Origin of the sequence: Enterobacter sp. DN (genome assembly GCF_046054285.1) — a bacterium.
Classification (GTDB): domain Bacteria; phylum Pseudomonadota; class Gammaproteobacteria; order Enterobacterales; family Enterobacteriaceae; genus Enterobacter; species Enterobacter hormaechei_C.
In genome coordinates this window covers 516705-574375 of the sequence record NZ_JBJJTG010000002.1, presented here as the reverse complement: position 1 = coordinate 574375, position 57671 = coordinate 516705, and the positions used below count along the sequence as shown (strand labels likewise).

At 54.7% G+C, this 57671-nt stretch carries 54 protein-coding genes, 7 tRNA genes and 1 pseudogene (2 of these 62 cut by a window edge); 15 read left to right on the top strand and 47 right to left on the bottom strand.

Annotated elements, in window-relative coordinates; translation table 11 throughout:
- The 7 genes from ptsP to dcuC form a co-directional block, all read right to left on the bottom strand.
- Positions 1–92, bottom strand: partial view of a phosphoenolpyruvate--protein phosphotransferase gene (gene ptsP / locus ACJTMZ_RS07340; protein ID WP_252010894.1) — the 5' end (the start) only. Its footprint begins 2404 nt before the window's first position; only the first 92 of its 2496 coding nucleotides appear in the window; it begins with the start codon at positions 90–92; its stop codon lies beyond the left edge, outside the window.
- Positions 93–114: 22 nt separating this feature from the next.
- Entirely contained in the window at positions 115–1155 is a 1041-nt protein-coding gene (gene ypdE / locus ACJTMZ_RS07335) for an aminopeptidase (RefSeq protein WP_058686157.1), read from the bottom strand.
- The gene (ypdF, locus tag ACJTMZ_RS07330) at positions 1128–2240 is read right to left on the bottom strand and encodes an aminopeptidase (RefSeq protein WP_252010893.1); all 1113 of its coding nucleotides are present in this window, start codon (positions 2238–2240) and stop codon (positions 1128–1130) included. The genes ypdE and ypdF overlap by 28 nt, the downstream gene beginning before the upstream one ends.
- 11 nt (positions 2241–2251) lie before the next feature.
- On the bottom strand, positions 2252–3502 hold the full coding sequence (locus ACJTMZ_RS07325) for a PTS fructose transporter subunit IIC (protein WP_017382484.1): 1251 nt from the start codon (positions 3500–3502) through the stop codon (positions 2252–2254).
- A gap of 27 nt (positions 3503–3529) precedes the next feature.
- Positions 3530–3853 carry a PTS fructose transporter subunit IIB gene (locus ACJTMZ_RS07320; protein WP_017382483.1) on the bottom strand — a complete coding sequence of 108 codons (324 nt, stop codon included), beginning with the start codon at positions 3851–3853 and terminating at the stop codon, positions 3530–3532.
- 173 nt (positions 3854–4026) lie between these two features.
- Positions 4027–4836 (bottom strand): ribonuclease I, encoded by an 810-nt coding sequence (gene rna, locus ACJTMZ_RS07315; protein WP_003858741.1) that lies wholly within the window; start codon positions 4834–4836, stop codon positions 4027–4029.
- 94 nt (positions 4837–4930) lie between these two features.
- Entirely contained in the window at positions 4931–6298 is a 1368-nt protein-coding gene (dcuC, locus tag ACJTMZ_RS07310) for an anaerobic C4-dicarboxylate transporter DcuC (protein ID WP_017382481.1), read from the bottom strand.
- Between the two features lie 340 nt (positions 6299–6638).
- On the opposite strand from dcuC, the gene ACJTMZ_RS07305 reads away from it, so the two are divergent.
- The 7 genes from ACJTMZ_RS07305 to cspE all read left to right on the top strand — a co-directional run bounded on the left by ACJTMZ_RS07305 (position 6639) and on the right by cspE (position 14101).
- Positions 6639–7040 (top strand): hypothetical protein, encoded by a 402-nt coding sequence (locus ACJTMZ_RS07305; protein ID WP_032620077.1) that lies wholly within the window; start codon positions 6639–6641, stop codon positions 7038–7040.
- A gap of 53 nt (positions 7041–7093) precedes the next feature.
- Positions 7094–7387 (top strand): copper-binding protein, encoded by a 294-nt coding sequence (locus tag ACJTMZ_RS07300; protein ID WP_045328957.1) that lies wholly within the window; start codon positions 7094–7096, stop codon positions 7385–7387.
- 11 nt (positions 7388–7398) lie between these two features.
- Positions 7399–8655 carry a TolC family protein gene (locus ACJTMZ_RS07295; RefSeq protein WP_047057838.1) on the top strand — a complete coding sequence of 419 codons (1257 nt, stop codon included), beginning with the start codon at positions 7399–7401 and terminating at the stop codon, positions 8653–8655.
- Positions 8652–9851 carry an efflux RND transporter periplasmic adaptor subunit gene (locus ACJTMZ_RS07290; RefSeq protein ID WP_047057836.1) on the top strand — a complete coding sequence of 400 codons (1200 nt, stop codon included), beginning with the start codon at positions 8652–8654 and terminating at the stop codon, positions 9849–9851. Before ACJTMZ_RS07295 ends, ACJTMZ_RS07290 begins: the two co-directional genes overlap by 4 nt.
- Positions 9848–12964 carry a CusA/CzcA family heavy metal efflux RND transporter gene (locus ACJTMZ_RS07285; protein WP_252010892.1) on the top strand — a complete coding sequence of 1039 codons (3117 nt, stop codon included), beginning with the start codon at positions 9848–9850 and terminating at the stop codon, positions 12962–12964. The genes ACJTMZ_RS07290 and ACJTMZ_RS07285 overlap by 4 nt, the downstream gene beginning before the upstream one ends.
- A gap of 161 nt (positions 12965–13125) precedes the next feature.
- The gene (gene pagP / locus ACJTMZ_RS07280; protein WP_017382475.1) at positions 13126–13701 is read left to right on the top strand and encodes a lipid IV(A) palmitoyltransferase PagP; all 576 of its coding nucleotides are present in this window, start codon (positions 13126–13128) and stop codon (positions 13699–13701) included.
- A 190-nt stretch (positions 13702–13891) separates the two neighbouring features.
- The gene (cspE, locus tag ACJTMZ_RS07275; RefSeq protein ID WP_002439184.1) at positions 13892–14101 is read left to right on the top strand and encodes a transcription antiterminator/RNA stability regulator CspE; all 210 of its coding nucleotides are present in this window, start codon (positions 13892–13894) and stop codon (positions 14099–14101) included.
- Between the two features lie 219 nt (positions 14102–14320).
- Here the strand turns inward: cspE and crcB are convergent, their stop codons facing one another.
- Positions 14321–14704, bottom strand: a complete 384-nt coding sequence (crcB, locus tag ACJTMZ_RS07270) for a fluoride efflux transporter CrcB (protein WP_017382474.1) — start codon at positions 14702–14704, stop codon at positions 14321–14323.
- Positions 14705–14771: 67 nt separating this feature from the next.
- Here crcB and ACJTMZ_RS07265 point away from each other — a divergent pair, with 67 nt between their 5' ends.
- Positions 14772–15560, top strand: a complete 789-nt coding sequence (locus ACJTMZ_RS07265) for a deaminated glutathione amidase (RefSeq protein ID WP_252010891.1) — start codon at positions 14772–14774, stop codon at positions 15558–15560.
- 125 nt (positions 15561–15685) lie between these two features.
- The gene (gene tatE / locus ACJTMZ_RS07260) at positions 15686–15889 is read left to right on the top strand and encodes a twin-arginine translocase subunit TatE (RefSeq protein WP_003858723.1); all 204 of its coding nucleotides are present in this window, start codon (positions 15686–15688) and stop codon (positions 15887–15889) included.
- Positions 15890–15968: 79 nt separating this feature from the next.
- Here the strand turns inward: tatE and lipA are convergent, their stop codons facing one another.
- The 14 genes from lipA to leuS form a co-directional block, all read right to left on the bottom strand.
- Positions 15969–16934 carry a lipoyl synthase gene (gene lipA / locus ACJTMZ_RS07255; protein WP_006809637.1) on the bottom strand — a complete coding sequence of 322 codons (966 nt, stop codon included), beginning with the start codon at positions 16932–16934 and terminating at the stop codon, positions 15969–15971.
- A gap of 207 nt (positions 16935–17141) precedes the next feature.
- Entirely contained in the window at positions 17142–18095 is a 954-nt protein-coding gene (locus tag ACJTMZ_RS07250) for a YbeF family transcriptional regulator (protein ID WP_032647690.1), read from the bottom strand.
- A gap of 291 nt (positions 18096–18386) precedes the next feature.
- A complete protein-coding gene (gene lipB, locus ACJTMZ_RS07245; protein ID WP_017382471.1) occupies positions 18387–19028 on the bottom strand; it encodes a lipoyl(octanoyl) transferase LipB in 642 nt (213 codons plus the stop codon).
- Between the two features lie 94 nt (positions 19029–19122).
- Complete coding sequence (gene ybeD / locus ACJTMZ_RS07240; protein WP_003858718.1) at positions 19123–19386, bottom strand: DUF493 family protein YbeD; 264 nt, start codon at positions 19384–19386, stop codon at positions 19123–19125.
- Between the two features lie 107 nt (positions 19387–19493).
- A complete protein-coding gene (gene dacA / locus ACJTMZ_RS07235) occupies positions 19494–20705 on the bottom strand; it encodes a D-alanyl-D-alanine carboxypeptidase DacA (RefSeq protein WP_003858714.1) in 1212 nt (403 codons plus the stop codon).
- Between the two features lie 139 nt (positions 20706–20844).
- Complete coding sequence (gene rlpA, locus ACJTMZ_RS07230) at positions 20845–21951, bottom strand: endolytic peptidoglycan transglycosylase RlpA (protein WP_252010890.1); 1107 nt, start codon at positions 21949–21951, stop codon at positions 20845–20847.
- Positions 21952–21967: 16 nt separating this feature from the next.
- Complete coding sequence (gene mrdB / locus ACJTMZ_RS07225) at positions 21968–23080, bottom strand: peptidoglycan glycosyltransferase MrdB (RefSeq protein WP_015571139.1); 1113 nt, start codon at positions 23078–23080, stop codon at positions 21968–21970.
- A 2-nt stretch (positions 23081–23082) separates the two neighbouring features.
- On the bottom strand, positions 23083–24984 hold the full coding sequence (gene mrdA, locus ACJTMZ_RS07220) for a peptidoglycan DD-transpeptidase MrdA (RefSeq protein ID WP_015571138.1): 1902 nt from the start codon (positions 24982–24984) through the stop codon (positions 23083–23085).
- Between the two features lie 28 nt (positions 24985–25012).
- Positions 25013–25480, bottom strand: coding sequence for a 23S rRNA (pseudouridine(1915)-N(3))-methyltransferase RlmH (gene rlmH, locus ACJTMZ_RS07215; RefSeq protein WP_003858701.1), 468 nt, complete (start codon positions 25478–25480; stop codon positions 25013–25015).
- Positions 25481–25483: 3 nt separating this feature from the next.
- Positions 25484–25801: a ribosome silencing factor gene (gene rsfS / locus ACJTMZ_RS07210; protein ID WP_003858696.1), complete on the bottom strand. Its 318-nt coding sequence runs from the start codon at positions 25799–25801 to the stop codon at positions 25484–25486.
- A 268-nt stretch (positions 25802–26069) separates the two neighbouring features.
- Positions 26070–26735: a nicotinate-nucleotide adenylyltransferase gene (nadD, locus tag ACJTMZ_RS07205; RefSeq protein ID WP_047057830.1), complete on the bottom strand. Its 666-nt coding sequence runs from the start codon at positions 26733–26735 to the stop codon at positions 26070–26072.
- A complete protein-coding gene (gene holA / locus ACJTMZ_RS07200; RefSeq protein WP_032671314.1) occupies positions 26728–27759 on the bottom strand; it encodes a DNA polymerase III subunit delta in 1032 nt (343 codons plus the stop codon). Before holA ends, nadD begins: the two co-directional genes overlap by 8 nt.
- A complete protein-coding gene (lptE, locus tag ACJTMZ_RS07195) occupies positions 27759–28328 on the bottom strand; it encodes an LPS assembly lipoprotein LptE (protein WP_006809628.1) in 570 nt (189 codons plus the stop codon). Before lptE ends, holA begins: the two co-directional genes overlap by 1 nt.
- Before the next feature lie 14 nt (positions 28329–28342).
- The gene (gene leuS / locus ACJTMZ_RS07190; protein ID WP_252010889.1) at positions 28343–30925 is read right to left on the bottom strand and encodes a leucine--tRNA ligase; all 2583 of its coding nucleotides are present in this window, start codon (positions 30923–30925) and stop codon (positions 28343–28345) included.
- 214 nt (positions 30926–31139) lie between these two features.
- On the opposite strand from leuS, the gene ACJTMZ_RS07185 reads away from it, so the two are divergent.
- Positions 31140–31622: a zinc ribbon-containing protein gene (locus ACJTMZ_RS07185; RefSeq protein ID WP_003858689.1), complete on the top strand. Its 483-nt coding sequence runs from the start codon at positions 31140–31142 to the stop codon at positions 31620–31622.
- Between the two features lie 56 nt (positions 31623–31678).
- Here the strand turns inward: ACJTMZ_RS07185 and rihA are convergent, their stop codons facing one another.
- The 10 genes from rihA to miaB form a co-directional block, all read right to left on the bottom strand.
- Positions 31679–32620 (bottom strand): pyrimidine-specific ribonucleoside hydrolase RihA, encoded by a 942-nt coding sequence (gene rihA / locus ACJTMZ_RS07180; RefSeq protein ID WP_252010888.1) that lies wholly within the window; start codon positions 32618–32620, stop codon positions 31679–31681.
- A 119-nt stretch (positions 32621–32739) separates the two neighbouring features.
- Positions 32740–33465: an amino acid ABC transporter ATP-binding protein gene (locus tag ACJTMZ_RS07175; RefSeq protein ID WP_017382465.1), complete on the bottom strand. Its 726-nt coding sequence runs from the start codon at positions 33463–33465 to the stop codon at positions 32740–32742.
- Positions 33465–34139, bottom strand: coding sequence for a glutamate/aspartate ABC transporter permease GltK (gene gltK / locus ACJTMZ_RS07170; protein WP_003858686.1), 675 nt, complete (start codon positions 34137–34139; stop codon positions 33465–33467). The genes ACJTMZ_RS07175 and gltK overlap by 1 nt, the downstream gene beginning before the upstream one ends.
- Positions 34140–34880 carry a glutamate/aspartate ABC transporter permease GltJ gene (gene gltJ, locus ACJTMZ_RS07165; RefSeq protein ID WP_015571133.1) on the bottom strand — a complete coding sequence of 247 codons (741 nt, stop codon included), beginning with the start codon at positions 34878–34880 and terminating at the stop codon, positions 34140–34142. It lies immediately after the preceding gene.
- 155 nt (positions 34881–35035) lie between these two features.
- On the bottom strand, positions 35036–35941 hold the full coding sequence (locus ACJTMZ_RS07160; protein WP_003858681.1) for an amino acid ABC transporter substrate-binding protein: 906 nt from the start codon (positions 35939–35941) through the stop codon (positions 35036–35038).
- Positions 35942–36321: 380 nt separating this feature from the next.
- A complete protein-coding gene (gene lnt, locus ACJTMZ_RS07155; protein WP_017382463.1) occupies positions 36322–37860 on the bottom strand; it encodes an apolipoprotein N-acyltransferase in 1539 nt (512 codons plus the stop codon).
- 5 nt (positions 37861–37865) lie between these two features.
- Positions 37866–38744, bottom strand: a complete 879-nt coding sequence (gene corC, locus ACJTMZ_RS07150; protein WP_003858679.1) for a CNNM family magnesium/cobalt transport protein CorC — start codon at positions 38742–38744, stop codon at positions 37866–37868.
- A gap of 84 nt (positions 38745–38828) precedes the next feature.
- On the bottom strand, positions 38829–39296 hold the full coding sequence (ybeY, locus tag ACJTMZ_RS07145; RefSeq protein ID WP_017694310.1) for an rRNA maturation RNase YbeY: 468 nt from the start codon (positions 39294–39296) through the stop codon (positions 38829–38831).
- On the bottom strand, positions 39293–40339 hold the full coding sequence (locus ACJTMZ_RS07140) for a PhoH family protein (RefSeq protein WP_003858674.1): 1047 nt from the start codon (positions 40337–40339) through the stop codon (positions 39293–39295). The genes ybeY and ACJTMZ_RS07140 overlap by 4 nt, the downstream gene beginning before the upstream one ends.
- A gap of 163 nt (positions 40340–40502) precedes the next feature.
- Positions 40503–41927: a tRNA (N6-isopentenyl adenosine(37)-C2)-methylthiotransferase MiaB gene (gene miaB, locus ACJTMZ_RS07135; protein ID WP_017382461.1), complete on the bottom strand. Its 1425-nt coding sequence runs from the start codon at positions 41925–41927 to the stop codon at positions 40503–40505.
- Positions 41928–42062: 135 nt separating this feature from the next.
- Here miaB and ubiF point away from each other — a divergent pair, with 135 nt between their 5' ends.
- Complete coding sequence (ubiF, locus tag ACJTMZ_RS07130; RefSeq protein ID WP_003858670.1) at positions 42063–43238, top strand: 3-demethoxyubiquinol 3-hydroxylase; 1176 nt, start codon at positions 42063–42065, stop codon at positions 43236–43238.
- A 96-nt stretch (positions 43239–43334) separates the two neighbouring features.
- Here the strand turns inward: ubiF and ACJTMZ_RS07125 are convergent.
- The 12 genes from ACJTMZ_RS07125 to nagB form a co-directional block, all read right to left on the bottom strand.
- Positions 43335–43409: transfer RNA gene (locus tag ACJTMZ_RS07125), tRNA-Gln, on the bottom strand.
- Between the two features lie 34 nt (positions 43410–43443).
- A tRNA-Gln gene (locus ACJTMZ_RS07120) sits at positions 43444–43518 on the bottom strand.
- 41 nt (positions 43519–43559) lie between these two features.
- Positions 43560–43636, bottom strand: a tRNA-Met gene (locus tag ACJTMZ_RS07115).
- Between the two features lie 17 nt (positions 43637–43653).
- Positions 43654–43728: transfer RNA gene (locus ACJTMZ_RS07110), tRNA-Gln, on the bottom strand.
- Between the two features lie 32 nt (positions 43729–43760).
- Positions 43761–43835, bottom strand: a tRNA-Gln gene (locus ACJTMZ_RS07105).
- Positions 43836–43858: 23 nt separating this feature from the next.
- A tRNA-Leu gene (locus ACJTMZ_RS07100) sits at positions 43859–43943 on the bottom strand.
- A gap of 8 nt (positions 43944–43951) precedes the next feature.
- Positions 43952–44028, bottom strand: a tRNA-Met gene (locus ACJTMZ_RS07095).
- A 225-nt stretch (positions 44029–44253) separates the two neighbouring features.
- Positions 44254–45918, bottom strand: a complete 1665-nt coding sequence (gene asnB / locus ACJTMZ_RS07090) for an asparagine synthase B (RefSeq protein WP_015571128.1) — start codon at positions 45916–45918, stop codon at positions 44254–44256.
- Between the two features lie 250 nt (positions 45919–46168).
- Positions 46169–46921: a ribonucleotide monophosphatase NagD gene (nagD, locus tag ACJTMZ_RS07085; RefSeq protein WP_003858667.1), complete on the bottom strand. Its 753-nt coding sequence runs from the start codon at positions 46919–46921 to the stop codon at positions 46169–46171.
- Between the two features lie 45 nt (positions 46922–46966).
- Positions 46967–48187 (bottom strand): N-acetylglucosamine repressor, encoded by a 1221-nt coding sequence (locus tag ACJTMZ_RS07080; RefSeq protein WP_006809613.1) that lies wholly within the window; start codon positions 48185–48187, stop codon positions 46967–46969.
- A gap of 8 nt (positions 48188–48195) precedes the next feature.
- Positions 48196–49344 (bottom strand): N-acetylglucosamine-6-phosphate deacetylase, encoded by a 1149-nt coding sequence (nagA, locus tag ACJTMZ_RS07075; RefSeq protein ID WP_032671309.1) that lies wholly within the window; start codon positions 49342–49344, stop codon positions 48196–48198.
- Between the two features lie 55 nt (positions 49345–49399).
- Positions 49400–50200 (bottom strand): glucosamine-6-phosphate deaminase, encoded by an 801-nt coding sequence (gene nagB, locus ACJTMZ_RS07070; RefSeq protein ID WP_003858663.1) that lies wholly within the window; start codon positions 50198–50200, stop codon positions 49400–49402.
- 325 nt (positions 50201–50525) lie between these two features.
- Between nagB and nagE the strand changes: the two genes are divergently transcribed.
- Positions 50526–52475 (top strand): PTS N-acetyl glucosamine transporter subunit IIABC, encoded by a 1950-nt coding sequence (gene nagE, locus ACJTMZ_RS07065; protein ID WP_017694284.1) that lies wholly within the window; start codon positions 50526–50528, stop codon positions 52473–52475.
- Positions 52476–52644: 169 nt separating this feature from the next.
- Complete coding sequence (gene glnS / locus ACJTMZ_RS07060) at positions 52645–54312, top strand: glutamine--tRNA ligase (protein ID WP_015571127.1); 1668 nt, start codon at positions 52645–52647, stop codon at positions 54310–54312.
- A 251-nt stretch (positions 54313–54563) separates the two neighbouring features.
- Here glnS and ACJTMZ_RS07055 read toward each other — a convergent pair.
- Positions 54564–54632 (bottom strand): annotated as a pseudogene (locus ACJTMZ_RS07055) (hypothetical protein); the annotation flags it as partial.
- A 126-nt stretch (positions 54633–54758) separates the two neighbouring features.
- Here ACJTMZ_RS07055 and chiP point away from each other — a divergent pair.
- Positions 54759–56156, top strand: coding sequence for a chitoporin ChiP (gene chiP, locus ACJTMZ_RS07050; protein WP_017694280.1), 1398 nt, complete (start codon positions 54759–54761; stop codon positions 56154–56156).
- A gap of 47 nt (positions 56157–56203) precedes the next feature.
- A complete protein-coding gene (gene chiQ, locus ACJTMZ_RS07045) occupies positions 56204–56530 on the top strand; it encodes a ChiQ/YbfN family lipoprotein (RefSeq protein ID WP_032102682.1) in 327 nt (108 codons plus the stop codon).
- Between the two features lie 142 nt (positions 56531–56672).
- On the opposite strand, the gene fur is transcribed toward chiQ, so the two are convergent.
- Positions 56673–57119: a ferric iron uptake transcriptional regulator gene (fur, locus tag ACJTMZ_RS07040; protein WP_010428651.1), complete on the bottom strand. Its 447-nt coding sequence runs from the start codon at positions 57117–57119 to the stop codon at positions 56673–56675.
- 291 nt (positions 57120–57410) lie between these two features.
- Positions 57411–57671, bottom strand: partial view of a flavodoxin FldA gene (gene fldA, locus ACJTMZ_RS07035; protein ID WP_003858653.1) — the final stretch only. The gene runs 270 nt beyond the window's last position; the window shows 261 of its 531 coding nt (coding positions 271–531); its start codon lies off the right edge, out of view; it ends in the stop codon at positions 57411–57413.

Genomic DNA, 57671 nt, shown 5'->3' with positions numbered 1-57671 from the left:
CTGCGCCATGCGCTGCACTGCTCTTTTAACGCCCAGGCCGGACGCGCATGCAGGCCGTTGGGCAGTGGGCAGAAAAATTCAATTGAAAGCATACTTCCTCCTGGCCGCGTGAGATCAGCATCTGAAGTCCGTCAGATGATCCACGGTCTCACGGTTCATGCATGCCACAAGCGCGACAAGCAGTTGTTGGGTGTGATGAATGTCTTTTTCGTCGGCAATGGATGCCGCGCAGTGCCCGTGTCGGGTCGGGGGACCAAGCACAAGAGTCGGCACGCCAGTGCCGGACAGATGGATCGCCCCGCCGTCCGTTCCGCCGTTGCTGAACATGTCTTTTTGCAGCGGGATCCCTTGCGAGCGCGCGATCGTCTCAGCCAGCGCAATCAGTTTGGCTGGGGCGATGAGCGTTTTGTCGTACAGCACCAGCATCGGGCCCGCACCGATCTGGCGATGGTTGGCGCTGCCATAATCGAAATTTTTTGACCAGCAGGCGGTATCCAGCACCAGCGCGATATCAGGATGAATGGCGCGCGTGGCGGTCTGGCCGCCGCGCAGGCCGACCTCTTCACTTGAGCTGGCCACCAGCCAAAGCTCGCAGTCGAGCGGCGTCTGGTGCAGCTCGCGCAGCAGCGCGATCAGCAGGTAACAGCCGAGACGATCGTCGAAGGCTTTACCCATCACCCGATTGTGGGGAAGAGTCTGAAAGGGTGTATCGAACGTCACGCGGTCGCCTGCGTCGATACCGGTGGCGAATACCTCCTCCGCCGACGTCGCGCCAATGTCGACACGCAAATTGTCAACGTTTTCTCCTTTCAGATCCCCATCCAGCAGGCCCGGTATTTTTTCCCCGTTACGCGTGGAGATGCGCACCGGCTGAAGGGTACGGGCCATCATGCGCACGTTGCCGATGGGCAGGACATCAATGGCCCCTTCGCGCGAGACGCTACGCACCATAAAACCGACTTCATCCATATGGGCGCAGACCATCACCTTCGGGCCCCGGCTCTGGTTGACGCGGATAAGCACGGAACCCAGCCCATCAAACTGAACCTCTTTATGGTATTTTTGCGCCTCACTGAGCAGGATGTCGCGTACCTCTTGCTCTGAGGCCGCAATGGCGTCTGCTTCGCTCAGGGCGCACAGTAAATCTCTGTCCACTCTTGTTCTCCCGTCAGCAATAGCCGTTTGTCGAGGGTATAAAGCACCTCGGCGCCCGTTTCCGTCACCAGCACCACATCTTCAATTCGTACCCCGCCCAGGTGTTCAAGGTAGATCCCCGGCTCAACGGTCAGCACCATGCCGGGCTGCAACGGGGTGCGGTCGGTAGGGGAAAAACGTGGATTTTCATGTACATCAATACCAATGGCATGGCCGGTGTTATGCCCGAACTGCGGGCCGTAACCTGCACGTTCAATCACGGAACGTGCGGCGCTATCGATCTGATGACAGGAAACGCCGGGGCGGATGGCATCAATGGCCGCCTGTTGTGCCGCCAGAACGATCTGGTACACCGCATAGAGAGGGTGCTCCTCCGGCGGCGTGTTTTGCCCGGCGACAAGAAAGGTCCTTGTCATATCCGAGCAATACCCCTGGTGTTGGGCGCCGAAATCAAGGGTGATCATCTCGCCAGGCATAATCACTTTATCAGTGGCTTTGCCGTGGGGCAGCGCACCGCGCGGCCCGCTGGCGACAATGGTGTCGAAAGAGGGCTTGTCCGCACCCTCCTGCTTCATAAACCACTCCAGCTCGGCAGCGACTTCACGCTCGCGCATACCGGGCTGAATGAAACGCCGGATGTGTCGTGCGGCGCGGTCGGCAATGCCGCATGCTGCACGGATACGGTCGATTTCGTCAGCGCTTTTTATCTGCCGCAGCGCGTCGAGCGAGGTGCTGCAAAGGGTAGTATTCAGCGTATCGCGCCACAGCACGCCTGTTTGCCAGCTCACGTATTCACCCTCAAAGCCAAGACGGGCGAGATTGTCCTTCGCAATAATCTGGTTCACCGCCTGCGCAAACGGGTTCTCCGTGTTAAGCAGGTGCATCTCATAGCCCGCCGCTCGTGAAGCGATATCGCTGTAGTAACGGAAATCCACCAGGATATGTGCCGCGGTTTGTGTCACCAGCACATATCCCGAACCGGTTGAAATGCCCAGGTGCGGCTGTTTATTCTGGCGCGAAGAGATGAGCACGCCGTCCAGTTTTTCCGCAGCCAGCCAGGCATGAAGCCTTCTCAGTAATTCCATGGTTCACCCCGTTACAGCGTGTCGATAGCGAGTTTTCCGCGCTTGTGCAGACTGTTACGAATAATCACGACCAACAGCGCGGTGATCGCCGCCCCGACCACAATACTGAGCATGTACGCCCCCAGATTGGTGACCAGCGGCCACGCCCAGATCGCCGATTCAGGGAACCACTGCACGGCACCGAGCGCGGTGGCGGTCATCGCACCCGCGATCGCACCCGCCATATACGCCGGCAGCGTCGCAAGCGGATTTTCCAGCAGGAACGGGATGGCCCCTTCACTGATGCCCATAAAGGCGAGGAACATGGCCGTTTTGCCTTGCGGATAAAGCTGCGGACTAAACAGGCGTTTGCCGGTCAGACGATGGTCAATCAGCGTGGCCAGCCCCAGACCAATGGGCGGAATAACAATCGCCACGGCGCGGGAGGTGATGGGCAGGACATGATCGGTTGTCAGCCCCAGGCCAACAAATCCCGCCGCTTTGTTAATGGGGCCGCCAAGATCAATCGCCGTGGCCGCCGCCATCCCGATGGCGTACATCATTGAGCCCGCCTGACCCGCCGCCAGCAGTACGGTCCGCATACCTGCATTCAGCCAGCCGCCAATCGGCGTGATGATGTAATACATCGCCAGCATCACAAACAGCGCCGAGAGGATTGGGATCAGAAAGGTGCTTTTAAAGGCCAGCAGATACTGCGGTACGTTAATACGGCTATTCAGCCATTTGACCAGATAGCCTGCGGCTATGGCGATAATCAGCGCGCCAATAAACGTGGAGGGCACGGGTTTGGTGGCAAGCCAGGTTAGTTTTTCCGCATCAAAGTTCAGCACCAGCGTCGGCTGCGTGGCGACAAGGCCACCGATAAACCCGGCCGGGAAGGCCAGCTTTCCGCCGATAGAGTTGGCGACAAAGGCGGCAAACATCGGGATGGCGAAGCTGAACAGCAGCCCGCCGAACGATTCGGTCAGATAGCCAAATTTCAATACCGAGAGATTGAAACCGGTGAATTTGCCAGAGTTAAGCGCGTCGAGAATACCGGTGTCAGGCGGGATCTCCAGCCAGACGTAGGCGATGAGCTGTGAAATGGCGAGGATAACCCCGCCCATGATAAGCGTTGGCACCATGCGGGATATCCCCGACATAATGTGCTGTGGAAGCTCTTTCCAGAAAGACGCACCGGCGGCAACCGGTGCGGATTTGATGGCAAGTGTGTCACCCTCGTGACTGTCCGGGCGAACCGCGCTGCGTTTTTTAATAGCCATGACGAAAACCCCTGGGTGTGAGGATTATTATTGTTCTGCTGCAATCATCTCTTCGATCTCTTTCAGGGTGCCTGCCGCGTTTTTAATAGCGTCCTGAAGCGTAATCTCATACACGTCGCGCGTTTCGAAGCGCTCATTGTCTTCCGGGGTGATCGCGATGGCGTGGATAATAATGTCAGCGTCGGCAATATCCTGCGGGGTCAGGCGATTCTGGATCCCGTCCGCGCCCTGGGTTTCAATTTTTACCTCATAACCGGCTTCCGTCGCCGCGTCTTCCAGCGCCTGGGCTGCCATGAAGGTATGTGCCAGGCCCATCGGGCAGGCGCACAGTGCAATCAGTTTTTTAGCCATGTGAAATTCCTCCTGTAGATAACGCCATGATTATGGCGGGGAGGTTTCAGTGATGTTTACCGGATTAATAATGCTTTAGCTGGAAAAATGATGCGTGTGAGCGGAAGTGTGAGGTTAATCGTCATATCACGGAAATCAATGAAAAACCGGGCAAAAAGGTGCCCGGCGCAGCATCAGTAACCGGCTTTATCAATGACAAACTGTTTGCCGCAGTTGCCCGGATGCGGCTGTGGCGCAAAGGAGCCGGCAGAGAGCGGGTTGTTGATGGTGCTGGCGTTCAGCGAGATCTGCATCTCGGTCAGATAAGCCGGATTGCCGTGGCAGGTAAGCTTGAACGCTTTTACGCTCTGTTTCCCCCAGCTTTTGGCCACGGCTGCATCGAAGTCGCTGCGGCGGACGGTTTTGCCATAATTTTCCGCCAGAAATTTTCCTGCCGCGCTGTGCTTCACCTCCTGGTTCATGCGCACCATGGTGCCGAAGTAAGCGTCGGGATCAAAACCAAAGCAGACGCCGTGTTTCGCGTATTCATAACGTTCAAGGCAGGAGTTGCCGCCCGCGCCGGGCATCACGCTGTTCAGCTTCGCCGCGCCGGTTAGCGATAGTCCGGTCTCTGCGGCGTCACATTTGCGGCTGGCTTTTGCTTCCGGCATATTCGGAACCGGACGAGTGGCACAGCCGAAGCGCATCCAGCGGCGTTCATCCACTCCGCGAGCGGCAATAGATTTCGGCAGCGCGGGCCATAAGCCGTGGACGGTCAGAAAATCGGTTTTGTTGCTGCTCTCTTTTTGCAGGCGACACTCTTCCGGTTCGTCACGGTTACGTTCGACCATGCTCTGGCAAAATCCGGTTTGCCAGGAAAGGGCCAGAACGTAGCGATCGAAATCGCCGTACTGGGTTGGCTTAAGCGGATCTGCCTGAATTGAGAAGACACAGAGTGCAAGCGCTACTGCGCCAGACGGGATAACGATATCCTTCCTGAACATTTGCTTTCCTGATTGGTTGGGCGCGATTAATTTCTGGGGGTTATTAAAGCACAAAAAGCGCCCGCAGGCGCTTTTTGGAAATCAGGAATTTCGCTTAGGCAGCGCCGGGAACCAGCACTTCGGTGGCGATAATAACGATAATCAGGCCAACCAGCACCGGCACTGACGTGCGTTTTACCACTTCAAACGGAGAGATTTTCGCCATCCCCGCAACCGCAACCACCACGCCCGATACCGGAGAAATGGTACGGCCCAGGTTGGAAGCCTGAAGCATCGGAATGGACAGGTAAGCCGGGTTGATGCCGGAGGAGTGCGCCAGCTTAGGGATCATCTCAACAAAGGCGTAGAACGGCGCGTTACCGGAGCCGGTGGTCATCGCCGCCAGCATGGTCAGCACCACCAGCACCAGCATCAGGATAATGCTGGCCGAGCCGAACGAGGTGGCGATAGAGATCAGGCTCTGAATAAAGCCGATGGTGCTCAGCCCCTGGGCAAACACCCCCGCGGCAACCAGCAGCATCACCACGCCCGCGAAGGCATCCGCCATACCGCGGAAGGCAACTTCCAGACCCGTGAACACTTTCTGGGTGTTAAAACCACGAACGAATTCCAGGATGGCCGCCAGCAGCATACAGATCACCAGGATAGTGATGATGTGCAGCTGCGGGCCCCATTTGCCGTCGAAAATAAGCACGCCAATAATCGGCGTGAAGGGCAGGATGGAATAAAACGCCGGGGCGGTAGTGGTGATTTCGCTGACGTCCATCATTTCGTGGCTGACGTTCTCTTTCTTATCGAGATAGCGCTGCCAGAAGAAATGCGCCACGCCCATGCCGAGAATAGCGGTGATGGAGATCGGCAGTGTGGTTTTGAAGGCGAAGTCAATCAACGACATTTCCGCGGCTTTTGCGGCCAGCACTACGTCACCGGAAGTAGGGGAGAGAATAATCGCCGCCGGAGAGGCGCAAATAGCCGCCGCTGCGCCACGGCTGATCCCGACGTTAACCATTACCGGGAACAACGTTGCCATTAACAGCACGCCAAGGCCCGTTGCTGAGGAAACGGCTAATGACATCAGACAGGCCAGGAAATAGGCCGCGACCATCAGCAGATAGGGGGAATTAATATATTGCAGCGGCTTAGAAGCCAGCTTTACCACCATATCATTCGCGCCGATATGGGTCATATAGGCAGCAAATCCGCAGAGCATCATGATCATCATGCCCAGATCGCCGCCGCGGCTCATCAGCAGAATTTTTATATATTCCACAATATCGGTAGCGGTATATCCGGTGCTGGCTTCGCTGGCGGGTAAAACCTGATGACCCATTAGCGCGCTAATGATCAGCAGCGTCAGGCCGCCGACAAATAGCACGCCGGTGGCTGAGTAACCTTTAATGATGTAGCGTGCTACACCAACAATGACCACGACTCCAATGAGGAGTTCGAGAAAAGTAAGCATGATTTCCCCTGTATCCTTGCTGCCCGAGAGACAAATAATCAATAAAAAAGAAGCTGAAATGTGCCGAATAAATGTCCAGTCCTTGCTGATTAAAATCAAGAAAGAGACTACTAAAGGCACTGATGACGATATTTTTGCTAACCCTGCGTCATTTATATTAAGACGTTATTGACCTGATGAATAGATATTATATGTCATTAAAATGATGGTGAAGTGTTAAGGTTTTGAGTATTACTTGCCGACAATCGATTTAAAACGTAAATCTCTTTAAAACCACTTCTCTTTCATTCTTTTGCCTGCTTATACTCGGTTCACTTTTACCCTATCCGACGATCTGAATATGCACGCCAGCTGGACATATCGCCTGCGCTTTATCAAAAAACATCTGCTGATGTTTTTGCTGGCGTTTGGCTGGCTGTTGATCCAGAGTCAGGTGGCCGTCGCCTCCCATCAATGTTCAATGGATTTGCGCGGTGAGGTAGCCACCATCCAGCATATGGAGATGATGGCGCAACCGGGGCCGCATTATGCTGCCGGTGCTTCACCGCTGTGTGAAAAACATTGTGTGCCGGATCAGGTACAAAAAGATCCTGCCCAGCCGCATCTGGTGGCGCTGCCTGCCGCCATGACCCTGACCTTAACGACGCCAGAGTGCTCGTCTGCAAGCCATTCTGCGTGGTCCGTTACCCCTCCTGCTGTGGGGCCGCCGGCAACGATCCGCTATTGCCGGTTTCGGGAATAAAAACCTGTTAATTCGTTGATTTTATTTACTTAACGTTTAACAGGAGTTTTATCATGCGTACCGTATTCCTTTCCGCGCTGGTTGGCGCGTCCGTCTCTTTCGCTTCTTATACCGTACAGGCAAACCAGACCTGGCAGGGCCACGGCGTGGTTCAGTCGATCTCTGACAGCGCCGTCATGCTCCGGCACGAGGCCATACCGGAACTAAAATGGCCAGCAATGACCATGCCGTTTACTTTATCTGCCGGCGCCACGCTGAATGACGCCAAACCAGGGGATGAAGTGACCTTCACGCTTGAGCGTGCGGGTGACGGTTTCCAGATTATCTCGCTGACGCCAGCGCGCTAAGCGAGGTCACCATGAAACAACACACACTGAGCCTGTGGCTCGGTGGGGTGTTGTTCGGCCTGTTAACCTCCGCCGCGCAGGCGGAGCCGTGGACGCTCGAACACACCCTGACCGAAGCCCAGCGCTACTCGGCAGAACTCTCTGCCAGCCGTAACGAAGCGCAGGCGCTGGATGCGATGGCGGATTCCGCCACGCAATTACCTGACCCAAAACTGAAATTCGGTATCGAAAACGTGCCGGTACAGGGCAGCAACGATCGGCGGCTGACGCGCGAAGGGATGACCATGCAGAAGGTTGGCATCATGCAAAGCTACGTCAGCTCAGAGAAGCGGGAACGTAAAGCGCAGACCTTTCAGGCGCAGGCGCGAAGCGTGCTGGCAAAATCCGAAGCCGTCCGCGCCGCGCTTCAGCGTGATACCGCCCAGGCCTGGCTGGATCTGGCGCTGGCCCAGCAGGCGCTGAACACGGCCAGAACGCTGGTCCGTGAAACCGAACGCCAGCGGGGCGTGCAGAAGGCGAGCGTCGGGGCGGGAAGCGCCACGCCGGACAGCGTACTGGCCCTGCAAATGATCCTCAGCGCCATGCGCGACAAAGAGACGCTGGCGCAGCGGGATGTGCAGCTGGCGCAAAGCCGTCTGCTGGAGCTAACGGGGCACGCGATTACGGCGGTTCGCGGTCCGCTGCCGCGCTATCAGCGTCTTCCTGCCGATGAAAAAACGTTGCAGGAGGGGAGCGTCAGGCACCCGGAAGTGGAGGCCGCACGACGTGAAGCCGAGACCGCGAAAGCGCGTTCAGCGCAATCTGCCGTGGCGGCGATACCCGATGTGGATGTGGAGGTCTATTACGCCCACCGCGCCGAAGGCTATGACGATATGGCTGGCGTGATGTTCAGCGTGGATCTGCCTTTGTTCCAGTCAAAACGTCAGGACAAGGATTACGCCGCCGATGTTTCCCGCTCAATGCAGGCGGTGGATCAACTGACGCTGCTCAAACGTGAACACATTGCCCAGGTGCAAACGCTGGTGGCGCAGTATCAGGCTGCGCAAACGGTGTGGCAGCGACAGCGGGACGAGGTACTACCGTTGCAGCGTCAACGGCTGGCGGTACTGACGGCGCAATATCGCTCTGGACAGTCGGCGCTTCCGGCCCTGCTGGAGGCGCGTCGTGGCGTACTGGATACGGAACTGGCGGTGAACCAGGCGGAGCGCGAAATGGCGCGAACCTGGGCTGCCGTGAACTGGCTGATCCCGCAGGAGCTGGCGCAATGAAAAAAACAACGTTAATGGCGATTGCCATCGCGATAGCTGCCGCTGGCGGCTATTTTGTCGGAAAGAAGCAGACGCATCAGCCGGCTGCGGCTGCACAACCCTCTGAACGTAAGGTGCTTTACTGGTACGACCCTATGGTGCCCGGTCAGCGCTTCGATAAGCCGGGTAAATCCCCCTTTATGGATATGGATCTGGTCCCGCGCTACGCCGATGAAGCACAGGCGGCGTCGGGCGTGGCCATCAGCACTCAACAGCAGCAAAACCTGGGGATGAAAACCGCCAACGTTGAGATGCGCCAGCTGGTTTCGCCGTTCTCGGCCTTTGCCACGGTTGCAACGGATGAACGTAACGTCTCGGTGGTGTCAGCCCCGGCCAATGGCGTGGTGTCAAAATTGTTTGTTAATGCGCCGCAGCAGCAGGTGAAAGCCGGAGAGGCGCTGGCGCAACTGTGGATCCCGCAATGGACCACCGCCCAGCAGGAGTACCTCGCGGTTCGTCAGCTTGGCGATGCCGCATTGACCCGCGCCGCACGCGAGCGGCTGGCGTTGCAGTTTATGCCGGAAGAGGTCATTCGTTTGCTGGAGCGTAGCGGTAAGCCGCAGACCACGCTCACCCTGCGCGCTGACCGGGCGGGCTATGTGGTGAAGCTGGACGTGCGGGAAGGGGCGCAAATAACCGCAACGGCGCCGCTGTTTGAGATCGCCAGCCTCGATCCTGTCTGGCTGGTGGTCGACTACCCGCAAACGCAGGCGCAGTCTCTGGCAGTGGGCAGCAACGTGGTCGCAACGTCAGAAAGCTGGCCGGGGGAGCAATTCCACGGCACGGTCAGCGAATTGCTGCCGCAGATGGAGACGACCACGCGAACCCTGAAAGCCCGTATCGTGCTGGAAAATACCGCACATAAGCTTAAGCCAGGCATGTACCTCTCCGTCAGGCGTGCGGAAGAGATGAAAGGCCCGCCGGTGCTGGCGGTGCCGGAAGAGGCGGTGATTAACAGCGGAGAGTCTGCGCGTCTGCTGCTGGCCACCGGGGACGGTTATTTCCAGCCTGTGACGGTGACAACCGGCCTGACGGCGCAGGGCTGGACGGCGATCCTGTCCGGGGTCAAAGAGGGCGATAAGGTGGTGACGTCCGGGCAATTCCTCATTGATTCCGAAGCCAGCCTGCGTAGCGTGATGCCGGAGGTGACGCCATGATTGCCGCTGTGATTCGCGCCTCGTTGCGTAACCGCCTGCTGGTGATCCTGGCCGCGCTGATGATGGCCGGCTGGGGCTGGTGGGCGGTGCAGCGCGCGCCGCTGGACGCGTTGCCCGATCTGTCTGATGTGCAGGTCATTATCAAAGCGAGTTACCCCGGAAAAGCGCCGCAGGTGATTGAAGATCAGGTGACCTGGCCCCTGACAACCTCCATGTTGTCTGTGCCGGGAGCTAAAACCGTGCGTGGTTTTTCAATGTTTGGTGACGCTTATGTGTATGTGCTGTTTGAGGATGGCACCGATCTCTACTGGGCGCGATCCCGGGTGCTGGAATATTTAAGCCAGGTACAGGCGCAGTTTCCGCCAGGCGTGAAGGTGTCGCTGGGGCCAGATGCGACGGGCGTGGGCTGGATCTACGAATATGCGCTGATCGACCGTAGTGGAAAACACAGCCTGGCAGATCTGCGGGCCCTTCAGGACTGGACGCTTAAGTTCGAGCTTAAGACGGTACCGAATGTATCTGAAGTGGCAAGTATTGGCGGAATGGTGCGTCAGTATCAGATCGTGGCGGACCCGGCGAAGATGCGCGCGCTGAATATTACCCACAGCCAGCTATCCGGCGCGGTGCAGGCCGCCAATAAAGAGAGCGGCGGCGCCCTGCTGGAGATGGGCGAAGCGGAGTATATGGTGCGGACAACAGGCTATTTGCGCTCGCTGGAGGATTTTCGCAATGTGGTGATCGCCACCCGCGATGGCGTACCTGTCCTGCTGAAAGATGTCGCCACCATTGGCATTGGCCCGGAGATCCGCCGGGGCGTGGCGGAGCTTAACGGTGAAGGGGAGGTCGCTGGCGGCGTGATCGTGATGCGCTACGGGCAGAATGCGCTGGAAACGCTTCGTGCGGTAAAAGCGAAACTGAGCGAGCTGCAAAAAACGCTGCCGCAGGGCGTCGAGATTGTTCCGGTCTACGATCGTTCCACGCTGATTGAGGACTCGGTCAAAACGCTGACGCACAAGCTGCTCGAAGAGTTTGCCGTGGTGGTACTGGTGTGCGCGCTGTTCCTTTTCCACCTGCGCTCCGCGCTGGTGGCGATGGTCTCTCTGCCGCTGGGGATCCTCGGTGCTTTTGTGGTGATGCACTATCAGGGCATTAACGCGAATATGATGTCGCTCGGCGGGATCGCCATTGCCATCGGGGCGATGGTGGATGCGGCAATTGTGATGATTGAAAACATGCATAAGGTGCTGGAGCAGTGGCGGCATGATAATCCGGGCAAGGAGCCCGCGCCGGGGGAATACTGGCGTCTGGCGGAAAAGGCGGCGGTTGAAGTGGGACCGGCGCTGTTTTGCAGCCTGTTAATCATCACGCTGTCATTTATACCGGTTTTTTCGCTGGAAGCGCAGGAGGGGCGAATGTTCTCGCCGCTGGCGTTCACCAAAACCTGGTCGATGGCCGTGGCCGCCGGGCTTGGGATCACCCTGGTGCCGGTGCTAATGGGCTTTTTCATTCGCGGGAAAATCCCGGATGAGAAGGCAAACCCGATCAACCGCCTCCTGATCCGCCTGTATGAGCCGCTGCTGGACAAGGTACTGACCTTCCCGAAAATGACGCTGGCACTGGCATGTCTGCTGCTGATCGCCACGCTCTGGCCGCTGAGCCGCCTGGGAAGCGAATTTATGCCGCCGCTGGATGAAGGGGATTTACTCTATATGCCCTCCACGCTGCCGGGGATCTCTGCTCGCGAGGCATCGCGGCTGCTTCAGCAGACGGACCGCTTGATCAAAAGCGTACCGGAGGTCGCGAGCGTGTTTGGCAAAGCCGGTCGCGCGGAGTCGGCAACCGATCCCGCGCCATTAACCATGCTGGAAACAACCATTCACTTTAAGCCCCGCGAGCAGTGGCGGCCAGGAATGACGCCGCAAAAGCTGGTGGAGGAGCTCGATAAAACCGTGTCGCTGCCGGGTATTGCCAATGTGTGGGTGCCGCCTGTCCGTAACCGCCTGGACATGCTGGCAACCGGGATCAAAAGCCCTGTCGGCATTAAGGTGAACGGCAATAATATTGCCGACATTGAGCGCGTGGCCCGGCAGATTGAGCAGGTGGTGAAGGACGTTCCTGGCGTCTCCTCTGCGCTGGCGGAGCGTCTGGAAGGCGGGCGCTACGTGGATATACGTATCGACCGGCAAAAAGCCGCGCGCTACGGCGTTTCCGTCGATGAACTGCAAAGCCTGGTCTCCACGCTGGTCGGGGGTGATAACATTGGCGAGGTGATCCAGGGACGCGAGCGGTATCCCATCAACCTGCGTTATCCCCGCGATTTGCGTGATAACGTCGACACGTTGCGGGTGTTGCCGGTAGTGACCGCCAGCGGTAGCCAGGTGGCGCTGGGGGAATTGGCCGATATCGTCGTGACGGAAGGCCCACCGATGCTAAAAAGTGAAAACGCGCGCCTTTCCAGCTGGATCTACGTGGACTTGCGCGGGCGCGATCTGAAGTCCGCCGTGGATGAAATGCAAAAACGGGTGGAGGAGAAGGTGGTATTGCCGCAGGGCGTGTCTCTCTCCTGGTCCGGGCAGTTTGAATATCTGGAACGGGCGACCGCGACGCTCAAAATAGTCTTACCTGTCACGCTGATGATTATATTCGTCCTTTTATGGTTAACCTTCAGGCGGATATCAAATGTCCTGATAATAATGGGGACATTGCCTTTCGCGCTTATTGGGGGCGTGTGGTTACTGTGGCTGCTTGAATATAATTTGTCAGTGGCGGGGGCCGTTGGCTTTATCGCCCTTTCCGGGGTGGCGGCAGAATTCGGCGTAATTATGGTTCTTTATTTGAATCATGCGCTCGATAAATATCACAGGCTGGAGCCAGAAGGGGGAAATACGGTGCTGATGCGGGCGATCCACGAAGGTGCCGTTCTGCGCGTGCGTCCGAAGGTGATGACGGTCGCCACTATTATGGCGGGACTGCTGCCCATCATGTGGGGCAGTGGGAGTGGCTCAGAGGTGATGCAACGTATTGCCGCGCCGATGATTGGTGGCATGGTAACGGCACCGTTATTATCGATGTTAGTTATTCCCGCACTCTACAAATTGTTACATCAACGTTAAATATGTCAACTGCATGTGCTTATTCAGGCATGCAGTTTATGTATCCTCAGATTATTCCCAGGAACGGGATGGTAATTAGGAATAACACTCATGCTGTTAAGCGTTCATTCAAGTATTCTGTGTTAAGGTCTGCACCGAATACTAAATATGGTAATGGCATTGTGATTGTACGAATTAAATTCCCCCTGATTTTGTTGTTTATTATTGGGCAGTTATCGTTTGCGTCTGCGGTTAATGCAGACAGCAATACAGCGGATAAAGGCTGGTTCACCACCTTCACGGATAACGTCGCGCAAACATGGAACGAACCTGAGCATTACGATCTCTATATTCCGGCCATTACGTGGCATGCACGTTTTGCCTACGATAAAGAAAAAACTGACCGTTATAACGAGCGTCCGTGGGGGGCCGGCTTCGGTCAGTCTCGCTGGGATGAAAAAGGTAACTGGCATGGCCTGTACCTGATGGCGTTTAAGGACTCCTACAATAAATGGGAGCCTATTGGTGGCTACGGCTGGGAAAAAACCTGGCGCCCGTTATCAGACGACAACTTCCGTCTGGGGCTGGGCTATACGGCAGGGTTCACGGCGCGTGATAACTGGAAATACATTCCTGTTCCGGTACTGCTGCCGCTTGCCTCCATCGGCTATGGTCCGGCAACGTTTCAGATGACCTACATACCGGGTACCTATAACAACGGTAACGTTTACTTTGCCTGGATGCGGTTTCAGTTTTAACTGAATTTTTCTGCTAAATCGGCCAAAAAACGCACAGATATTGAAATGTAAAGGATAAAAATCGAACAGCGAAAATTAACGCGACTTTTGTCACTTTTTATCAAAGATCCGCTGGACAAAACGCCTCACAATTGTTGTACTGATACCCGACACAGCATTTGTGTCGTTTTTTAATGTAAAGGTAATTTTGATGTCTAAGATTAAAGGTAACGTTAAGTGGTTTAATGAGTCCAAAGGATTCGGTTTCATTACTCCTGAAGATGGCAGCAAAGACGTGTTCGTACACTTCTCTGCAATCCAGTCTAATGGTTTCAAAACTCTGGCTGAAGGTCAGCGCGTAGAGTTCGAAATCACTAACGGTGCCAAAGGCCCTTCTGCTGCTAACGTAATCGCTCTGTAATTCAGACGCGTCAGCAAGAATTTCAAAACCCGCTCAATGAGCGGGTTTTTTTCGTTCTGAATCAACCAATAAGATAGATCTTCAGGAAGCTGGCGACGATCGCGACGCTTAGCAATACCATACCCACGCCTGACAGAGTTTCTTTCATGCTATCACCCTCGTTCAATATTGAGCCAAGAGTGACAGAGAAAAATTAAGCCAACATTAAGGTTGCCGCGCTTAATGTCCGCTGGCGGAGGAAAATAACCAGAATGCGATCGCAGTCATCGCAAACGAGCCAAGCATGTTAACGGCAATGTTGGTCAGCGCCCAGCCCATCCGGCCTTCCTGAAACAGAAATACTACCTCCGCAGAGAAGGTAGAAAACGTTGTTAAGCCGCCGCAGAAACCAGTTGTAATCAGAACCTTCCACATAGGGTCGATGTTGGTCATGCGATTAAACCAGGCCAGCCCCATCCCAATAATAAACGCCCCGATCAGATTTGCCGCCAGTGTCCCCATCGGAATGGCCTGATGCAGGGGGTTAAACCGCATGCTTAAGAGCCACCGCGCAACGCTACCCGTGCCTCCACCAATAAAAACGGCTATAAGTAGTTGTAACACTGTCAATACCTGCTATTTGCTGTGTAAGTGCGTCGAGTGTAACGCTGTTTTTGACCGGGAGACAATTATGTATGTTGCAGTAGGACAGTTCGCGGTGACGCCGGACTGGAATGAAAACGCGGAAAAATGCGTCTCCCTGATGGTTCAGGCGAAGCAAAAGGGGGCGTCGTTGCTGGTACTTCCCGAAGCGTTACTGGCCCGTGATGATACCGATCCGGACCTGTCGGTAAAGTCTGCACAAACGCTGGAAGGGGCGTTTCTGAAACGACTGCTGGCCGAAAGCGTTGACAACACGCTCACCACCATCTTGACGGTCCATGTTCCGTCCTCGCCGGGGCGCGCGGTAAACACGCTGGTGGCGATACGTGAGGGTGCCATCGTCGCGAGTTACGCCAAACTTCATCTGTATGATGCGTTCAGCGTTCAGGAGTCGCGCCTGGTCGATCCGGGGAGTGTCATTCCGCCGTTGATTGAGGTGGCGGGTTTTAAGGTTGGCCTGATGACCTGCTACGATATCCGTTTTCCCGAACTGGCGCTAAACCTGGCATTGCAGGGGGCCGAGGTGCTGGTTCTGCCCGCCGCGTGGGTCAAAGGACCGCTTAAGGAGCATCACTGGGCGACGCTGCTGGCAGCACGCGCGCTGGATACCACCTGTTACGTAGTAGCCGCGGGTGAATGTGGTAACAAAAATATCGGGCAGAGCAGGGTTGTCGATCCGCTGGGGGTGACGGTTGTTGCGGCAGCGGAGACGCCTGCGTTATTGCTGACGGAGATAATTTCAGCCCGAATAGCGCTTGCGCGGCAGCAATTACCTGTTCTGCGCAATCGCAGGTTTGCGCCACCGCAATTAATGTGATGTTTTTTTCAACAATGCTTGATTCACCTTGTTACAGATTGCTATTGTGTGCACGCGCCAAATGACCGTTAATACGTTCAGGTTTTTTGGCGGAATGCAGCCTGTTTCATGTAAAGAAGGTATTTATGGGTGAGATTAGTATTACCAAACTGCTGGTGGTTGCCGCACTGGTCGTCCTGCTGTTCGGTACCAAGAAGTTACGCACGCTGGGTGGAGACCTGGGTGCTGCCATTAAGGGCTTTAAGAAAGCAATGAACGATGACGACGCGGCAGCGAAGAAAAGTGCCGAAGATGACATCACTGCACAGAAGCTTTCACACAAAGAGTAATGGCAATGCTGCAAGGCTTGCATAAAAAACCGGCTCAGAAGGCCGGTTTTTTGTTTTACTGTAAATAAATTTTACAGCTTTATTTCACTTCTTCGCCCTTCGCCTGCATATCGGCGTGATAAGAGGAGCGAACAAACGGACCGCACGCGGCATGGGTAAAGCCCATCGCCATCGCTTCGGCTTTCATTTCATCGAACTCATCCGGGCTCACGTAACGCTGTACAGGCAGGTGGTGACGGCTTGGCTGGAGGTACTGGCCCAGCGTCAGCATGGTGACGCCGTGGCGGCGCAGATCGCGCATCACTTCAATGATCTCAGCGTTGGTTTCACCCAGGCCGACCATCAGGCCAGACTTGGTTGGAATATGCGGATGGGCTTCTTTAAAGCGCTCCAGCAGCTTCAGCGACCAGTTGTAGTCTGCACCGGGACGTACCTGACGGTAGATACGCGGTACATTCTCCAGGTTGTGGTTGAACACATCTGGTGGCGTCGCGGTCAGGATATCGAGCGCGCGATCCATACGGCCACGGAAGTCTGGCACCAGCGTCTCAATCTTAATGTTCGGGCTTTTTTCGCGGATGGCGGTAATACAGTCAGCAAAATGCTGAGCACCGCCATCGCGCAGATCGTCACGGTCAACGGAGGTGATAACAACATAACGCAGCGCCATATCGGCAATCGTCTGCGCCAGTTTTTGCGGTTCGTTTGCGTCAGGCGCAACAGGACGGCCATGGGCAACGTCACAGAACGGACAGCGGCGGGTGCAGATGGCACCCAGAATCATAAATGTCGCGGTACCGTGATTGAAACATTCAGCAAGGTTAGGGCAGGAGGCCTCTTCACAGACAGAGTGAAGGCCATTTTTGCGCATCGCCGCTTTGATCCCCTGGATACGCGAAGAGTCGGCCGGAAGTTTGATTTTCATCCATTCCGGTTTTCTTAACAGCGCCTCGCGCTCTGTAGCCACGTTTTTAACCGGGATAAGGGCCATTTTATCGGCATCGCGGTATTTAACACCGCGTTCCATCACAATGGGTTTACTCATAGCGTGCGTGTTCCAGTTGCGAATATCGAAGGAAAGCGTTTCAATTCAAGGGAATGTTGTAATTATCAACTATTTTTGAACGAACGACAGGCAGTATATCATTTAAAGGGGCGATAAAGCAGCCTGCCAGGTCGCCAATTTGTAAAATAGTTGTTGTTTTGTGCCTTTTGCCCCGCTTGCGGCAGGGGCTTGTGCTGAAAGGCGGGATCAGAACGCCTGGCGGATCACGTTAATGACGTTTTCCAGCACCGGATCGCGCAGGCTTAGCTTGTTGTAATGCAGTGAGATTTCAACAGATTCCGTCGTAAGTTGACTCAATGGAATGCTCTCCAGCGGCCAGCATTTTTGAAGCAGAGTGAAGAGACGCACAGGCATAATACAGAGCAAATCGCTGCTGCCAATCAGGGCCGCAAGGGTAAACATATTGTAACTGCTGAAGCTGATCAGACGGTCCGGGAACAGTTCGTCAATACGCTGGCGCAGCGGATCCGGACCCTGCCCCTCGGACATAAAGGTTGCATGTTCGTAATGACGCAAATTTTCAGGCGTCAAAGCTGCGCCCAAAGCAGGATGACTCTGACGACATACGAGCGCCAGAGAGTCGGTATAGAGAACGTTATGCCCTAATGCCCTGGCCGCGAAGCTGTTGCTGTCGATGATCAGGTCCGTCTGGAATTGTGCCAGCTGAGTTTCCGGATCGTTAACGGGCACGTTGCGGATCAGCAGCTGTGGCGCATGCTGTTTAACAGCCTGGTAAATAGCGGGCATGACCAGAACACCCACAGAGGGAGAGGTGCCTATGGTGATGGTTCGTTGCTTATCGTAACTGCCGGTGAGATCCAGCGCGCCCAGAATCGATTCCAGACCCTGGCTGATGTACTCATGCAGATGGGTGGCGTACGCGGTGGGGGTTACGCCCTGGCCTTTACGAATAAATAAGGGATCGGGAAATATCGCGCGCAATTTTTGAATTGACTGGCTAATAGCAGAGGGCGTGAGATTAAGAATTTTCGCAGCATTAACGATACCTTTGTGGACATATACCGCCTCAAAAATAGTCAATAAATTGAGATCAATATTACGTAAAGTCCGGAAAATTTGCGGCTTATCTTCGCCGCTGGTTTCATTCAGGCGTTTGGCTGGTAAATTAGTAGGCTCCACGCTCTTACTCCGTATCCATTCACAATATGAATGATAGTTGAATTTATTTATTATGCTTGCAGAGATTCGTAAAGTGTTTCGTAAGTTTCCCTTGTTTATCGAAAACAAGCAGTTGGGTGATTATCACGCACGTTACACGATACCCGGTGATGGTACTATTAAGGTTCTAATTAATATGGGACGCTAATATATGGGCGACTCGAAAATATAGAATATGCGGTTTATTGTAAAGCGTAAATGCGGCAATTAAGCAGTGGCTGGTCAAATAACCGAACCACTGCCCGAAGTGTGTTAAGCAGCAATATATTCGTAGTCAGGATTGTTAAGCAGCGCTAAAAACTTCTTCAGAAGCACGGGGCGGATATTCTCAGGGGTGGCGGTATCGACCCACTGGCGCATTTGCGTCATTTCCATACCGGCATACCCGCATGGGTTGATGCGCTGGAAAGGGGTCAGATCCATATTGATATTCAGCGCCAGCCCGTGGAACGAGCAGCCTTTACGGATACGCAGCCCCAGCGAACAGATCTTCATCTCTCCCACGTAGACGCCCGGGGCATCGGCGCGAGGGTGAGCATCGATACCGTACTCAGCGAGCGTGTTCACCACGGTTTGTTCCAGTAAGGTCACGAGCTCACGCACGCCCAGCTTTCTGCGTTTCAGGTTAAGCAGGACATACATGACCTGCTGGCCCGGGCCGTGGTAGGTTACCTGTCCACCGCGATCGCTCTGGATCACCGGGATATCACCCGTCATCAATAAATGTTCGGCTTTTCCTGCCTGGCCTTGAGTAAACACCGGCAGGTGTTCAACCAGCCAGATTTCATCAGGGGTGGTGTCATCGCGCATATCGGTAAAGTCATGCATAGCCTGAGAGACTGGCTCGTAAGGCTGTAGCCCAAGATGGCGGACAAGAATTTTATCCTGGTACAAAAGGACGTCTCCGAAGACAAGGGAGAATAGGTAACGGGGAGTATATCACAGCGGGGAAGTGGGTTACCCGGCAAACCGGGTAACCGCTGAGGGACTACAGCACCATACGAACAATTTCGATATTGCCGAGCTCTTCGTACAGCGTCTCAACCTGCTCAATGTGTGTCGCAGTGATGGTGATTGAGACCGAGTGGTAGTTACCTTTGCTGCTCGGTTTGACTGATGGAGAGTAGTCACCCGGCGCATGGCGCTGTACCACTTCAACCACCTGATCAACCAGCTCAGGTTTCGCCAGACCCATTACTTTGTAAGTAAAAGGGGTAGGGAATTCAAGCAGTTCGTTAAGTTTGGTTTTCATGTCAGCTCCGGCGTGTGTATAAAAAATAATAACTCCCGCCACGGGGCGGGAGTTTTACTGATACGTAGTATATGGGGATCAAAATCACACTTTCAAGTGTTCGATTTTTAACCAAACCAGTGATGGAACATCAGCTTAATGTAATCAATGATTTTGCCGAAGAAATTGCCTTCAGGAATTTCCTCCAGCACCACCAGCGGGCGCTGATCGATGGTTTTGCCATCCAACTGGAAGTTAATCGTACCCACGACCTGATTCTTTTGCAGCGGGGCGTGCAGCTCGGTGGTATTCAGCACGTAGCTGGCTTTCAGATCTTTCATACGACCGCGTGGGATCGTCAGATAGAGATCTTTGTCCACGCCCAGGGAAGCGCGATCGTTATCGCCAAACCAGACAGGTTCAGAGGCAAATTCTTTACCGGCTTTCAGCGGGTTCACGGTTTCGAAGAAGCGGAAGCCCCAGGTCAGCAGCTTTTTGCTTTCCGTTTCGCGGCCTTTAAACGTACGCCCCCCCATCACGGCAGAGATCAGACGCATCTGGCCTTCAGTGGCGGAGGCCACCAGGTTATAGCCGGCTTTATCGGTGTGGCCAGTTTTGATGCCGTCGACGTTCAGGCTGTTGTCCCACAGCAGGCCGTTACGGTTGGTCTGACGAATGCCGTTGAAGGTGAACTCTTTCTCTTTGTAGATAGAGTACTCGTTTGGCACATCGCGGATCAGCGCCTGACCGATCAGCGCCATGTCACGCGCGGAGCTATACTGACCCTCGGCGTCCAGGCCATGTACGGTCTGGAAGTGGCTGTTTTTCAGGCCCAGCGCGGAGACGTAGCTGTTCATCAGGCCCACAAACGCGTCCTGGCTGCCCGCGGCAAAATCGGCCATGGCCACGCAGGCGTCGTTACCGGACTGCAAGTTGATGCCACGGATAAGCTGAGAGACCGGAACCTGCATGCCTGGCTTCAGGAACATCAGCGATGAACCTTTGAACACCGGGTTGCCGGTTGCCCACGCATCGTTACCGATAGTCACCAGGTCGGTTTCTTTGAATTTGCCTGCTTTCATGGCCTGACCGATAACATAGCTGGTCATCATTTTGGTCAGGCTGGCCGGATCGCGGCGGGCATCGGCGTTCTGTTCTGCCAGAACTTTGCCGGAGTTGTAATCAATCAGGATGTAGGATTCCGCGTCGATCTGCGGAACGCCAGGGATCATGGTCTTGATGTTCAGGTCGTCCGCGTGAGCTGCGGAGAACGCAGCAGCGCAAAGGGCCGTGGTCAGCGCCATGCGCTGCACAAAACGAGCAGAAAAAGTGGTCTTCATGGTCAGAACTACGACATCCGTGATGGAATTAAAAAAAGTGCCTTACTATAGCAAATGCTATACGGGCAGGCATCCGACTTTCATCATGAGAGTGTTAACGTGCTTTACACAAACTGACATTTCGGATACCACCGAATAATTATTTTGCAACAGCGATAAACGACTGGAGCTGCGCCTCGCTCTGCAAACGCTGTTGCAGGGACGCTGCCTGCGATTTGCTGGCAAACGGACCCATCTGGATACGCCATACCGCACCGTTTTGCTCAACGCGGCCTGGCACGCCAAACTGCTTGCTTAAACGCTGCTGATATTGCTCGGCACGGGTCCGATCGCTGACGGCGCCAACCTGAACCACGTAGCTGCCGCTCGCCGTCGCAGGCGTCGCAGTCTGCGTAGCAGCAGGCGCGGTCACCGGGGCGGGTTGTGTAGCGGGTGCAGCAGCGACGGGCGCAGGCGCTGGGGCAGGTTCATTTGATTCAATCACGCCCGGCGCTAACGTGGTGGGTGCGCCAAGGAAACCACTGCTTTTCACCGGGGCGCCTGTCGCGTCTTCACTTTGCAGCGTATCGTTGCTGATAGCGCGCACTTCACCCTGCGGCTGTGTGGGCTCTGCCGGCGTTGAAGCACCCCCCATACCACCGCTCAGATCCGGGCGAGCGGGCAGGGCATAGGTCTGTTTCGCGACCGTGGTACAGGCCGTGCCCGGGCCAGACAGTGAACCATCCTGCGCCACGATAATCGGGTCGATACGCACTTTAGTATTGTTTGAGGTGTTCAGACGGTCGGCCGCCGCGCGGGACAGGGAGATCACGCGATCGGTGCCGTAAGGACCGCGATCGTTGATACGCACCACGATCATTCGGCCATTCGCCAGGTTAGTGATGCGTGCATAGCTCGGGACAGGCAACGTCGGGTGTGCCGCCGTGATCTGCATCGGATCGAAGGTTTCACCCGACGCGGTCAGATTGCTGCCGGGCTCAGCGTCATAGATGGCAGCAAAGCCAGCCTGGCTGAAACGGGAAGGATCCTGAACGATTTTATAGCTTTCACCGTCGCGCTGATAATCCTGATTCACGCTGGCGTTCAGCGGTTCATAAACGGGATCGGCACCGCTAATCTCAACAATCGGGCCATTACAGACCGCAGGCTGCGGCGGCGCGACGGTTGCCTGTTGCTGACCATCATCACTTGTACAGGCGGCAAGTAAACTTGCTGCGATGCAGATCCCCAGCCACTGCTTACGCATTGCGATCCCCTTATTTTTATACGCTTTTGGACAACATTTTCCTGTGGGTATGGATCGACATGACGATACCAAACCCGGCCATCAACACGATCAGTGCCGAGCCCCCATAACTCACCAGCGGCAGCGGTACGCCAACAACCGGCAGAATACCACTCACCATACCAATATTTACGAAGACATAAACGAACAAAATCAACATTAATCCGCCTGCCATCACGCGACCAAAGGTGGTTTGCGCGCGCGCGGCAATCCACAAACCTCGCATGATCAGCAGCACGTAGAGTGCAAGCAGCACCAGGATGCCAACCAGCCCTAACTCCTCAGCCAGAACGGCAAAGATAAAGTCGGTGTGGCGTTCCGGTAAAAATTCGAGCTGCGACTGCGTACCGTGCAGCCAGCCTTTACCACGCAGGCCGCCGGAGCCAATCGCAATCTTCGACTGAATAATATGATAGCCTGCGCCCAGCGGATCGGTCTCGGGATCGAGCAGCATCATAACGCGCTGACGCTGGTAATCATGCATCAGGAAGAACCAGAGGATAGGGATAAACGCGGCAACCAGCACCACGGCGATACCAATCAGACGCCAGCTCAGGCCGGACAGGAACAGGACGAACAGGCCGGAGAGGGCGATAAGAATTGAAGTACCGAGGTCCGGCTGTGCGGCCACGAGCAGCGTCGGCAGGAAAATCAGCACCAGCGCAATGGCGGTATTTTTCAACGACGGCGGGCAGACGTCGCGGTTAATAAAGCGCGCCACCATCAGCGGGACGGCGATTTTGGCGATTTCCGACGGCTGGAAGCGGACAATCCCCAGATCCAGCCAGCGTTGCGCCCCTTTCGAGATGGCGCCGAAAGCATCTACTGCCACCAACAAAATGATACAGAAAATATAGAGATAGGGCGCCCAGCCCTCGTACACGCGCGGCGGTATTTGCGCCATCACCACCATAATGACCAGACCCATGGCGATCTGGCCGATTTTACGCTCCATCATGCCGATATCCTGGCCGCTGGCGCTCCAGATAACGAGGGCGCTATAGACCAGCAGAGCCAGCAGGATCAGCAGCATGGCTGGGTCGATGTGGATCTTGTCCCAAAGCGATTTTTTATTCGGATTATCCGTCATGATTATTGGTCCTCCGCCGCAGCGGCTGCCGGGTTTTCAGCTGGCAGTTCGGTGTTGTTGTCACCCAGCATGATGTGGTCGAGGATTTGACGCATGATGGTACCCACCGCCGGGCCTGCGCCACCGTTCTCAAGAATCATCGCCACCGCAACCTGCGGGTTATCATAAGGGGCAAACGCCGTCATGAGCTTGTGGTCACGCAGACGTTCGGCAATTTTATGTGCGTTATAGGTTTCATTCGCTTTAAGACCGAAGACCTGAGCCGTACCTGATTTCGCGGCTACCTTATACGGTGCGCCGGCGAAATATTTGTGCGCCGTCCCGTTAGGGCGGTTGGCTACACCGTACATGCCGTCTTTCGCGATTTCCCAGTAGCCGGAATGAATGTCACCCACCGGCGGCTCGTGCGGCTGTATCCACGGCACTTTTTTGCCGTCTTCAACGGTGCTTTGCAGCAGGTGCGGCACTTTCACAACGCCATCGTTAATGAGGATCATCATCGCCTTGTTCATTTGCAGCGGCGTTGCCGTCCAGTAGCCCTGGCCGATCCCTACCGGAATGGTGTCACCCTGATACCAGGGTTTTTTAAAGCGCTTCAGCTTCCATTCGCGGGTTGGCATGTTGCCGGAACGCTCTTCAGCCAAATCTATACCGGTGTAATGCCCGTAGCCGAATTTGCTCATCCATTCAGACAGACGGTCAATACCCATGTCGTAGGCGACCTGATAGAAGAAGGTATCCGCCGACTCCTCCAGTGATTTGGTCACGTTCAGATGGCCGTGGCCCCATTTTTTCCAGTCGCGGTAGCGTTTTTCAGAGCCAGGCAACTGCCACCAGCCGGGGTCAAACAGACTGGTATTACGGGTGATGACGCCCGCGCTCAGCGCAGACACGGCGACATACGGTTTAACTGTTGAAGCGGGAGGATAAACCCCCTGCGTTGCGCGGTTTACCAGCGGCGTGTTTGGATCGTTGAGCAGGCCGGAGTAATCCTTGCTGGAGATACCATCCACGAAGAGGTTCGGATCGTAGCTTGGCATGGAAACCATCGCCAGAATGCCGCCGGTACGCGGGTCGGTTACGATAACCGCCGCACGGCTACCCGCCAGTAGCGTCTCGATATACTGCTGTAGCTTCAGGTCGAGCGTCAGATAGACGTCATGTCCCGCCTGCGGGGGAACCTCTTTCAGCTGACGGATCACGCGGCCACGGTTGTTAACTTCAACCTCTTCATACCCGGTCTGACCGTGCAGCACGTCTTCGTAATAACGTTCGATCCCCAGCTTACCAATATCATGGGTTGCGGCGTAGTTAGCCAGCTTGCCGTCTTTATCAAGGCGTTCGACGTCTTTATCGTTGATTTTGGAGACGTAACCAATGACGTGCGTCAGCGCGGAGCCGTAAGGATAGTAGCGGCGTTTATAGCCTTTGACTTCCACACCGGGGAAACGGTACTGGTTAACGGCAAAACGGGCGACCTGCACTTCCGTCAGGTTGGTTTTTACCGGAATGGAGGTGAAGCGGTGAGAACGTGCGCGCTCTTTTTTGAACGCAGCGATATCGTCATCAGTCAGGTCGACAACGCTTCTCAGCGCGTTCAGGGTATCCTGCACGTTATCCACTTTCTCGGGCATCATCTCTATCTGGTAGATGGTGCGATTAAGCGCCAGCGGCGTGCCGTTACGATCGTAGATAATGCCGCGGCTGGGCGCGATGGGCACCAGCTTGATACGGTTTTCGTTTGAGCGGGTCTGGTAATCGGTATAGCGGACAATTTGCAGATTATAGAGGTTGGCGATCAGCACGCCGGTAAGCAGCAAAATCCCCGTAAAGGCGACCAGCGCCCGGCGCACAAACAGCGCGGACTCAGCCGTATAGTCGCGAAAAGAATTCTGTAGTTTCATCCGCTGCTTAAATTACCCTGGTCAGTCATTACTCGCGGTGATAAGGGTGGTTGGTAGTGATGCTCCATGCGCGATACAAACTTTCTGCCACGAGAACCCGTACAAGCGGGTGGGGCAGCGTCAGCGCCGAGAGTGACCAACTTTGTTCTGCTGCCGCTTTGCAGGCGGGAGATAACCCCTCTGGTCCGCCAATCAACAGACTGACGTCCCGACCATCCTGCTTCCAGCGCTCCAGTTCGTGCGCCAGCTGCGGCGTATCCCAGGGTTTGCCCGGAATATCGAGGGTCACGATGCGGTTTTTGCCTGCGGCAGCCAGCATCAGTTCTCCCTCTTTATCGAGAATACGTTTGATATCTGCGTTCTTGCCGCGCTTTCCTGCTGGGATCTCCACCAGTTCGAACGGCATATCTTTTGGGAAACGACGCAGATACTCAGTAAAACCGGTTTGTACCCAGTCCGGCATTTTGGTGCCGACGGCGACCAGTTGCAACTTCACGCATTAACCCCAGAGTTTTTCCAGTTCATACAGGCGACGGCTCTCTTCCTGCATGACGTGGACAATCACATCGCCGAGATCGACAACCACCCAGTCAGCGGTCGCTTCACCTTCAACGCCCAGCGGAAGCAGCCCTGCCGCGCGCGATTCCTGAACAACATGGTCAGCAATCGAAACAACGTGACGAGTTGAGGTCCCGGTGCAGATGATCATGCAGTCGGTGATGCTGGATTTACCCTTAACGTCGATAGCGATGATGTCCTGACCTTTCAGGTCATCAATTTTGTCGATAACAAAATCCTGGAGTGCTTTACCCTGCAAGTTTTCCCCCTGGGTGTATGAGATTGTACAACTATGAATTCGTGGTCAGTCAGTATACCTGAACTGACGCCAGTCGCGGGACAAATGTCACCGCCCGGCTTTTGAAGGCGGGTATCATCCCACCCTCCGCCTGATATTGCATCGCCATTTTTGTAAAACAATTTCTGTAAAGCAGCGATCGGCGGGAAAGTCTGGCAGCGGAGGATATCAGTATGGCTTAGCCTGTCAAGGCAGGATAATCATTAACGGACAATTTCGCCGGCGATGCTCAGACATCTGTACTTTTCTGATACAGACCGTGTGCGTGGATATAGGCCAGCACGGGCGAGGGGAGGAGATCGTCACAGTCTAAACCCTGCTGGAGACGCTCGCGGATGAGGGTTGCGGAAATATCAAACCACGGCGTTTCAGCGAGATAAATTTTCCCGGCGGGGAGACTGTGCAGGTCTTCTATATTGTCCGTCAGATGCGCGTCAAGCCACTGCTGATGCTGTGCGTCGCGCATGGTCAGCGGGTAGCCCGGACGGCGGCAGACCAGCAGATGACTGTTTTCCAGAATGGTTTCGTACTGGTACCAGCTGGGAAAGTTGAGCAAGGAATCCTGGCCGATGATGAACGCCAGCGGTTTCATGGGCCCCTGCTCATCGCGCCACTCCCGCAGCGTTTGCGATGTCCAGGAAGGGGTATCCCTGCGCAGTTCACGCTCATCAAGCGTGAAGAGAGGCTTATCGGCGATAGCCAGCGCGAGCATCGCTTTACGCTGCTCGCTGGTTGCTTCTGGCTGAGGACGGTGCGGCGGAACATTGTTGGGCATGATGATTACCCGCTGCAACCCAATCAAATTCGCGAGGATTTCTACCGGCTTAAGATGCCCATAGTGTACCGGGTCGAAGGTCCCGCCATACATTGCCTGTAAAGAATGCATATCACCCATCGATAAATACGTCTGCCAGCGCCTTATGGCAGAGCAGCAAAGAGAGGCTCTCCAGCTCCGCCCAGACAGACTGGCCGTAATCCTGTTTTAACGTCAGTTCGGCGCGCATCAGAAGTTGTACTGCCTGACGCAACTGCTCCTGGCTCAGGCGGTTTATCGCCTCCGTGGTCATCGCCCGACGGTTTTGCCAGACGCGATGTTTGTCGAATAAGGCGCGCAGGGGCGTGTGTGCTGACTGGCGTTTAAGGTTGTTCAGCAGCAGTAATTCGCGCTGGAGCGTACGGAGCAGAATGACCGGCTCACTCCCTTCCAGGCGCAGCTGTTGCAGGATGTGCAGAGCACGCTTACTTTTCGCCGACAGCAGCGCATCAACCCAGTGGAAGGGGGTAAAGTGCGCGGCATCATTCACCGCCTGTTCCACGCGCGGCAGCGTCAGCTTACCATCGGGCCACAGCAGGGCGAGCCTGTCCAGCGCCTGCGCCAGTGCCAGAAGGTTGCCTTCGTAGCAGTAGCACAGGAGCTGACTGGCGGCCTCATCCAGCTGCAAATTGTGCTGCTTTGCTCGCGCGGCAACCCATTTTGGCAGATGCGCCTGCTCTGGCGTCTGGCAGGTGACCAGCACCGCACTGGGGGCTAGCCGGGTAAACCAGGCCGCGTTTTCCTGCGCTTTTGTGAGTTTGTTGCCGCGTACGATAAGCAGCAGATCGCCGTGTAACAAACTCACCAGCATAGCCAGCTGTTCATTGATGGCAGCGTTAGGACCATTCTCCGGCAGCAGGATCTGGATTGTCTGACGAGAGGCAAACAGGCTCATGGCCTGACAAAGCGAGAAGATAGCGTTCCAGTCGGTACTGTTATCGATCTGGAACGTATGATGCTCATCGAAACCCTGTGCGGCTGCCGCATGGCGAACCGCATCAAGGCTTTCCTGAAGTAACAGGGGGTCATTGCCGAGTAGCAGATAGGCCGCGCGCAGCCCTTCGTTGAGCTGCGCGCGGAGTTGTTCAGGATACAACCTGATCATCAGTTACCCAGAGACGTTGGCATATCCGGCGTGCTGGCATCCGGTGTTTCGATGACGTCAGCGCCTTTTTTCGTCGACGCGGCAATGGCAGGCAGTCTGCGGATCAGCTGTTCCGCGGCCTTATCGTACATCTCTTTGATGATAATCTGCTGTTCGGCGTCTTTTGCCAGCGCCGTCTGCGGGTTATCGAAGAACGAGCGGTAGACTTTGGTATTGATAGGGTAAATATCTTTACCTGGCATCAAGACGGCCGCATCAACGGTAAGCACCATCTGATATTCCGCCGTCCGCCCATCCTGGAAGATCGAGGCCGTATCTTGTGACAGCGTTGATTTCAGGACGCGAAGCGAAGGAACATCCTGACGCAGGGTTCCCTTCTCGATCAGCTCAACATCGTTCAAACGCAGCTGGTTACGAATGGCCCGGCTCAGCGGTCCGTTCGGATCGGATGAGTCGAAGATCATTGTTTTCATCTGAGCAGGCACTGCCGTGGTGTTGCGCAGGTGCCAGCCGCAGCCAGCGGTGACCAGCACCGCCAGAGATAAGAGTATTGTTGCCAGTTGTCGCACGTTTCCTCCCGCGCTTAGCCAACGACCAGATTCAGCAGTTTACCAGGTACGTAGATCACTTTACGTACGGTAACGCCCTCAAGGTATTTCGCGACCAGATGCTCCTGGCTTGCGCGCTCGCGAACCTGTTCTTCGGTTGCGTCGACCGCGACGGTAATTTTACCGCGCACTTTACCGTTAACCTGCACCACCACCAGCGTGGTGTTTTCCACCATAGCGGATTCATCCGCCACTGGCCACGGCGCGTTGTCGATATCGCCTTCGCCTTTCAGCTCCTGCCACAGGGTGAAGCTAACGTGCGGCGTGAACGGGTTAAGCATGCGAACGACCGCCAGCAGCGCTTCACGCATTAAGGCGCGATCCTGCTCGCCGTCCTGCGGGGCTTTCGCCAGCTTGTTCATCAGTTCCATAATAGCCGCAATTGCGGTATTGAAGGTCTGACGACGACCAATATCATCGGTGACTTTCGCAATGGTTTTATGAACATCACGACGCAGCGCCTGCTGATCTTCGCTCAGTGCAGCCACGTTCAGCGCAGGCGCATCACCCTGAGAGGTGTGCTCGTACACCAGTTTCCAGACGCGTTTCAGGAAGCGGTTTGCCCCTTCAACGCCGGATTCCTGCCATTCCAGCGTCATATCTGCCGGGGAGGCGAACATCATGAACAGACGCACGGTGTCAGCGCCGTAACGCTCAACCATTACCTGCGGGTCGATACCGTTATTTTTCGACTTGGACATCTTGCTCATGCCGGTATACACCAGTTCATGACCTTCGGCGTCTTTCGCCTTCACGATACGGCCTTTCTCGTCGCGCTCCACAATCGCATCAACCGGAGAAACCCAGTTACGCTCGCCGTTCGCGCCAACGTAGTAGAACGCATCTGCCAGCACCATACCCTGACACAGCAGCTGCTTTGCCGGCTCGTCGGAGTTGACGAGGCCTGCGTCACGCATCAGTTTGTGGAAGAAGCGGAAGTAGAGCAGGTGCATGATGGCGTGTTCAATGCCACCGATGTAGATGTCTACCGGCAGCCAGTAGTTTGCTGCATCGGAATCCAGCATGCCTTCTTTGTACTGCGGGCAGGTGTAGCGCGCATAGTACCAGGAGGATTCCATAAAGGTGTCGAAGGTGTCGGTTTCACGCAGCGCTGGCTGACCGTTGACGGTGGTTTTCGCCCACTCAGGATCGGCTTTGATCGGGCTGGTGATACCGTCCATGACCACGTCTTCCGGCAGGATCACCGGCAGCTGATCTTCCGGCGTTGGCATCACGGTGCCATCTTCCAGAGTCACCATTGGGATTGGCGCACCCCAGTAACGCTGACGGGAAACGCCCCAGTCGCGCAGACGGTAGTTCACTTTACGCTCGCCCACGCCCAGGGAGACCAGCTTGTCGGCGATGGCGTTGAAGCCTTCTTCGAAGCTCAGGCCGCTGAACTCACCGGAGTTAAACAGGGTGCCTTTTTCAGTCAGCGCTTGCTCAGAGAGATCGGGCTCAGAGCCGTCAGCAGCAAGAATAACAGGCTTGATGGTCAGGCCGTATTTGGTGGCAAATTCGTAGTCGCGCTGGTCGTGACCCGGCACGGCCATCACGGCGCCTGTGCCGTATTCCATCAGTACGAAGTTGGCGGCCCAGACAGGGATCGCTTCGCCCGTCAGTGGGTGAATGGCTTTAAAGCCGGTATCAACGCCTTTTTTCTCCATCGTCGCCATGTCGGCTTCGGCCACTTTAGTATTGCGGCATTCGTCGATGAAGGTCGCCAGTTCCGGATTGTTTTCTGCCGCTTTCTGCGCCAGCGGGTGACCTGCGGCCACGGCCAGGTAGGTCGCGCCCATAAAGGTGTCCGGACGGGTGGTGTAGACGGTCAGGGTCTGGTCGTAGTTCTCAACGTTGAAGGTAATTTCCACACCTTCGGAACGGCCGATCCAGTTGCGCTGCATGGTCTTAACGGTATCTGGCCAGTGGTCCAGATTATCCAGATCGTTCAGCAGTTCGTCAGCGTAGGCGGTGATTTTGATAAACCACTGCGGGATCTCTTTACGCTCTACTTTGGTGTCGCAGCGCCAGCAGCAGCCATCGATAACCTGTTCGTTCGCGAGAACGGTCTGGTCATTCGGGCACCAGTTAACGGCAGAGGTCTTCTTGTACACCAGGCCTTTTTTATACAGCTCGGTGAAGAATTTCTGCTCCCAGCGATAGTATTCCGGGGTACAGGTTGCCAGCTCGCGGCTCCAGTCATAGCCGAAGCCCAGCATCTTCAGCTGGTTTTTCATGTACGCGATGTTGTCGTACGTCCACGGAGCCGGTGCCGTGTTGTTTTTCACCGCCGCGCCTTCAGCAGGCAGGCCGAACGCATCCCAGCCGATAGGCTGAAGCACGTTTTTGCCCAGCATACGCTGGTAGCGCGCAATCACGTCACCGATGGTGTAGTTACGCACGTGGCCCATGTGTAGTCGACCAGAAGGATAGGGAAGCATCGACAGGCAGTAATACTTCTCTTTGCTCTCGTCTTCGGTTACTTCAAAGGTGCGCTTCTCGTCCCAGTGTTGCTGGACTTTTGATTCTATCTCTTCCGGGCGGTATTGCTCTTGCATGGCAGCCAGTGGTCCTGTGTTCAATACAGCTACAAATGTAGCCAATGGATGTGGTAATTCAGATCCGCATAGCATAGCCCAAACGCCCGCGTCAAAACAGCCTTTCACGCAAATGCACTTTGCAGGAATTTACCGGGTCTGTGCTTCACCTGACAAAGCGGCGGCGAAATAAGGTCTATTATTAGAGACAGTTACTTACCCGGGAGGCAAAATGATGAACAAGGTTGCTCAATTTTACCGTGAACTGGTAGCGACTCTGACGGAACGGCTGCGTAACGGCGAGCGTGATATCGACGCGCTGGTCGAACAGGCACGTGCACGCGTGACGCAAACGGGTGAGTTAACGCGAACCGAAGTGGAAGAGGTGACGCGCGCCGTGCGCCGTGACCTGGAGGAGTTCGCGCGAAGCTATGAAGAGAGCCAGGACGAGATCGCCGACAGCGTTTTTATGCGGGTCATCAAAGAGAGCCTGTGGCAGGAGCTGGCGGATATTACCGATAAAACTCAGCTGGAATGGCGTGAGGTGTTTCAGGATTTAAACCACCACGGTGTCTATCACAGCGGCGAAGTAGTGGGGTTGGGGAACCTGGTGTGTGAGAAGTGCCACCATCATATCGCCGTTTATACGCCGGAGGTGTTGTCGCTGTGTCCGAAGTGCGGGCACGACCAGTTCCAGCGTCGGCCATTTGAGCCGTAGGTAAAAGCAAAACTGTTTGCACCCTCTCCCTGTGGGAGAGGGGCGGGGTGAGGGCATCAGGCCGCAGAATAATAAGCCAGCCGCTCCGCCAGCAAATCCACAAACGCTTCCCGATCGATATCCACCATTACCGTGGTATTCGGCTTGTTTCCCGTCAGCGAGTAATAGTCCACCACCGTCATTCCCTGGGTATATTTCCCCTGTGTTTCCACACCAACCCAACGCTCGACCGTGGTAAACATTTCCGGCTTCAGCAGCCAGGCGATGGTGCATGGGTCATGCAGCGGGGCGCCGTGGAAGCCCCACTTCTCGGCTTTGTGATACTCCATAAAGAAGTCGAGCAGCTCGGCCACGGTCGTTGCAATCGGGTTGCCCACGGCGCGGAAGCGTTCAATATCGTCTGTCATAATCTGTGCCCGATGCGTCACGTCCAGCCCCGCCATCACAATCGGCAGGCCCGACTGGAAGACGATTTCCGCGGCTTCCGGGTCAACGAAGATGTTGAACTCTGCTGCTGGCGTCCAGTTCCCCAGCCCCATTGCCCCGCCCATGATGACGATACGGGCGATGTTGCTGTGCAGTTCAGGATGGCTGTTCAGCAGCAGCGCTACGTTGGTCTGCGGGCCGGTCGCCACCAGCGTCACGGGCTCTGCGCTCTCACGCAGCACCTTCGCCATGAGCTCGACGGCAGTGCAGTTTTGCGGGGCGAAATTCGGCTCCGGTAGCGCCGGGCCATCCAGCCCACTTTCACCGTGAACATTATCCGCAATGATCAGCTCGCGCATCAGCGGCTTAACGGCGCCACCTGCGACCGGAATATCGGTGCGTTTCAGCAGCGTCAACATGCGCAACACGTTTCGCAAGGTTTTATCCGGCGTCTGGTTCCCGGCGGAGGAGGTGACAGCTTTTACGTCCAGTTCAGGGGAAGCAAGAGCAAGGACGAGTGCGATCGCGTCATCATGACCCGGATCGCAGTCGAGAATAATTGGCTGTGCCATAGCGTTCTCCATTCTCAGCATTATTTGTGACAAGGTTAACGCTGCGATGTGACGCCGAATAGAAAAAGAGATCTAAAGCGTGAAGCAGTGCGCAATCCGCAGATTGCGCACTAAAAAGATTAATGCAGGATTTTGGCGAGGAAGTCTTTTGCACGTTCAGATTTAGGATTTGCGAAGAACTCTTCTTTTGGTGAGTCTTCAACAATTTTCCCTTCATCCATGAAGATCACGCGGTTGGCCACTTTACGGGCGAAGCCCATTTCGTGCGTCACCACCATCATGGTCATCCCTTCGTGCGCCAGCTCCACCATGACGTCCAGCACTTCGTTGATCATCTCAGGGTCGAGCGCGGACGTCGGCTCATCAAACAGCATTGCCACCGGATCCATGCACAGCGCACGCGCGATTGCCACACGCTGCTGTTGGCCGCCCGAAAGCTGGGCCGGGAACTTATTCGCATGCGCAGACAGCCCGACGCGTTCCAGCAGCTTCAGCCCCTTTTCGCGCGCCGCTTTTTTGTCGCGCTTCAGCACTTTGACCTGCGCCAGCGTCAGGTTCTCAATGATGGACAGGTGAGGGAACAGCTCAAAATGCTGGAACACCATCCCTACGTGGGAGCGAAGCTGGGCAAGGTTGGTTTTGCGGTCATTCACTTTGGTGCCGTTAACGACAATCTCGCCCTGCTGGACAGGTTCCAGCCCATTAACGGTTTTGATAAGCGTGGACTTACCGGAACCGGACGGGCCGCATACCACTACCACATCGCCTTTTTTTACTTCTGTTGAGCAGTCGGTCAGCACCTGAAAGTGCCCATACCATTTAGAAACATTTTTCAGGGAAATCATTATACCGTCCTTTTCTTCAGCCAGCTTACCAACAGCGATGCGCTTAAACTAATCACAAAATAGACCCCGCCCGCGAAGAGGATCATCTCAACCTGCGTTCCGTCACGTTCGCCAATGGTGGAGGCGGTACGGAAGAAGTCTGCCAGACTCAGCACGTAGACCAGGGAGGTATCCTGGAACAGGACGATGCCCTGCGTCAGCAGCAGCGGAACCATGGCGCGAAACGCCTGCGGCAAAATAATGAGCTTCATGGACTGCCAGTGCGTCATACCGAGCGCCAGCGCAGCGCTGGACTGCCCGCGAGAGATACTCTGAATACCTGCGCGGATGATCTCTGAGTAGTAGGCGGCTTCAAACATGGAAAACGCCACCATGGCAGAGATCAGGCGGATATCGGTCTTTGGCGACAGTCCCAGTACGTTCTGTAAAAAGCCGGGAACAATCAGATAAAACCACAGCAGCACCATGACCAGTGGAATGGAGCGGAATACGTTAACGTAAGCCGTGGCAAACCAGGCGAGCGGCTTAAAGCTCGACAGGCGCATCACTGCCAGCAGGGTGCCCCAGACAATACCGACGATAATGGCGATAACGGTGATCTTTAAGGTGATTGCCAGTCCATCCAGCAGATAGGGCATGGAGGGAACAATGGAACTCCAGTCAAAATCGTACATTTATTTGCCCCCCAGATTGCCCGGCAGGCGTACTTTGCGTTCAACCAGGTTCATCACCAGCATGATGAAAGCGTTAATCAGAACATAGGCGAGCGTGATCGCCGTGAAGGATTCCCAGGCGTGAGCGGAGTAATCCAGCAGTTTGCCCGCCTGTGCCGCCATATCCACCAGACCGATGGTTGAGGCGATAGCCGAGTTTTTTACCAGGTTCATCATCTCGGACGTCATCGGCGGAACGATGACGCGGTAAGCGTTAGGCAGCAGTACGTAACGGTAGGCCTGGGGCAGAGTCAGGCCCATTGCCAGTGCCGCATTCTTTTGCCCGCGCGGCAGTGACTGTATGGCGGCACGTACCTGCTCGCAGACGCGCGCAGCGGTGAACAGCCCCAGACACAGCATAGAGGAGACAAAAAATTGTACGTTAGGATCCAGCTCGGCCTTAAACCACATGCCGAGATCTTCCGGCAGCAGTTCCGGGATCACCAGATACCAGGTAAAGAACTGCACGATCAGCGGAACGTTACGGAACAGTTCCACATAGAGCGTGCCAATCGAAGAGAGAAAACGGTTAGGGACGGTACGCAGAATACCGAACAGCGAACCGACAAGAAACGCGATAATCCACGCCGTTATCGATAACGCAACGGTAACCTGAAAGCCGCTCCACAGCCAGCCGAGATAGGTGGTGTTGCCGAACGGGGCTTGTTGCAGAAAGATGCCCCAGTTCCAGTCAATTGACATAGTAAACTCCAGAAAAAAAAGGGTAGCAGCGCTACCCTCGAAGATTGGTGAGAAGCTCAATTTTTGCGCTGAGTGGGGAACGACCACTCAACGTATAGTCTGTCCATGCTTCCCGACAATCGAGAGGGCAGGAGATCCCGCCCCTGTCGTTCTAATTAGTTAAGAGCTTTGTCGTTTGGTGATTTGAACAGCGCTTTCATGTCGTCAGACAGTTCAAAGTTCATGTTCAGGTTTTTTGGTGGAATTGGGTTCTTGAACCATTTGTCGAACCATTTTGCCGCTTCGCCGGAGGTTTGCGCCTGAGCGATGGTGTCATCGATCAGTTTCTTGAAGTCCTCGTCACCTTTACGCAGCATACAGCCGTAGGCTTCTTTCGACTGGGCGGTACCGACGATTTCCCAGTTGTCTGGTTTCTTCGCTTTCGCGCGTTCGCCCGCCAGCAGGGCGTCATCCATCATAAACGCGACAGCACGGCCGCTTTCCAGGGTACGGAAGGAGTCGCCATGGTCTTTCGCGCTGATGATGCGCATGTCCATTTTCTTCTCGTCGTTCAGCTTGTGCAGCAGCACTTCGGACGTGGTACCGGAGGTCACGACAACCGCTTTGCCTTTCAGGTCAGCAAAATCTTTGATGTCGCCGCCTTTCTTCGTCAGCAGGCGGGTGCCCACAACGAAGATGGTGTCCGAGAAAGCGGCCTGTTTCTGACGTTCAAGGTTGTTGGTGGTTGAGCCACATTCAAAATCAAATGTGCCGTTTTGCAGCAGAGGAATACGGTTCTGTGAAGTGATGGGGATCAGCTTCACTTGCAGGTCAGGTTTGTTCAGCTTTTTCTTCACGGCTTCAACGATGGCGTTGGAGTAATCCTGTGAATAGCCCACGACTTTTTGCGTGTTGTCGTAGTAAGAGAACGGGACAGAAGATTCACGGTGGCCGACCACGATCACGCCGTTTTTGGCAATCTTGTCGAGAGTGCTTCCTGCTGCCGGAGCGTCTTCAGCGTGGACAACCCCCGCAGACATTCCCATAACCAGCATTGCTGTGGCCAGTTTACGTAATTGCATACCCAACTCCTTTCTTATCAGCGCCAGTGACGCATAGATACCCATTGTGATGTTGTTATATCTCGCGCAATGCAAGTGCAGTGTTATGCAAGCTTGTTAACATTTAGTCTGGCTTAATGTAAAGATTTTGCTGCGTTATTGTTTATTTTTGCGAAGCGCGCCGCACCATTCAGAGGCAATAATCCCTCGTTGCACCGTTTCGGTGCTACCGATGATCTACGCTTGTGCGACAAAGTTGCACGTTAAGCCAGACAGCGTTGATATGAATAAACAAAGCAACAGGCGTGCCAGAATTGAAGTTTGGGAGGAAATTGTCGGGTGGGGGCGGCGGAGAGTAGGCCGGGTAAGGCGTAGCCGCCACCCGGCAACAGAAGGTAAGGTTATTTACGACGCTGACGCAGGCTCATCAGTACTGCGCCAAAGCCGAAGAGCAAGGTCAAAATCCACAGCGGCCAGTTCCCGGTGCGCGCGTAAGGCGTAAGCCCGGTAGTTGGCGTGACGTTAGTAGTCAGCACCTCACGGGTAAATTGCGGGATCATGGCCTGGATTTCACCCTGCGGACCAATCACGGCGGTAATGCCGTTATTGGTGCTGCGCAGCAACGGACGTGCCAGCTCCAGAGAACGCATTCGCGCCATCTGGAAGTGCTGCCACGGGCCAATCGATTTACCGAACCACGCATCGTTTGAGATGGTCAGCAGATAGTCGGTGTCCGGGCGGAAATTATCGCGCACCTGCTCGCCGAGGATAATCTCGTAGCAAATGGCGGCCGTCAGGGCAAAACCGTGCGCATGCAGCTGCGGCTGAACGTAAGGGCCCCGGCTGAATGAGGACATCGGCAAATCAAAGAACGGTGCCAGTGGGCGCAAAATAGACTCCAGCGGAACAAATTCGCCAAACGGTACAAGGTGGTTTTTGTTGTAGCGATTGGTGGAGGTATAGCTGTATTCGCTGTCCTTACCGAGCGTAATGATCGTGTTGTACGTGTCATAGCGGTTCTGCTGATTGAGACGCGCATCCACAATTCCGGTGATCAGCGTACTGCCGCGCGCGCGCAGCAGATCGTCCATCATCTTCAGGAAGGGCTGCTGATTGATCTCCAGGTCCGGGATCGCAGACTCAGGCCAGATGATGAGCTGCGATTTGCCCATCACCTTTTCAGTGGCGTTGGCGTAGATTTTCAGCGTGTTCAGCAGCTGATTCTCATCCCATTTCAGGGACTGCGGGATATCGCCCTGTACCAGAGAAACCTGCGTGGCGCGCGCGGGCTCCAGCGTAAACCACTGGATATAACGCAGCGGGAAGGGCAGGGCAAACAGGATCAACGCGGCAACCAGCGGCTTCCAGTTACGTGTCACCAGAGCCAGCACCAGAAGGCCGCTGACCGCCATGAGCAGGAAGTTGATCGCCTCCACGCCCATGACCGGGGCCAGGCCTTTCAGCGGGCCGTCTACCTGGCTATAGCCGAACTGCAACCACGGGAAGCCGGTCAGTACCCAGCCGCGCAGAAATTCGGTGATTTGCCAGACAACGGGTGCCGCTATCGCCACGCGCAGCCAGGTCGTTTTTGGCCACAGGCGAGACAGGATGCCCGCGAACAGGCCGGTGTAGAGTGAGAGATAGGCGGCGAGCAGCACAACCAGGAAGACGTTAACCGGCCCCGGCATTCCGCCAAATTGCGCGATACTGACGTAGACCCAGTTGATACCAGAGCCGAACAGCCCCAGCCCCCAGAAGTAGCCAATGGCCGCGGCCTGTACCGGACGACGGTTCAGGGTAAGACCCTGTAGCCCCATCAGGGAGAGAATAGCGGCCGGCCAGATATCGTAAGGAGAAAAAGCCAGCGTACCGCTGGCTCCGAGTAACAGCGCCAGCAGCAAACGGACGCGCTGGCGTTCAAAGAGTGGGGCAAATGCCATTTACATTAATCTTCCAGTTTTGGCACCGGTGAGTCGTCCGGCATTCTGACGTGAACCTGAATAATACGTCGGCTGTCAGCCATTGCGACCTTGAACTGGTAACCATCGATGTCAACGGTTTCACCGCGGGCCGGAAGATGGCCGAAGGCCTGCATCACCAGACCACCAATGGTGTCCACTTCTTCATCGCTGAAGCTGGTGCCAAAGGTATCGTTGAAGTCTTCAATGGAGGCCAGCGCGCGCACGGTCCAGGTGTGGCGGCTCAGCTGACGGAAGTCGATATCCTCTTCTTCGTCATACTCATCTTCGATTTCGCCCACGATCAGCTCAAGGATATCTTCGATTGTGACCAGACCGGAAACGCCACCAAATTCATCAATAACAATCGCCATGTGATAGCGCTGGGAGCGAAACTCCTTCAGCATCCGATCCACACGTTTACTTTCCGGCACAACCACGGCCGGGCGTAACACCTTTTCCATACTGAAGGCTTCGGCATCGCTGCGCATAAACGGCAGCAGATCTTTCGCCATCAAAATCCCTTCAATGTGATCTTTGTCTTCGCTGATGACCGGGAAACGTGAGTGAGCCGATTCGATAATCACATCGAGGCACTCGTCCAGCGTCTGGTTGCGTTTCAGGGTAATCATCTGCGAGCGGGGGATCATGATGTCGCGGACGCGCTGGTCGGCGATGTCCATCACCCCTTCGAGCATTTCGCGCGTATCTTCGTCGATAAGGTCGTTCTGCCCGGAATCACGAATCAGCTCCAGCAGTTCATCACGGTTTTTCGGTTCGCCGTGGAAAAGCTGGTTCAGAATGAGGGAGAAAAATCCCTTTTTAGTGGTTGTCGTGTCGCTACTGTGTGAATTGTCGTCGCTCATGGCGTTTGTTAAGGGTTCTCTTGTTAGTTCAATGTTAACCGCCGCGCTATGTCCCTGCGCGGCGGCATGGTAGTCAGTGACTGACTATTCTTTCTCGGCAATGTACGGATCCTCATAGCCCAGAGCAAGCATTATCTCTGTCTCGAGGGATTCCATCTCTTCCGCTTCGTCATCTTCAATATGGTCGTAACCCAGAAGATGCAGGCTACCGTGCACCACCATGTGTGCCCAGTGCGCTTCCAGCGGCTTTTGCTGCTCTTTGGCTTCCTGCTCAACCACCTGACGGCAGATGATCAGATCGCCCAGCAGCGGCATCTCAATGCCCGGAGGGGCTTCGAACGGGAAAGAGAGCACGTTGGTCGGCTTATCTTTCCCGCGGTAGGTCAGGTTGAGCTCATGGCTTTCTGCTTCATCCACCAGGCGAATCGTGACCTCTGATTCTTCCTGAAACTGGGGGATAACGGCATCCAGCCATTTCTGAAACTGTGCCTCTTCTGGCATGCCGGAATTATCATCACAGGCCAGCTGTAAATCGAGGATCACCTGACTCATTTCTGTTCATGCTCCTGCGCTTCGCGCTTACGTTCTGCGGCCAGTTCGGCCCTGCGCTTCTGATCTGCCTCTTCCCAGGCCTCATAAGCGTTAACGATACGCGCGACGACCGGATGGCGTACCACGTCTTCACTGTGGAAGAAGTTAAAGCTGATTTCCTCTACCTCGGCCAGGACTTCGATGGCGTGACGCAGACCCGATTTGGTGTTACGCGGCAGGTCAATCTGGGTGACGTCACCGGTGATAACCGCTTTCGAGTTAAAGCCAATACGCGTCAGGAACATCTTCATCTGTTCGATGGTGGTGTTCTGGCTCTCATCCAGAATGATGAACGCGTCGTTAAGCGTACGGCCACGCATGTAGGCCAGCGGAGCAACTTCAATCACGTTACGCTCGATGAGCTTTTCAACTTTCTCGAAGCCGAGCATTTCGAACAGCGCGTCATACAGCGGGCGCAGGTAGGGATCTACTTTCTGACTCAAATCGCCCGGCAGGAAGCCCAGTTTTTCACCGGCTTCAACAGCAGGGCGGGTCAGCAGGATACGGCGGATCTCCTGACGCTCGAGCGCATCGACCGCAGCGGCAACGGCCAGATAGGTTTTACCCGTACCCGCCGGGCCTACGCCGAAGGTGATGTCGTGGTCGAGAATGTTGGCGATGTACTGCGCCTGGTTCGGGGTACGAGGCTTAATCACGCCGCGTTTAGTTTTGATGTTGATGGCTTTGCCATAGTCCGGCACGCTTTCCGCGCTCTGCTCAAGCACGCGCGCCTCTTTAATGGCCAGGTGGATCTGTTCAGGTTCAATATCCTGGATCTCACCGCGCATCGGGGCGGTATCAACATACAGGCTGCGGAGAATATCTGCCGCGGCGTTGACGCAGATTGGGCGTCCGGTGAGTTTGAAATGGTTATCGCGACGATTGATTTCGATACCCAGACGTCGCTCCAGTTGTTTGATATTGTCATCAAACGGCCCGCACAGGCTCAGCAGGCGAGCGTTGTCTGCGGGCTCAAGGCTAATTTCACGCGTATCTATGTTCAAACTGTTCCTCTTTAATTGGTTAACTGACCTGTGGCCACACGGCGTAATAAAACGGTCATTACCGAAATTATTCACGCCACAGAATAAAGGCGCAAGCGTTGCGGTAGATATTGGGGGTGATGAGAGGAAATACAAGGCCTGCCGGACAGGCAGGCCAGAAGGATCAAGGCTGGTAAATACCTACGCCAGAGTCGTTGACTTTGCGGGTGCGAGAGATAACGGATTCCGGCGTCTCGGCAATACGCAGACCCATTTCGTCCTCAGTGCGTACCACCTTCCCGCGCAGCGAGTTCGTGAGTACTTCGACAATCTCGACGTCCACAAACTTACCGATCATGTCCGGGGTGCCTTCAAAATTCACCACGCGGTTATTTTCGGTTCGACCAGACAGTTCCATGACGCTCTTACGGGAGGTGCCTTCCACCAGAATACGCTGGACAGTGCCGAGCATACGACGACTCCAGGCGTTGGCCTGCTGGTTGATACGCTCCTGTAGAATATACAGACGCTGCTTTTTCTCTTCTTCCGGCACATCGTCAACCATATCGGCCGCAGGGGTGCCCGGGCGCGCAGAGAAGATAAAGCTGTAGCTGACGTCGAAATTCACCTCGCCGATGAGCTTCATGGTGCGCTCAAAGTCATCAGCGGTTTCGCCAGGGAAGCCGACGATAAAGTCGGAGCTAATCTGGATATCCGGGCGCGCTTCACGCAGCTTGCGGATGGTGGACTTATACTCGAGCACCGTATGTGGACGACCCATCAGGTTCAGCACGCGATCAGAACCGCACTGGATCGGCAGGTGCAGGAAGCTCACCAGCTCTGGCGTATCGCGATAGACGTCAATAATGTCGTCGGTAAATTCCATCGGATGGCTGGTGGTAAAGCGAATGCGGTCGATGCCGTCAATCGCCGCCACCAGACGTAGCAGTTCAGCAAAGCTGCCGGTGGTACCGTCGTAGTTTTCCCCGCGCCAGGCGTTCACGTTCTGACCCAGCAGGTTCACTTCACGAACGCCCTGCGCGGCAAGCTGCGCGATTTCAAACAGGATATCGTCTGCCGGGCGGCTCACTTCTTCACCGCGGGTGTAAGGCACCACGCAGTAAGTACAGTATTTGTTGCAGCCTTCCATGATGGAGACGAAGGCGGTCGGGCCATCAGCGCGCGGCTCTGGCAGACGGTCAAATTTCTCGATCTCCGGGAAGCTCACGTCAACCACCGGGCTACGGCTGCCGCGAACCTGATTAATCATCTCTGGCAGGCGGTGCAGGGTCTGAGGGCCAAAAACGATATCCACATAGGGGGCTCTCTGGCGGATCAGCTTACCTTCCTGCGATGCGACGCAGCCACCCACGCCAATAATCAGGTCCGGATTTTTCCGTTTGAGAAGCTTCCAGCGGCCTAACACATGAAAAACTTTTTCCTGTGCTTTTTCACGAATTGAACAGGTGTTCAGCAGCAGCACATCGGCTTCTTTCGCATTTTCAGTCAGCTGGTATCCGTGGGTGGTATCCAGCAGATCGGCCATCTTCGATGAATCGTATTCGTTCATCTGACAGCCCCAGGTTTTTATATGGAGTTTTTTAGTCATCGACTTGCTCAGCTCAGGATTGCAAGCCGCGTATTGTAATGCTTTGGTGCGGTTGTGACCAGTATGAAGGTTGTCAACCTCAGGGCCGCAAAAATCCGGTAAACTTAAGGTATTCTCCAATAAGGAATAGTGACCATGACACTCCTGAACACCGAAGTTGCCGTTGTTGGCGGCGGTATGGTCGGCGGCGCACTGGCGCTGGGGCTGGCGCAGCAGGGATTTGACGTAACCGTTATTGAACAGGCGGCTCCGCCGGCATTCGATCCTGCCAGCCAACCGGACGTGCGTATTTCCGCCATCAGCGCGGCCTCTGTTGATCTGCTTCGCGGGCTGGGCGTCTGGGAGGCGGTGCTGGCGATGCGCGCGCACCCATACAGCCGTCTTGAAACCTGGGAGTGGGAAAATGCTCACGTGTCGTTTGATGCCGCCGAGCTGAAACTGCCGCGCCTGGGCTATATGGTGGAAAACAACGTGCTCCAGCAGGCACTCTGGCAGGCGCTGGAGGCGCACCCGAAGGTGACGCTGCGCGTTCCGGACTCGCTGAAAGGCCTGCATCGTCATGAGGGCGGGTATCTCCTGACGCTGGACAACGACGATGAGCTGGCCGTGAAGCTGGTGGTGGGGGCGGATGGCGCGAACTCGCAGGTCAGGCAGATGGCAGGCATTGGGATCCATGCCTGGCAGTACCAGCAGTCCTGCATGCTGATCACCGTGCAGTCAGAAAACGCGCCGGGCGAAAGCACCTGGCAGCATTTTACGCCGAACGGCCCGCATGCATTCTTACCGCTGTTTGATAACTGGGCTTCGCTGGTGTGGTACGACAAACCGGCGCGCATTCGACAGTTGCAGGGGCTGTCCATGGATCAGTTGCAGCGCGAAATCCGCCAGCACTTCCCGAGCCGTCTGGGCAACGTGACCCCGGTTGCCGCCGGCGCATTCCCGCTGATGCGACGCCATGCGTTGCAGTATGCCCGTGAAGGACTGGTGCTGGTGGGGGACGCGGCGCACACCATTCATCCGCTGGCGGGGCAGGGGGTGAATCTGGGATACCGTGACGTCGATGCGTTACTGGATGTGCTGGGTAACGCTCGCGCCCACGCGGAAGCCTGGGCCAGCCATCAGGTACTGAAGCGCTACCAGACGCGCCGTATGGCGGATAACTTCATTATGCAGTCGGGGATGGATCTGTTCTATGCCGGGTTCAGCAACGATGTTGGTCCGGTGCGTATAGTGCGCAATATTGGATTGATGGCAGCGGAACGCGCCGGTGGTCTGAAGCGTCAGGCCCTGAAATATGCCCTCGGACTCTGATCTTTATTCCCTCTCCCCGTGGGAGAGGGCATCAGGCCGCACTATTCTGAACAACAAAAACAAAAAAGCCCGCAGAGCGGGCTTGTTTGTTTTAAGTGGCTGGGGTGCAGGGATTCGAACCCCGGAATGCTGGTATCAGAAACCAGAGCCTTACCGCTTGGCGACACCCCAATTGCGTTAAACAAACTGCTTAACGACTTTAAAGTGGCTGGGGTACGAGGATTCGAACCTCGGAATGCCGGAATCAGAATCCGGTGCCTTACCGCTTGGCGATACCCCAACAATGTTCAGTTTACCGAATCGTATTCGATAACATAAATATGGTGGCTACGACGGGATTCGAACCTGTGACCCCATCATTATGAGTGATGTGCTCTAACCAACTGAGCTACGTAGCCAGTACTGCAATCTTCGATGGCTGGGGTACCTGGATTCGAACCAGGGAATGCCGGTATCAAAAACCGGTGCCTTACCGCTTGGCGATACCCCAATACCGCGGAGAACCGCATAATCGAAGAAATATGGCTGGGGTACCTGGATTCGAACCAGGGAATGCCGGTATCAAAAACCGGTGCCTTACCGCTTGGCGATACCCCATCCGTGCAACGCTTACCTGGGAATGGTGCGGGAGGCGAGACTTGAACTCGCACACCTTGCGGCGCCAGAACCTAAATCTGGTGCGTCTACCAATTTCGCCACTCCCGCAAAAAAGATGGTGGCTACGACGGGATTCGAACCTGTGACCCCATCATTATGAGTGATGTGCTCTAACCAACTGAGCTACGTAGCCATCTTTTTTTCGCGTTACCTTATCGGCGTTGCGGGGCGCATTATGCGTATAGACCCTTGCAGCGTCAACACCTTTTTCAATGAAAATAGCCGGAATGTGACTGTTTGGTTAGGTTGCGAACAGCGAGGCCGAATATTCGACAATTATTGGTTATTAATCGATTTTATGCGGAGAAAAGAGAGACAAAAAAATCAGGCCCCGGAGGGCCTGATGATACTCTGAACATTATTTATAGGCAGACTGGTGAACGCCCACCGCGCGTCCTGACGGATCGTTCATCGCTTTGAATGATTCATCCCATTCAATGGCTTTAGCAGAAGAGCAGGCGACCGATGGGCCACCCGGTACGCACTCTGCTGCGCTTGGAACCGGGAACAGCTCCTCAAAGATCTCACGGTACAAATACGCTTCTTTCGAGGCTGGCGTGTTGTACGGGAAACGGAAGCTCGCAGTTTCCAGTTGTTGATCAGAAACCTGTTTCGCCGCCACCTCTTTCAGGGTGTCGATCCAGCTGTAACCCACGCCATCCGAGAACTGCTCTTTCTGACGCCACGCCACGCTCGCCGGCAGGTAGGATTCAAAACATTCTCGCAGGATATGTTTCTCCATTTTGCCGTTGCCGCACATTTTGTCCTGCGGGTTGATGCGCATCGCCACATCAAGGAATTTCTTATCGAGGAACGGCACGCGGGCTTCCACACCCCAGGCGGACATCGCTTTGTTGGCGCGCGCGCAGTCAAACATGTGCAGCGCCTGTAGCTTACGCACCGTTTCTTCATGCAGCTCTTTGGCGTTTGGCGCTTTGTGGAAATAGAGGTAACCGCCAAATACTTCGTCAGAACCCTCGCCGGAGAGCACCATCTTGATGCCCATCGCTTTGATCTTCCGCGACATCAAATACATCGGCGTGGAGGCGCGAATGGTGGTCACATCATAGGTTTCAATGTGATAGATCACATCGCGGATCGCATCCAGACCTTCCTGTACGGTGAAGTGAATTTCATGGTGCACCGTGCCGAGATGATTTGCCACTTCCTGGGCGGCTTTCAGGTCAGGTGCCCCTTCCAGACCCACGGCAAAGGAGTGCAGCTGCGGCCACCAGGCTTCAGAGCGCTCCTGATCTTCCACGCGACGTGCGGCGAATTTCTTGGTGATCGCGGAGATCACGGAGGAGTCCAGACCGCCGGAGAGCAGTACGCCGTAAGGTACGTCTGACATCAGGTGGCTTTTCACTGACTCTTCCAGGGCCTGACGCAGTTCGGCTTTGTCCGTCACGTTGTCTTTCACCGCCTCATAATCAAACCAGTCGCGCTGGTAGTACGGGCGGATCTCGCCGTCTTTACTCCACAGGTAGCTACCTGCCGGGAACTCTTTGATGGTGCGGCACACCGGTACCAGGGCTTTCATCTCTGAGGCAACGTAGAAGTTGCCGTGCTCATCGTGACCCATGTACAGCGGGATAATACCGATATGGTCGCGGCCAATCAGGTAAGCGTCTTTTTCGCTGTCGTACAGGGCGAAGGCGAACATCCCTTGCAGGTCGTCGAGGAACTCCGGGCCTTTCTCCTGATACAGCGCCAGGATCACTTCGCAGTCTGAGCCGGTCTGAAACGCGTAGCGATCGCCGTACTCGGCGCGCAGCGCCTGATGGTTATAAATTTCACCGTTAACAGCCAGCGCGTGCGTTTTTTTCTCGTTATACAGCGGCTGTGCGCCAGCGTTTACATCAACAATGGAGAGACGTTCGTGAGCCAGAATCGCTTTATCGCTGGCGTATACGCCTGACCAGTCCGGACCGCGATGGCGCATCAGGCGGGACAATTCGAGTGCTTTTTTACGCAGTTCGCCCGCGTCAGTTTTAATATCCAGTACGCCAAAAATAGAACACATAACCTTCTCCGTTAACCCTGTTGCGTTGTGATGTTGCTTGCTTATGAAAATGCCGCAAAAGGGGGAGGGGGCGCAAGCGTTTTACCGATGAAAACGTAAAAAGTGCAATGACGATTGCCGAATCTTAAAAAAAGAGTATGTCTTAAGCAATTCTATTGATGATTTCTCAATGAAGGGCTGATTTCGTTAGATGAAGTGATGTTTTCAGACAGCAGAAATGAAAAACCACGCCCTGAGGCGTGGTTCTGAATCAAATAACGTCGATTTCGTCGACAGAAGGGTAAATCCAGCTTGGCCGGAACGGCATCGTATCAATGTCATCAAGCTGTGAAACGCCAGAAAGCACCAGGATGGTTTCAAGCCCCGCCTGGAAGCCAGCCAGAATATCGGTACGCAGGTTGTCGCCCACGATGACGGTTTCTTCTGAGTGTGCCTGCATCGTATTCAGTGCGGCGCGGATGATCCACGGGCTCGGTTTACCGACAACAAACGGCTTACGACCCGAGATTTTTTCGATACCGGCGCAAAGCGCACCGCAGGCGGGATAAAAACCACGACCGTGCGTGTCCGGGTTGGTGGCGATAAAACGCGCACCGTTGGCGACAAAGTAGGCTGCCTTATGCATCATCTCCCAGTTAAAGGAGCGCGTTTCGCCCACGATGACAAAGTCCGGGTTCACGTCGGTGATGGTGAAGCCCGCTTTATACAGCTCGTGGATCAGCGCACCTTCACCAACGACATAGGCTTTTTTGCCTTCCTGACGCTTCAGGAAATCCGCGGTCGCCATCGCAGAGGTATAGAACACGCTGTCCGGGACGTTGACGCCTGCGGTAGCAAAGCGGTTTGCCAGATCCTGACCAGTCTGTGAAGGGTAGTTCGTGAGAAGAACCAGTGGCATTCCTTTGTCGATGATGCGGTGAAGAAACTCCGCAGCACCCGGCACGGCAACGTTGTCGTGCATCAGCACGCCGTCGATATCACAAATTACATTCTTAATGGTCATGGACAATCCGACATCAAAAAAAGAAGGCGTTACTATAAGGTCCGATCAGGATTCCAGCAAATGTTGCAGCAGGATCCCGTTGAGCATGGCACGTTTTACCAGGGCGAATGCGCCAATTGCCGAGCGGTGATCGAGCGTAGATCGCACCACCGGCAAATTCTGGCGAAATGCCTTCAGCGCCTGGGTATTGATGCAGCCTTCAATGGCGGGCAGTAACACTTTTTCGGCTTCAACGATCTCGCCGGCAATCACCACTTTCTGCGGATTAAACAGGTTGATAGCAATGGCGATGGTCTTACCCAGGTGGCGTCCTACCTGTTCGATCACTTCGCAGGCCAGCGCATCGCCTTTGTTTGCCGCTTTACAGATGGCGCCGATCTTACAATCGTCCAGCGTGACGCGGCTCTGGTAACCCTGCTCCAGCAGATGGCGAACGCGATGTTCAATGGCGGCATTGGCGGCAACGGTTTCAAGACAGCCAAAGTTACCGCAGTGGCAGCGCTCGCCAAGCGGTTCCACCTGGATATGACCAATCTCGCCTACGTTACCGTTACGGCCAATAAAAATGCGGCCATTCGAGATGATGCCCGCACCTGTACCACGGTGAACGCGCACCAGAATAGAGTCTTCGCAGTCCTGGCTCGCACCAAAGTAGTGCTCCGCCAGCGCCAGCGAGCGAATATCGTGACCAACAAAGCAGGTCAGCTTGAAGCGCTTTTCCAGCGCCTCAACCAGCCCCCAGTTCTCTACCTTAATATGCGGCATGTAGCGAATAACGCCGCTTTCCGGGTCAACCAGGCCGGGCAAAATCACCGAGATGGCGATGAGTTCACGGATCTTGCGCTGACAGCTTTCGATGAAATGCGCAATGGTATTCAGCAACGCGTGTTCAAGCGTCTCCTGCGTGCGCTCAGGAAGGGGGTAGTGTTCTTCGGCAATGGCCTTGCTGCTCAGATCGTAGAGCGTAAGCGTGGTGTCATGACGTCCTAAGCGAACGCCAATGGCCTGAAAATTGCGGGTTTCCGTGACGATGGAAATCGCGCGGCGGCCCCCGGTGGAGGCCTGCTGATCGACTTCTTTGATCAGGCCGCGCTCAATGAGCTGACGTGTAATTTTTGTCACGCTGGCGGGAGCAAGCTGGCTTTGTTCGGCTATCTGAATGCGTGAGATTGGCCCGTGCTGGTCAATCAGGCGATAAACCGCCGCGCTGTTAAGTTGTTTAACGAGATCGACATTACCGATTTGAGCTTGTCCGCCTGGTGTCATACTTTTACTTACTCAGTGACGACCTCGTTACCATTAACGATGGTCTTAATAATTTTATAATCGTGTGTGAACGCCGTCAGGTTTGCAACCATACCTGGCGCAATACCGCCGAGCTGTTTATCGACGCCAATGGCGCGCGCCGGATAAAGCGTGGCCATGCGCAGCACTTCCTCAAGCGCGATGCCGCAATGTTCAACGAGGTTACGTACCCCTTCGATCATCGTCAGAGAAGAACCGCTCAGCGTGCCGTTCTCATCCACACACAGTCCATTCCGGTAGTATATTGTTTTACCAGCAAAAATGAACTGCTCAATATTCGCTCCTGCCGGAGCGGTAGCATCCGTCACCAGGCAGAGCTTGTCGCCTTTCAGACGCTTGGCGTTGCGGATGTTGGTGTAATCGACATGCAAGCCGTCGGCGATAATGCCGCAGTAGACGTCTGGTTCATCCAGAATGGCGCCAACCAGTCCCGGTTCGCGGCCAGTAATATAGGGCATCGCGTTATAAAGGTGTGTGGCAAACGTAATGCCTGCGCGGAAACCGGCCTTCGCCTCTTTCAGCGTCGCGTTCGAATGGCCCGCAGACACCACAATCCCGGCGGCGGCCAGTTTGCTGATAACGTCCGTGCCGGTCATTTCCGGGGCCAGCGTTACTTTGGTGATCACATCGGCATTGGCGCACATGTAATCCACCAGCTCGGCATCCGGTTTGCGCACGTAGTTTGGGTTATGGGTGCCTTTCTTGACCATATTCAGCCATGGTCCTTCCAGGTGCAGGCCCAGCGCCTGATTCGGATGTTTTGTCAGGTATTCGCGCATGACGCGGATACCCTGTTTCATCAGGTCATCGCTGCTGGTGATCAGCGTTGGCAGATAGCTGGTGCAGCCCGATTTCTCGTTGGCTTTTTGCATGATTTCCAGCGTTTCAACCGATACCGCCTCTGCGGTATCGTTAAACTGGACACCGCCGCAGCCGTTGAGCTGTACGTCGATGAAACCGGGGGAGATTACTGCTCCATTGAGGGAACGCTGTTCGATCTCCGGCGGCAGTTCCGCCAGCGGGCAAACACGTTCAATCAGGCCATTGGCGATTACAATCGCATGGTCATCCAGAATTTCATGGCCGGTATAAATCCGACCGTGGGTTAAAGCGTACATATCGACCCCCGGTTAAAAAAGCGACCGCCCCGGATATAAAGAGGCGGTTATTCAATTACAGACCTTTGATGTTCTCAGCTTCCAGCTCGTTGAAGTATTTCAGCGTTTTCACTTTCAGCTCCATGGTGGACGGTTCGTCACACACAACAACCGCTTTTGGATGCAGCTGTAAGCAGCTGATCGTCCACATATGGTTCACGTTACCTTCAACGGCAGCCTGAAGCGCTTGCGCTTTCACCGCGCCCAGCACCAGAATCATCACTTCTTCGGCATCCAGCAGCGTGCCCACGCCCACGGTCAGCGCGTATTTAGGCACCTGATTGACGTCGCCGTCAAAGAAGCGGGAGTTAGCCACGCGCGTATCATGGGTCAGCGTTTTAATACGGGTACGGGAAGCCAGTGAAGATGCCGGTTCGTTGAACGCGATATGACCATCGTTGCCTACGCCGCCCATAAACAGGTGGATTTTACCGTAGGAACGGATTTTTTCTTCATACTGACGGCATTCTGCGTCAATATCAGGCGCGTTTCCATTCAGCAGGTTAATGTTTTCAGCCGGAATATCAACGTGATCGAAGAAATTACGGTGCATAAAGCTGTGGTAACTTTCCGGATGTTCCTTCGGCAGGCCGACATATTCGTCCATGTTGAAGGTCACAACGTGTTTAAAGCTAACCTGGCCCGCTTTGTGCATTTCAACCAGAGCTTTATACGCGGTCAGGGGCGTGCCACCGGTTGGAAGACCGAGAACGAAAGGACGATCGGCTGTTGGTTTGAACGCGTTGATGCGGTTAACGATATGACGAGCAGCCCATTTTCCGACTTGTTCAGCTGTTGCCAGGGGAATCAGTCTCATTATTCACCTCTAAAGTTTAAGTAAAAGTGGGCGGATGATTAGTGCAACCTGAACTAAGCGTAACCTGGAACCTTTCAGGCCGGATCAATCCGTCTTGATTTTTTGAATGATAAAATAAGTTTTCGTCGTTAGCCAGTGAAAGGGAGGGTTTAATACGATATTTGGTGACAATAATCACAAAAAATAGGTGTTTAATTTGCGATACGAATTAATTTTTCACACACTCACACTGCCAGTGAATCATCAACTGTATCTATCGTTCGTGACACAATAAAAACATAGTTTATGCGCGAGTCTTAACAAAGGGTCTCGTAGGGGGAATAGGATGAATATTTTAGGTTTTTTCCAGCGCCTCGGTAGGGCTTTGCAGCTCCCTATCGCCGTGCTACCGGTTGCAGCGTTGCTGCTGCGATTCGGGCAACCCGATCTTCTTAACGTGCCGTTTATTGCCCAGGCAGGCGGTGCAATTTTTGACAACCTGGCGCTGATTTTCGCCATCGGTGTGGCGTCAAGCTGGTCAAAAGACAGCGCTGGTGCCGCGGCACTGGCAGGGGCTGTCGGTTACTTCATCCTCACGAAAGCGATGGTAACCATCAACCCTGAAATCAATATGGGTGTGCTGGCAGGTATCATTACCGGCCTGGTGGGTGGCGCCGTGTACAACCGTTGGGCAGGTATCAAACTTCCTGACTTCCTGAGCTTCTTCGGCGGTAAACGTTTTGTGCCGATTGCGACGGGCTTTTTCTGTCTGATCCTCGCCGCCATCTTTGGCTACGTTTGGCCACCGGTGCAGCATGCTATCCATGCGGGTGGCGAGTGGATCGTGTCTGCGGGCGCAATGGGCGCGGGCATCTTCGGTTTCATTAACCGTCTGCTGATCCCAACCGGTCTGCATCAGGTACTGAACACCATCGCCTGGTTCCAGATTGGTGAGTTCACCAACGCGGCCGGCGCGGTATTCCACGGTGATATCAACCGCTTCTACGCAGGCGACGGCACCGCGGGCATGTTCATGTCTGGCTTCTTCCCAATCATGATGTTTGGTCTGCCTGGCGCGGCGCTGGCAATGTACCTGGCTGCGCCGAAAGCGCGTCGCCCAATGGTTGGCGGGATGCTGCTGTCCGTTGCGATCACCGCCTTCCTGACCGGCGTGACCGAGCCACTGGAATTCCTGTTCATGTTCCTGGCTCCGCTGCTGTATCTGATGCACGCGATCCTGACCGGTATCAGCCTGTTCGTCGCCACCCTTCTGGGTATCCATGCTGGCTTCTCCTTCTCCGCAGGCGCCATCGACTATGTGTTGATGTACAACCTGCCGGCGGCAAGCAGCAACGTCTGGATGCTGATGGTGATGGGCCTGATCTTCTTCGTTATCTACTTCGTTCTGTTCAGCGCGGTTATTCGTATGTTTAACCTGAAGACGCCGGGCCGCGAAGATACGAAAGATGATGTTGTGACCAGTGAAGCCAACAGCAATACCGAAGAGGGTTTAACCCAGCTGGCAACCAGCTACATTGCCGCTGTGGGTGGCACCGACAACCTGAAAGCGATCGATGCCTGTATTACCCGTCTGCGTCTGACCGTAGGTGACTCCGCGCGCGTGAGCGATGCAATGTGCAAACGCCTGGGTGCGTCTGGTGTGGTGAAACTGAACAAACAAACCATCCAGGTTATCGTGGGTGCGAAAGCCGAATCTATCGGCGATGAAATGAAAAAAGTGGTTGCCCGTGGGCCGGTCGCTGCCGCCTCAACGGATAACGCGGCAGTGGCTGACGCGCCGGTTGCAAAACCGCAGGCTGTGCCAAACGCGGTGACCATCGCTGCGCTGGTTTCTCCGGTGACAGGTGACGTTGTTGCGCTTGAGCAGGTGCCTGACGAAGCGTTCGCCAGCAAAGCGGTCGGTGACGGCGTGGCGGTGAAACCAACGGACAAAACCGTGGTCTCTCCGGCTGCCGGTACTATTGTGAAAATCTTCAACACCAACCACGCGTTCTGCCTGGAAACGGAAAAAGGCGCGGAGATCGTTGTCCATATGGGTATCGATACCGTTGCGCTGAACGGTCAGGGCTTTACTCGTCTGGTGGAAGAGGGTGCTGAAGTGGCGGCAGGTCAGCCGATTCTGGAAATGGATCTGGACTTCCTGAATGCCAACGCGCGCTCCATGATAAGCCCGGTCGTGTGCAGCAACATCGACGACTTCAGCGGTCTGGTGATCCAGGCGCAGGGTCAGGTGGTTGCAGGCCAGACGCCACTGTATGAGATTAAAGGCAAGTAATCGCTCCTGAGTAGAGTTATGCCTTTAGCGGCGGGGGATATCCTCCGCCGCTTTTTTTTGCGGCAATTGCCCCCATTATTTTCTTCCGGGACGTTTTAAGGGTTGTCACTACGTCCGGCTTATAAGATCATATGCCGTTATACGTTGTTTACGCTTTGAGGAATCCACGATGAGTGAGGCAGAAGCCCGCCCGAGTAACTTTATTCGTCAGATCATCGATGAAGATCTGGCCAGTGGTAAGCACACCACAGTCCACACGCGTTTCCCGCCGGAGCCAAATGGCTACCTGCACATTGGTCACGCCAAATCGATCTGCCTGAACTTTGGTATTGCGCAAGATTACCAGGGGCAGTGCAACCTGCGTTTCGATGACACCAACCCAGTAAAAGAAGACATCGAATACGTTGAGTCGATTAAAAACGACGTGCAATGGCTGGGCTTCAACTGGTCTGGCGATATCTGCTACTCCTCAGACTACTTCGATCAGCTGTATGCCTATGCGGTTGAACTGATTAACAAAGGTCTGGCATACGTCGACGAATTGTCTGCTGACGAAATCCGTGAATACCGCGGTACGCTGACTCAGCCTGGTAAAAACAGCCCGTTCCGCGATCGTAGCGTGGAAGAGAACCTGGCGCTGTTTGAAAAAATGCGTGCCGGTGGCTTCGAAGAAGGTAAAGCGTGTCTGCGTGCCAAAATCGATATGGCGTCTCCGTTCATCGTGATGCGCGATCCGGTGCTGTACCGCATTAAGTTCGCTGAACACCACCAGACCGGTAACAAGTGGTGCATCTACCCGATGTACGACTTCACCCACTGCATCAGCGATGCGCTGGAAGGCATTACGCACTCTCTGTGCACGCTAGAATTCCAGGACAACCGTCGTCTGTACGACTGGGTGCTGGATAACATCACCATTCCTGTGCATCCGCGTCAGTACGAGTTCTCTCGTCTGAACCTGGAATACACCGTGATGTCCAAGCGTAAGCTGAACCTGCTGGTCACCGACAAGCACGTTGAAGGCTGGGACGACCCGCGTATGCCGACCATCTCTGGCCTGCGTCGTCGTGGCTATACCTCGGCGTCTATTCGTGAGTTCTGCAAACGTATTGGCGTTACCAAGCAGGACAACACCATCGAAATGGCGTCTCTGGAATCCTGCATTCGCGAAGACCTGAACGAAAACGCGCCGCGCGCGATGGCAGTGATCGATCCAGTGAAACTGGTCATCGAAAACTATCCGCAGGGTGGAAGCGAACTGGTCTCGATGCCTAACCATCCGAACAAACCGGAAATGGGCACCCGCGACGTGCCGTTCAGCGGTGAAATCTGGATCGATCGCGCCGACTTCCGCGAAGAAGCGAACAAGCAGTACAAGCGTCTGGTGCTGGGCAAAGAAGTGCGTCTGCGTAACGCCTATGTGATCAAAGCCGAGCGCGTAGAGAAAGATGCGGAAGGTAACATCACGACCATCTTCTGTACGTACGACGCAGAGACGCTGAGTAAAGATCCGGCGGATGGCCGTAAAGTGAAAGGTGTGATCCACTGGGTGAGCGCGCAGCATGCGCTGCCGGTTGAGATCCGTCTCTACGATCGTCTGTTCAGCGTACCTAACCCAGGCGCTGCGGAGGACTTCCTGGCGGTTATCAACCCTGAGTCGCTGATTATCAAGCAGGGGTATGCCGAGCCGTCTCTGAAAGCCGCTGAAGCCGGTAAAGCGTTCCAGTTTGAACGTGAGGGTTACTTCTGCCTGGACAGCCGTTACAGCACGGCGGAAAAACCGGTATTTAACCGTACCGTCGGTCTGCGTGATACCTGGACTAAGATCGGCGAATAATCACGCTGGCATGGTCAATGAGAAACAAACGCCGCATAATGCGGCGTTTTTTTATTTAACGATCATGTCGTTAAGCATCGGGATGATGAATTAAAGCCAACATTCCAGGTCAATGTGGTGCTACTTATTTTATTTAAAAAAGTTTGTTGTTTTCCAAAAACAGAAACGCTGAAAAATATATTCACAATATCAATGTTACTTACTGAAAATTAGCGTATTCCCCCGCCAGTACTTGCTTCCCGGTAAATGTTACAAAGCACTACGAAATATGTGCTCTTCGTCATAATCCTGACTTTTGCCTGATTAAAAGCATTGATAATTCGCGTCGCGAAAAATAACCTAAAGACGGTAGTTAATTCGAGGGTATTTCTGACTACCCCTGACCACTTGGTCTTTTCTGTTTTTCGCCGTTTAAGGCGTTTTAATTCGTCAAAGAGGAATAATCTATGCGTACGTTCAGTGGCAAACGTAGTGCGCTGGCGCTGGCTATCGCCGGTGTGACAGCAATGTCGGGCCTGGTGGTTGCGCCAGAGGCAAAAGCAGCAGGTTTCATTGAAGATTCCACCCTCACGGGCGGTATTTATTACTGGCAGCGTGAGCGTGACCGTAAAGACGTCACTGAAGATAAATACAAAACCAACCTTTCTCACTCGACCTGGAACGCCAACCTGGATTTTCAGTCGGGATATGCCGCCGATATGTTCGGGATCGATATTGCAGCGTTCACCGCAATTGAAATGGCCGAAAATGGCGACAGCGGCCATCCGAACGAAATTGCGTTCTCCTCCAGCAATAAAGCCTACGACGAAGACTGGTCCGGCGATAAAAGCGGAATCAGCCTGTATAAAGCGGCTGCAAAATTCAAATATGGTCCGGTCTGGGCGCGTGGAGGTTATATCCAGCCAACCGGCCAGACGCTGTTAGCACCGCACTGGAGCTTTATGCCAGGTACCTATCAGGGTGCGGAAGCCGGTGCTAATTTTGACTACGGCGATGCGGGGGCGTTGAGCTTCTCCTATATGTGGACCAACGAGTACAAAGCGCCGTGGCACATTGAGATGGACAAGTTCTATCAGAACGATAAAAAAACCAAAGTTGATTATCTCCACTCGCTGGGGGCGAAGTACGACTTCAAAAACGATCTGGTGCTGGAAGCTGCTTTTGGTCAGGCTGAAGGCTATATCGATCAGTACTTTGCTAAAGCCAGCTACAAATTTGATATCGCGGGTAGCCCGCTGAGCACCAGCTATCAGTTCTACGGTACGCGCGACAAAGTCAGTGATGGCAGCGTAAATGATATCTATGACGGCACCGCGTGGTTACAGGCGTTGACCTTCGGCTACAAGGTAGGTCAGGTTGATTTACGTCTGGAGGGAACATGGGTCAAGGCAGAAGGGCAGCAGGGCTACTTCCTGCAACGTATGACGCCAACCTACGCCTCTTCCAATGGTCGTCTGGATATCTGGTGGGATAACCGCTCTGACTTCAACGCCGACGGCGAAAAGGCGGTCTTCTTCGGCGCAATGTATGACCTGAAGAACTGGAACCTGCCTGGCTGGGCAGTGGGTGCGTCCTACGCGTACGCCTGGGACGCGAAGCCAGCAGATATGGCTACGCCAGACGCCTACTACGATCCGAATTACCGTCTGAAAGAGTCTTCATACAGTCTGGATGCGATTTACACCCTTCAGGAGGGCCGTGCGAAAGGCACGATGTTCAAACTGCACTTCACCCAGTATGACAACCACTCCGATATCCCGAGCTACGCGGGCGGTTACGGCAACATCTTCCAGGATGAACGTGACGTGAAATTCATGGTCATTGCGCCATTCACAATCTTCTGATGAATACGCAGGCGGGCGAAATCCCGCCTGCATGGAGACTGCATATGATGAAAAAAATGGTAATCGTTGCGCTGCTGGCATCGGGGCTGGTGGCGTGTGCGCAGGATCAGGCGCAGAAAGAAGACTCCCGTCTGAAGGAGGCGTATAGCGCCTGCATCAATACAGCACAAGGATCGCCAGAGAAGATTGAAGCCTGCCAGAGCGTGCTGAATGTGCTGAAAAAAGAGAAAGCGCATGAGCAGTTTGCGACGCAGGAAAATGTTCGCGTGATGGATTACCAGGCCTGTATCCAGGCGCGGAAAAGCGGTAACGATCAGGAAGTGGCGAAGCGTTGCGATAAGATCTGGGACGAGATTCGCAATAACAATAAATAAGTTGCTTTATGCCCGGTGGCGCTGCGCTTACCGGGCCTACAACGGTGTCACAGCCCGTAGGCCCGGTAAGCGCAGCGCCACCGGACTTTTTTCAGGCAAAAAAAAGCCAACCTTACGGCTGGCTCAGAGTATGAACACGATATTATTTCGCGTCGTGCGCGTGGTCGTCTTCGCGGCAATCGCCTTCAGCGCAGTGACCGTACAGGTACAGGCTGTGGTTGGTCAGGCGGATGCCATGACGGGCGGCGATTTCACGCTGGCGTGATTCAATGGAATCATCGCTAAATTCAATGACCTTGCCACAGTCGAGGCAGATCAGGTGATCGTGGTGATGCTGCTGAGTCAGCTCGAACACGGATTTACCGCCTTCGAAATTATGACGAGTAACAATGCCCGCGTCATCAAACTGGTTCAGCACACGATAGACGGTTGCCAGCCCAATCTCTTCACCCATATCGATAAGACGCTTATAAAGGTCTTCCGCACTGACATGGTGATTGTCTGGCCCCTGAAGCACTTCAAGGATTTTTAACCGAGGAAGCGTTACTTTCAGGCCAGCTTTCTTTAATGCGGTATTGTTGTCAGTCATGCGGAATCTGTCCTGTTGCTAAACGATTCACTTCAAAAGAAGAAGTGACAGAAAATGCACTTGGGATAATGCGTCTCATTATAGAACTGCCATGGCTAAATGAAAACTGCAAGTCTCAAGCAAAGTATGCTTATAAAAACGTGGTATCACCAACAAACTTGTTCGATGGCACCCACTTTTTACCAGGGGGATATTGTACAGGTCTGGGCGAAAAAGTTAAAAGTTTGTAGCAATTAATTTAATCGGTTTTACCTGGAAAACGGGCGCAACCGGAGTTGCGCCGCAGGGATATCAGGCGTTAAGGATATCGTCCAGGTTCAGCTCTTCACGAACCTGCTTAACCCATTTTTCTACACGCTCAGCGGTCAGCTCTGGCTGACGGTCTTCATCAATGGCCAGGCCAACGAAGTGATCGTCATCTGCCAGACCTTTGGACGCTTCGAAATGGTAACCCGCCGTTGGCCAGTGACCGACGATCGCCGCACCGCGTGGCTCAATGATGTCGCGAATAGTGCCCAGCGCATCACAGAAATACTCAGCATAGTCTTCCTG

Bases quoted from the DNA above. Each gene is read 5' to 3' on its own strand.
- ypdF (WP_252010893.1), bottom strand. From the start codon at position 2,240: ATGGAATTACTGAGAAGGCTTCATGCCTGGCTGGCTGCGGAAAAACTG.
- ACJTMZ_RS07325 (WP_017382484.1), bottom strand. From the start codon at position 3,502: ATGGCTATTAAAAAACGCAGCGCGGTTCGCCCGGACAGTCACGAGGGT.
- ACJTMZ_RS07320 (WP_017382483.1), bottom strand. From the start codon at position 3,853: ATGGCTAAAAAACTGATTGCACTGTGCGCCTGCCCGATGGGCCTGGCA.
- rna (WP_003858741.1), bottom strand. From the start codon at position 4,836: ATGTTCAGGAAGGATATCGTTATCCCGTCTGGCGCAGTAGCGCTTGCA.
- dcuC (WP_017382481.1), bottom strand. From the start codon at position 6,298: ATGCTTACTTTTCTCGAACTCCTCATTGGAGTCGTGGTCATTGTTGGT.
- ACJTMZ_RS07305 (WP_032620077.1), top strand. From the start codon at position 6,639: ATGCACGCCAGCTGGACATATCGCCTGCGCTTTATCAAAAAACATCTG.
- ACJTMZ_RS07300 (WP_045328957.1), top strand. From the start codon at position 7,094: ATGCGTACCGTATTCCTTTCCGCGCTGGTTGGCGCGTCCGTCTCTTTC.
- ACJTMZ_RS07295 (WP_047057838.1), top strand. From the start codon at position 7,399: ATGAAACAACACACACTGAGCCTGTGGCTCGGTGGGGTGTTGTTCGGC.
- ACJTMZ_RS07290 (WP_047057836.1), top strand. From the start codon at position 8,652: ATGAAAAAAACAACGTTAATGGCGATTGCCATCGCGATAGCTGCCGCT.
- ACJTMZ_RS07285 (WP_252010892.1), top strand. From the start codon at position 9,848: ATGATTGCCGCTGTGATTCGCGCCTCGTTGCGTAACCGCCTGCTGGTG.
- cspE (WP_002439184.1), top strand. From the start codon at position 13,892: ATGTCTAAGATTAAAGGTAACGTTAAGTGGTTTAATGAGTCCAAAGGA.
- ACJTMZ_RS07265 (WP_252010891.1), top strand. From the start codon at position 14,772: ATGTATGTTGCAGTAGGACAGTTCGCGGTGACGCCGGACTGGAATGAA.
- tatE (WP_003858723.1), top strand. From the start codon at position 15,686: ATGGGTGAGATTAGTATTACCAAACTGCTGGTGGTTGCCGCACTGGTC.
- lipA (WP_006809637.1), bottom strand. From the start codon at position 16,934: ATGAGTAAACCCATTGTGATGGAACGCGGTGTTAAATACCGCGATGCC.
- ybeD (WP_003858718.1), bottom strand. From the start codon at position 19,386: ATGAAAACCAAACTTAACGAACTGCTTGAATTCCCTACCCCTTTTACT.
- dacA (WP_003858714.1), bottom strand. From the start codon at position 20,705: ATGAAGACCACTTTTTCTGCTCGTTTTGTGCAGCGCATGGCGCTGACC.
- rlpA (WP_252010890.1), bottom strand. From the start codon at position 21,951: ATGCGTAAGCAGTGGCTGGGGATCTGCATCGCAGCAAGTTTACTTGCC.
- mrdB (WP_015571139.1), bottom strand. From the start codon at position 23,080: ATGACGGATAATCCGAATAAAAAATCGCTTTGGGACAAGATCCACATC.
- mrdA (WP_015571138.1), bottom strand. From the start codon at position 24,984: ATGAAACTACAGAATTCTTTTCGCGACTATACGGCTGAGTCCGCGCTG.
- nadD (WP_047057830.1), bottom strand. From the start codon at position 26,735: ATGGGTGATATGCATTCTTTACAGGCAATGTATGGCGGGACCTTCGAC.
- holA (WP_032671314.1), bottom strand. From the start codon at position 27,759: ATGATCAGGTTGTATCCTGAACAACTCCGCGCGCAGCTCAACGAAGGG.
- leuS (WP_252010889.1), bottom strand. From the start codon at position 30,925: ATGCAAGAGCAATACCGCCCGGAAGAGATAGAATCAAAAGTCCAGCAA.
- ACJTMZ_RS07185 (WP_003858689.1), top strand. From the start codon at position 31,140: ATGAACAAGGTTGCTCAATTTTACCGTGAACTGGTAGCGACTCTGACG.
- rihA (WP_252010888.1), bottom strand. From the start codon at position 32,620: ATGGCACAGCCAATTATTCTCGACTGCGATCCGGGTCATGATGACGCG.
- ACJTMZ_RS07175 (WP_017382465.1), bottom strand. From the start codon at position 33,465: ATGATTTCCCTGAAAAATGTTTCTAAATGGTATGGGCACTTTCAGGTG.
- gltK (WP_003858686.1), bottom strand. From the start codon at position 34,139: ATGTACGATTTTGACTGGAGTTCCATTGTTCCCTCCATGCCCTATCTG.
- gltJ (WP_015571133.1), bottom strand. From the start codon at position 34,880: ATGTCAATTGACTGGAACTGGGGCATCTTTCTGCAACAAGCCCCGTTC.
- ACJTMZ_RS07160 (WP_003858681.1), bottom strand. From the start codon at position 35,941: ATGCAATTACGTAAACTGGCCACAGCAATGCTGGTTATGGGAATGTCT.
- lnt (WP_017382463.1), bottom strand. From the start codon at position 37,860: ATGGCATTTGCCCCACTCTTTGAACGCCAGCGCGTCCGTTTGCTGCTG.
- corC (WP_003858679.1), bottom strand. From the start codon at position 38,744: ATGAGCGACGACAATTCACACAGTAGCGACACGACAACCACTAAAAAG.
- ybeY (WP_017694310.1), bottom strand. From the start codon at position 39,296: ATGAGTCAGGTGATCCTCGATTTACAGCTGGCCTGTGATGATAATTCC.
- miaB (WP_017382461.1), bottom strand. From the start codon at position 41,927: ATGACTAAAAAACTCCATATAAAAACCTGGGGCTGTCAGATGAACGAA.
- ubiF (WP_003858670.1), top strand. From the start codon at position 42,063: ATGACACTCCTGAACACCGAAGTTGCCGTTGTTGGCGGCGGTATGGTC.
- asnB (WP_015571128.1), bottom strand. From the start codon at position 45,918: ATGTGTTCTATTTTTGGCGTACTGGATATTAAAACTGACGCGGGCGAA.
- nagD (WP_003858667.1), bottom strand. From the start codon at position 46,921: ATGACCATTAAGAATGTAATTTGTGATATCGACGGCGTGCTGATGCAC.
- ACJTMZ_RS07080 (WP_006809613.1), bottom strand. From the start codon at position 48,187: ATGACACCAGGCGGACAAGCTCAAATCGGTAATGTCGATCTCGTTAAA.
- nagA (WP_032671309.1), bottom strand. From the start codon at position 49,344: ATGTACGCTTTAACCCACGGTCGGATTTATACCGGCCATGAAATTCTG.
- nagB (WP_003858663.1), bottom strand. From the start codon at position 50,200: ATGAGACTGATTCCCCTGGCAACAGCTGAACAAGTCGGAAAATGGGCT.
- nagE (WP_017694284.1), top strand. From the start codon at position 50,526: ATGAATATTTTAGGTTTTTTCCAGCGCCTCGGTAGGGCTTTGCAGCTC.
- glnS (WP_015571127.1), top strand. From the start codon at position 52,645: ATGAGTGAGGCAGAAGCCCGCCCGAGTAACTTTATTCGTCAGATCATC.
- chiP (WP_017694280.1), top strand. From the start codon at position 54,759: ATGCGTACGTTCAGTGGCAAACGTAGTGCGCTGGCGCTGGCTATCGCC.
- chiQ (WP_032102682.1), top strand. From the start codon at position 56,204: ATGAAAAAAATGGTAATCGTTGCGCTGCTGGCATCGGGGCTGGTGGCG.
- fur (WP_010428651.1), bottom strand. From the start codon at position 57,119: ATGACTGACAACAATACCGCATTAAAGAAAGCTGGCCTGAAAGTAACG.